The sequence below is a fragment of the Streptomyces prunicolor genome (genome assembly GCF_045162825.1).
GTDB classification, from domain to species: Bacteria; Actinomycetota; Actinomycetes; order Streptomycetales; family Streptomycetaceae; genus Streptomyces; species Streptomyces prunicolor.
On sequence record NZ_CP108676.1, the window covers coordinates 7,404,977 to 7,461,175 of the forward strand.

Sequence of the window (56,199 nt, forward strand, 5' to 3'; positions counted from 1 at the left end):
GTGAATACCTGCTGACGCTCTGCGTGACGGCCGCGGTGACGTATCTGCTGACCGGGCCGGTGCGGAAGTTCGCGATCGTGGCCGGGGCGATGCCGGAGATCCGGGCCCGTGACGTGCACCGGGAACCCACTCCGCGGCTCGGCGGTATCGCCATGTTCTTCGGTCTGTGCGCCGGTCTGCTGGTCGCCGACCACCTGACCAACCTCAGCGAGGTCTTCGAGAACTCGAACGAGCCGCGCGCCCTGCTCTCCGGAGCGGCCCTGATCTGGCTGATCGGGGTCCTGGACGACAAGTTCGAGATCGACGCCCTGATCAAGCTGGGCGGCCAGATGATCGCCGCCGGCGTGATGGTCATGCAGGGTCTGACGATCCTGTGGCTGCCCATCCCGTTCGTCGGCAACGTGGCGCTGACCCAGTGGCAGGGCACCCTGCTCACGGTCGCCCTGGTCGTCATCACCATCAACGCGGTCAACTTCGTGGACGGCCTCGACGGCCTCGCGTCCGGCATGGTGTGCATCGCCGCCGCCGCGTTCTTCCTGTACGCCTACCGGATCTGGTACTCGTACGGCATCGAGGCCGCCGCTCCGGCCACGCTCTTCTCGGCGATCCTGATGGGCATGTGCCTGGGCTTCCTGCCGCACAACATGCACCCCGCGCGGATCTTCATGGGCGACTCCGGCTCGATGCTGATCGGCCTGGTGCTGGCCGCGGGTGCGATCTCCATCACGGGACAGGTCGACCCGGACGCGCTGCAGCTGTTCGTCGGCTCCGAGAAGGCGGCGGTGCACCAGACGGTGCCGGTGTACATCCCGCTGCTGCTGCCGCTGACGATCATCGCGGTGCCGGCCGCCGACCTGGTGCTGGCGATCGTCCGCCGTACCTGGCGCGGACAGTCGCCCTTCGCCGCGGACCGCGGCCATCTGCACCACCGGCTCCTGGAGATCGGCCACTCGCACAGCCGGGCGGTGCTGATCATGTACTTCTGGTCGGCGCTGATCGCGTTCGGGGCGCTGTCCTACTCGGTCAACTCGGCCTCGATGTGGATCGTCCTCGGCATCGTCTTCCTGAGCGCGATCGGGCTCGTACTGCTCCTGCTGCCGCGCTTCACGCCGCGTGCCCCGCGCTGGGCCGAGCACCTGGTGCCGCCGCGATATCGCCGTCGCAGGGCCGGAGTTGACCCTGTCGTGGTGTTGGCGGAGGAAGAGCGTGACCCGCGGCCTCCGGTTGTCACCGGAGTGTCAGGAGTCAACGGGGCGACCGCAGTCGGCCCCCGTTCGCGCCTCCTGGACGGACGTAAAGCCGAGTCCTCGCGCTGACGCCAAGGTAAGAATCTGACTAAAGCGTTGCCATCCCGTGGGCAGACAAAGCCTCCCCATACCAGACAAGTTGGCCGCTATTTTGCACAGACGCGCACTGTCACTCTCATGTGTGACAGCAAGCACACCTTCTAGGTAAAGACCGCATCAAATAGTTTGTGATACGGTTCACGAGAACCCGGGACAGAGCCGAAGGACCCTAGTGCGACGGTCCATTGGCGTGAGGTTCTCTCTCATCCCGGGACTACGCTCGTCCATGACGACACGCCCCCCTTAGCAAGCGGAGTTGCCGCCATGCCGTCCAATGACGCCCGGATTCTCCTTCAAGCCGCTGTGCCCACAGCTGCCGTCGGCGCGATTGCCGCCGTCGTCAGTGGTGTGGTCGCCGGCGGCGAAGGAGCTATTGGGGCAGCCGTTGGGACGCTGATCGTGATCCTCTTCATGGGAATCGGGCTCTACGTTCTGCAGCGCACTGCCAAATCGCTTCCGCACCTGTTCCAGGCGATGGGCCTCATGCTCTTCGCGGCGCAGATTCTTCTGTTGTTCATTTTCCTCGCCGCGTTCAAGCACACCACGCTGTTCAATCCCAAAGCCTTCGCGTTCACCCTGCTCGCCGGAACGATCGTCTGGACCGTCGCGCAGACCCGTGCCCACATGAAGGCCAAAATCCTCTACGTCGAGCCCGAGAAGTCGGGGCATTCGTCGTGAGAGGTAGGGCCGGGATAAGAGCACGTAAGCGACCCTGCTATCGTCCGGTGCCAACTGCGGCATCGCGGGCGCGGGCATCTGAGCTGACGCCTGCTCAATCGCGAGGCTCGATGCCCCACTGCCGCCCCCACATCCGTTACACCAGTCCAGTGCCGAACCGCGGCTGCGCGCCGCGCCGACACAACGAGGTTGCCGTACCTATGCGCCACGCTGAAGGAGCCCGCGGTGAGTGCTGACCCGACGCAGGTGCTCGCCTTCGAGACCGACTGCCACATCTTCGACGGCTGTGGCTTCCCGGCTCCCGGCCTGCACTCGTTCCTGTTCAAGCCCCTTCTGGGGGACGGCGACAGCAACGTGTACTTCAACAAGCCGATGCTGCTGGCGCTGCTCGGCTCGGTCATCGTCGTCGGCTTCTTCTGGGCCGCCTTCCGCAAGCCGAAGGTCGTCCCCGGCAAGCTGCAGATGGTCGCCGAGTCCGGCTACGACTTCATCCGCCGCGGAGTCGTCTACGAGACGATCGGAAAGAAGGAGGGCGAGAAGTACGTACCGCTGGTCGTCTCGCTGTTCTTCTTCATCTGGATGATGAACCTCTGGTCCATCGTCCCGGTCGCCCAGTTCCCGGTGACGTCGATCATCGCGTACCCGATCGTCCTCGCGGCGATCGTGTACATCCTCTGGGTCTCGCTGACGTTCAAGCGGCACGGATTCGTCGGCGCCTTCAAGAACTTCACCGGCTACGACAAGTCGCTCGGCCCGGTTCTCCCGCTGGCCATGACGATCGAGTTCTTCTCGAACCTGCTCGTGAGGCCGTTCACCCACGCCGTGCGACTCTTCGCGAACATGTTCGCGGGCCACACCCTGCTGCTGCTCTTCACGATCGCCAGCTGGTACCTGCTCAACGGCATCGGTATCGCCTACGCGGGTGTCTCGTTCGTCATGGTCATCGTGATGACGGCCTTCGAGCTCTTCATCCAGGCCCTGCAGGCCTACGTCTTCGTGCTGTTGACCTGCACCTTCATCCAGGGCGCGCTCGCCGAGAACCACTGAGCAGCACCCCCTGCAATACCCCTGAGCGTCCGGTGGCCAACCCCCGCCGGTCCGTATAGATAAGGAAGAATCAGCATGGCTGCCACTGAGACCCTCGCTGCCGTCTCCGGTTCGCTCGGCTCCATCGGCTACGGCCTCGCCGCCATCGGTCCCGGCGTCGGCGTCGGCATCATCTTCGGTAACGGCACCCAGGCGCTTGCCCGTCAGCCCGAAGCTGCCGGCCTGATCCGCGCCAACCAGATCCTCGGCTTCGCCTTCTGTGAGGCGCTCGCCCTCATCGGTCTGGTCATGCCGTTCGTCTACGGCCAGTGATCTGCCGTTCATCGACAGCCCACTAGACGAAAGGCACTGACATGAGCCAGATGCTCATTCTGGCGGCCGAGGCGAAGGAAAACCCCCTCGTCCCGCCGATCCCTGAGCTTGTCATCGGCCTGATCGCCTTCGTCATCGTCTTCGGCTTCCTCGCCAAGAAGCTCCTCCCGAACATCAACAAGGTTCTGGACGAGCGGCGCGAGGCCATCGAGGGCGGTATCGAGAAGGCCGAGGCCGCCCAGACCGAGGCACAGAGCGTGCTCGAGCAGTACAAGGCTCAGCTCGCCGAGGCCCGGCACGAGGCCGCGCGGCTGCGCCAGGAGGCGCAGGAGCAGGGCGCCACGCTCATCGCCGAGATGCGCGCGGAAGGCCAGCGGCAGCGCGAGGAGATCGTCGCCGCCGGTCACACGCAGATCGACGCCGACCGCAAGGCCGCTTCGCAGGCGCTGCGCCAGGACGTGGGCAAGCTCGCCACCGACCTGGCCGGCAAGCTCGTCGGCGAGTCCCTCGAGGACCACGCCCGGCAGAGCCGCGTGATCGACCGTTTCCTCGATGAACTCGAGGAGAAGGCCGAGGCCGCACGATGAACGGAGCGAGCCGCGAGGCCCTGGCAGCCGCACGTGAGCGTCTCGACGCGCTGACGGACTCCACGTCCGTGAACGCGGCGCAGCTCGCCGACGAGCTGGCCGCCGTCACCGCGCTGCTCGGCCGTGAGGTGTCGTTGCGTCGGGTCCTCACCGACCCGGCGCAGGACGGCGAGGCCAAGGCCCAGCTTGCCGAGCGTCTGCTCGGCGCCCAGGTCGGCGGCCCCGCCCTCGACCTGCTGTCCGGCATGGTGCGCTCCCGCTGGTCGCAGTCCCGCGACCTGGTGGACGCGCTGGAGGAACTGGCGGCCACCGCCGACCTCACCGCCGCCCAGCAGTCGGGCGAGCTCGACGACGTCGAGGACGAGCTGTTCCGGTTCGGCCGGATCGTCTCCTCGAACACCGGACTGCGCGCCGCGCTGACCGACCGCGCCGCCGGCACCGCGGCCAAGAGCGAGCTGCTCGGCAGCCTGCTCGGCGGCCGTGCCAAGCCGGCCACCGAGCGACTGGTGACCCGCCTGGTGACCGCGCCCCGGGGACGTAGCCTGGAAGCGGGACTCGAGTCCCTCTCCAAGCTCGCCGCCGAGCGCCGCAGCCGCCTGGTCGCGGTCGTCACCACGGCGGTCCCGCTGAGCGACCCGCAGAAGCAGCGCCTGGGCGCCGCCCTCGCGAAGCTCTACGGCCGCAACATGCACCTGAACATCGACGTGGACCCCGAGGTCCTCGGCGGTATCCGGGTGCAGGTCGGCGACGAGGTCATCAACGGCTCCATCGCGGACCGCCTCGATGACGCCGCTCGCCGCATGGCGAGCTAGCAGCACCCATACAAAGACGTAGTAAGGCGGCCCGAGTTGGGCCGTGCAGAGGATTCACCTCGTCACGGGGGGAGTCCCCCCATCCCCCCAAGTGAAACTTCGGGCCCAACAAGGAGAGCAGGGAACCCAGATGGCGGAGCTCACGATCCGGCCGGAGGAGATCCGGGACGCGCTGGAGAACTTCGTCCAGTCGTACAAGCCGGACGCGGCCTCGCGCGAGGAGGTCGGTACGGTCACCCTTGCCGGCGACGGCATCGCGAAGGTCGAGGGCCTGCCCTCGGCCATGGCCAACGAACTGCTGAAGTTCGAGGACGGCACCCTCGGTCTTGCGCTCAACCTCGAAGAGCGCGAGATCGGTACCGTCATCCTCGGCGAGTTCAGCGGTGTCGAGGAGGGCCAGCCGGTCACCCGCACCGGAGAGGTCCTGTCCGTCGCCGTCGGCGAGGGCTACCTCGGCCGTGTCGTCGACCCGCTCGGCAACCCGATCGACGGCCTCGGCGAGATCGAGACCACCGGCCGCCGCGCCCTGGAGCTGCAGGCTCCGGGCGTCATGGTCCGCAAGTCGGTGCACGAGCCGATGGAGACCGGCTACAAGGCCGTCGACGCGATGACCCCGATCGGCCGTGGCCAGCGTCAGCTGATCATCGGCGACCGCCAGACGGGCAAGACCGCCCTGGCCGTCGACACGATCATCAACCAGCGCGACAACTGGCGCTCGGGCGACGTGAACAAGCAGGTTCGCTGCATCTACGTCGCCATCGGTCAGAAGGGCTCCACCATCGCCTCCGTGCGTGGTGCGCTCGAAGAGGCCGGCGCGCTGGAGTACACGACCATCGTCGCCGCCCCGGCGTCCGACCCGGCCGGCTTCAAGTACCTTGCGCCGTACACCGGTTCGGCCATCGGCCAGCACTGGATGTACGACGGCAAGCACGTCCTCATCATCTTCGACGACCTCTCCAAGCAGGCCGACGCCTACCGCGCCGTGTCCCTGCTGCTGCGCCGTCCGCCGGGCCGCGAGGCCTACCCGGGCGACGTCTTCTACCTGCACTCCCGTCTGCTGGAGCGCTGCGCGAAGCTCTCCGACGAGATGGGCAAGGGCTCGATGACCGGTCTGCCGATCGTCGAGACCAAGGCCAACGACGTCTCGGCGTTCATCCCGACCAACGTCATCTCCATCACCGACGGCCAGTGCTTCCTGGAGTCGGACCTCTTCAACGCCGGTCAGCGCCCCGCGCTGAACGTCGGTATCTCCGTCTCCCGAGTCGGTGGTTCCGCGCAGCACAAGGCGATGAAGCAGGTCTCCGGCCGACTGCGCCTCGACCTCGCCCAGTACCGCGAGCTGGAGGCGTTCGCCGCCTTCGGTTCCGACCTGGACGCCGCGTCGAAGGCCCAGCTGGAGCGCGGTCAGCGTCTGGTCGAGCTGCTCAAGCAGCCGCAGTACCAGCCGATGGCCACCGCCGACCAGGTCGTCTCCGTGTGGGCCGCGACCACCGGCAAGATGGACGACGTACCGGTCGCCGACATCCGCCGCTTCGAGACGGAGCTGTTGGAGTACCTGCACCGCAAGGAGCAGGGCCTCATGACCTCCATCAAGGAGGGCGGCAAGATGTCGGACGACACCCTCACCGCCGCCGCCGACGCCATCGCCGAGTTCAAGAAGCAGTTCGAGACCTCGGACGGCAAGCTCCTCGGCGAGGACGCCCCGGCCGCGGCCAAGTGACGTAGGAAGGGACCTGACTCATGGGAGCCCAGCTCCGGGTCTACAAGCGTCGCATCCGATCCGTCACCGCGACCAAGAAGATCACCAAGGCGATGGAGATGATCGCCGCCTCGCGCGTCGTCAAGGCGCACCGCAAGGTGCAGGCCTCGACGCCGTACGCGAAGGAACTGACGCGTGCGGTCACGGCGGTCGGTACGGGTTCCAACACCCGGCACCCGCTGACCACCGAGGCGGAGACGCCGACCCGTTCCGCGGTACTGCTCCTCACGAGCGACCGCGGTCTGGCCGGCGCCTTCAACTCCAACGCCATCAAGGCCGCGGAGCAGCTGACCGCACGTCTTGAGGCCGAGGGCAAGGAGGTCGACACGTACATCGTCGGCCGCCGCGGTGTCGCCCACTACAACTTCCGTGAGCGCAAGATCGCGGAGCAGTGGACCGGCTTCACCGACCAGCCCGAGTACGCGGACGCGAAGAAGGTCGCGGGTCCGCTGATCGAGGCCATCGAGCTGGACACGGCGGAGGGCGGCGTGGACGAACTCCACATCGTCTACACCGAGTTCGTCTCGATGATGACGCAGACGCCGATCGACAGCCGGCTGCTGCCCCTCAGCCTCGAAGAGGTCGCGGAGGACGTGCCCTCGGGCGAGATCCTTCCGCTGTACGACTTCGAGCCGTCGGCGGAGGACGTCCTGGACGCCCTGCTGCCGCGGTACGTCGAGAGCCGTATCTACAACGCGCTGCTCCAGTCGGCTGCCTCCAAGCACGCCGCCACCCGCCGCGCGATGAAGTCGGCGACCGACAACGCGGGAGACCTGATCACCACGCTCTCCCGTCTTGCCAACGCGGCCCGCCAGGCCGAAATCACCCAGGAAATCAGCGAGATCGTCGGTGGCTCCGCAGCCCTGGCCGACGCGACCGCGGGGAGTGACAAGTAATGACGACGACAGTTGAGACGGCCGTTGCCACGGGCCGCGTCGCCCGGGTCATCGGCCCGGTCGTCGACGTGGAGTTCCCCGTCGACGCGATGCCGGAGATCTACAACGCTCTGCACGTCGAGGTGGCCGACCCGGCCCTGGACGGTGCGAAGAAGACGCTGACCCTGGAGGTCGCCCAGCACCTGGGTGACGGCCTGGTCCGCACGATCTCGATGCAGCCCACCGACGGTCTGGTCCGCCAGGCCGCCGTCACCGACACGGGCACGGGCATCACCGTCCCGGTCGGTGACTTCACCAAGGGCAAGGTGTTCAACACCCTCGGTGAGGTGCTGAACAGCGACGAGAAGTACACGGGCGAGCGCTGGTCCATCCACCGCAAGGCCCCGCGCTTCGACGAGCTCGAGTCGAAGACCGAGATGTTCGAGACCGGCGTCAAGGTCATCGACCTGCTGACCCCGTACGTCAAGGGCGGCAAGATCGGCCTGTTCGGCGGTGCCGGCGTCGGCAAGACGGTGCTCATCCAGGAGATGATCTACCGCGTCGCCAACAACCACGACGGTGTCTCCGTGTTCGCCGGTGTCGGCGAGCGCACCCGTGAGGGCAACGACCTCATCGAGGAGATGGCCGACTCGGGCGTCATCGACAAGACGGCGCTCGTCTTCGGCCAGATGGACGAGCCCCCGGGCACCCGTCTGCGCGTGGCCCTGGCCGGTCTGACCATGGCGGAGTACTTCCGCGATGTGCAGAACCAGGACGTGCTGTTCTTCATCGACAACATCTTCCGCTTCACGCAGGCCGGTTCCGAGGTCTCGACCCTGCTCGGCCGGATGCCCTCCGCGGTGGGCTACCAGCCGAACCTGGCCGACGAGATGGGTCTCCTCCAGGAGCGCATCACCTCGACCCGCGGTCACTCGATCACCTCGATGCAGGCGATCTACGTCCCCGCGGACGACCTGACCGACCCGGCCCCGGCCACCACGTTCGCCCACCTCGACGCGACGACGGTTCTCTCCCGTCCGATCTCCGAGAAGGGCATCTACCCGGCCGTGGACCCGCTGGACTCCACGTCCCGCATCCTCGACCCGCGGTACATCGCGGCGGAGCACTACAACACCGCGATGCGCGTCAAGACGGTCCTGCAGAAGTACAAGGACCTTCAGGACATCATCGCGATCCTCGGTATCGACGAGCTGGGCGAGGAGGACAAGCTCACCGTCCACCGTGCCCGTCGCGTGGAGCGCTTCCTGTCCCAGAACACCCACGTCGCCAAGCAGTTCACCGGCGTCGACGGGTCGGACGTCCCGCTGGACGAGTCGATCGTGGCCTTCAACTCGATCATCGACGGCGAGTACGACCACTTCCCGGAGCAGGCGTTCTTCCTCTGCGGTGGTATCGAGGACCTGAAGGCGAACGCGAAGGAGCTGGGCGTCTCCTGACCCCGTGCTTCACCTGAGGGGGTGGGGCGTGTCCCACCCCCTCTTTCATGCCTACTAGAATTGAACCCACACCCGGCACGACCGCCGGGTGGTGACCCGAGGAGCCCACCTTGGCTGCTGAGCTGCATGTCGAGCTCGTCGCCGCGGACCGCCAGGTCTGGTCCGGCGAGGCCACCCTGGTCGTCGCGCGCACCACGTCCGGCGACATCGGCGTCATGCCCGGTCACCAGCCGCTGCTCGGTGTGCTGGAGTCGGGCCCGGTGACCATCCGCACGAGCGACGGCGGGACGGTCGTCGCCGCGGTGCACGGCGGTTTCATCTCGTTCGCGGACAACAAGCTGTCGCTGCTCGCCGAGATCGCCGAGCTGTCGGACGAGATCGACGTCCAGCGCGTGGAGCGCGAGCTGGAGCAGGCGAAGGCGGCGGGCGACGAGTCCGCCGAGCGCCGCGCGGACGTCCGACTGCGTGCGGTGGAGACGCGCTGAACCCAGGTTTGACGCGATGACGTGACTCAGCCGCGGCTGGGACCGGAGGAATCCGGCCCCAGCCGCGGCTGAGGCGAATGTGGGTGTTTTTTCCGTTCCGTTACCTGTTTTACCTAGGAGACGAGGAGGTCGGTGTCGATGGTCCTCGCTCTGACTGCGTGCGGAATTGTGGTGGCCCTGGTGGTGCTGGGCCTGTTCGTCTTCGGCCTCCGCCGCAGACTCATCCAGCGCTCCGGTGGCACCTTCGACTGTTCCCTGCGCTGGGACGTCCCGGAGAAACCCGACACCAACGGCAAGGGCTGGAGCTACGGCGTCGCCCGCTACAACGGCGACCGCATCGAGTGGTACCGCGTCTTCTCCTACGCCTACCGCCCGCGCCGCACGCTGGAACGCTCCGCGATCGAGGTCGCCGGCCGCCGCCTCCCCGAGGGCGAGGAGGAGCTGGCTCTGCTCTCCGACGCGATCATCCTGACCTGTCTGCACCGGGGCACGCGCCTCGAACTGGCCATGAGCGAGGACGCGTTGACGGGTTTCCTGGCCTGGCTGGAGGCGGCTCCGCCCGGGCAGAGGGTCAACGTGGCATGACCGGACACACCGGGTTGGGCACGTCGGCCTGACTGACGACGACCGTGTGGGGCGCGGAGCCGAGGGTCACGGTGACGTCGACCGGGCAGGCGGCCATGACAGCGGCGGCGACCGCTGTGGCGAGGGCACTGGCCGGCGCGGCCCAGGCGTGGACGGACTTCTTGGTGGTGCGGGACGTGGACCTGCGCGTCATGGTTTCCCCCGTGGTGCGGTGTTCCGCTTCCTGTCGTAGGACCAAGATGCCCCAGGTCAAGAGCTCCTTAGCGGCGCCGATCGGCCTCCGCTCCGGGCCGAAGGACCCCCTGAGGTGCACGCCGGGGGCGCACGTCACCAAACAACGCGCCGCGGACAGACCCGTGAGGTCCGCCCGCGGCGGTGTGGTGCTGAGCCGTGTGGGGATCAGCTCAGCCCGCTGTTGATGGCGCTCACCAGCTCACCGTTGCTGGTGTCGCCGCTGAAGTCCCAGAAGAACGCGCCGCCCAGACCCTGGGTCTTGGCCCAGCTCATCTTTCCGGCGATCGTGCTCGGGGTGTCGTAGGACCACCAGTTGGTGCCGCAGTGGGCGTACGCCGTGCCCGCGATGGTGCCGGTGGCGGGGCAGGACGTCTTGAGGACCTTGTAGTCCTCGATGCCCTGTTCGTAGGTGCCGGGCGCCGGGCCGGTGGCCGTGCCGCCCGGGGCGTCCTGGGTGACGCCGGTCCAGCCTCTGCCGTAGAAGCCGATGCCGATGAGCAGCTTGTTCGCGGGGACGCCCTTCGACTTGAACTTGGCGATCGCGTCGGCCGTGGTGAAGCCCGGGGTCGGGATGCCGCTGTAGGTGGTGAGCGGGGAGTGCGGGGCGGTGGGGCCGGTGGCGTTGAAGGCGCCGAAGAAGTCGTACGTCATCACGTTGTACCAGTCGACGTACTGGGCCGCGCCCGCGTAGTCGGCGGCGTCGATCTTGCCGCCGGAGGTGCCGTCCGCCGTGGTGGCGGCGGTGACCAGGTTGTTGGAGCCGAACTTGGCGCGCAGGGCCTGCATCAGGTTCTTGTACGCCGCCGCGCCGCTGGTGTCACAGGACAGACCGCAGGCGTTCGGGTACTCCCAGTCGATGTCGATGCCGTCGAACACATCGGCCCAGCGCGGGTCCTCGACCAGGCTGTAGCAGGAGTTGGCGAACGCGGTCGGGTTGGCCGCGGCCTGGGCGAAGCCGCCGGACCAGGTCCAGCCGCCGAAGGACCAGAGGATCTTGATGTTCGGGTACTTGGCCTTCAGCTCGCGCAGCTGGTTGAAGTTGCCGGCGATCGGCTGGTCCCAGGTGTCGGCGACGCCGCTGACCGACTGGTCCGCGGTGAACGTCTTCTGGTAGTCGGCGTAGGCGTCACCGATCGCGCACTGCCCGTTGGTCACGTTGCCGAAGGCGTAGTTGATGTGCGTGATCTTCGCGGCGGAGCCGGACGTCACCAGGTTCTTGACCTGGTAGTTGCGCTGGTACGTGCCCCACTCGGTGAGGTACCCGAGCCTGACCGCGTTGCCGGTGGTCGGGGGAGTGGTCGTACCGCCCGTGGTGTGCACGGCGACCGAGCCACTGACCGGGCCGGTCTGGTCCGCGGTGTCGCGGGCCTGCACGGTGTACGAGTAGTCGGTGCCGGCGGTGAGGCCGGTGCCGGTGTACGAGGTCGTCGTCACCGTGGCGACCTTCGTGCCGTCGCGCAGGACGTCGTAGTTCTTGACGCCCTTGTCGTCGGTGGCCGCGCTCCAGGAGAGGTTCACCGAGGTGTTGGTGATCGCGGAGGCGGTGGGGGTGCCGGGCGCGGAGGGGGCCGCGTCACCGGGGACGGTGGTGCCGCCGTCACAACTGCCGCCGTTCAGCAGACAGTTGGAGGGCGAGCCGCTGCCGGCGCCGTTGAAGCCGAAGGAGACGGAGGCGCCCGCGGCGATGCTGCCGTTGTAGGACTTGTTCTTCGCGGTCCAGTGGTTGCCGGAGTTGGTGACGTCCGCGTCCCAGGCCGAGGTGACGGAGGTGCCGGAGGGGAAGTCCCACTCGACCGTCCATGAACTGATCGCGCTGGTACCGGTGTTCTTGACGGTCCACTGGCCGCCGAAGCCGGTACCCCAGTCGCTGGACTTGGTGAAGGTGGCGGTGGCGGTCGACGCGGCCTCGGCGGGGGCGGCCAGACCGACGAGAGCGGCGAGCGGAAGCAGCAGGGTGGTGAACCCGGCAACTGCTCGTTGTCTGAAGCGCATTGAGCGCCTCCTCGGGGTGTCGGGGGGTATCTCGAGGATGGTGGGGCGCGACTGAGCCTTCGCACCCACAGTGCCGCGAGAATAGAAAGGTCTGGACCACGGGTCAATAGGTCTGGACCACTTTGGTAGAGGTGTGCTAAACCCCAACTCACGCACCGGCAAAGCCGTTTGAAACCGCCGCCGCCCCCGCCGGGACATCTACCGCCCTCTCCGACAGCCGGTCAGCGCTCCCCGCCGGGCACCCAAAGGACGTCCCCCGTCTCCTTGTTGGCCGTGCGGGCCAGGATGAACAGGAGGTCGGAGAGGCGGTTGAGGTAGGTCGCCGTCAGAGGGTTCATCACGTCGCCGTACGTCTCCAGGGCCGTCCATGTCGACCGCTCCGCCCGCCGTACGACCGTGCACGCCTGGTGGAGCAGGGCCGCGCCCGGGGTGCCGCCCGGGAGGATGAAGGAGCGGAGTTTCTCCAGCTGCTCGTTGAAGTGGTCGCAGTCCGACTCCAGCTTGTCGATGTAGAACTGTTCGACCCTCAGGGGCGGGAACTCGGGGTTCTCCACCACCGGCGTGCACAGGTCCGCGCCCACGTCGAAGAGGTCGTTCTGGACGCGGGTGAGGACCTTGACGAGGTCCTCGGGGAGGGCGCCGAGGGCGATCGCCGTGCCGATGGCCGCGTTCGCCTCGTTGGCGTCGGCGTACGCCGAGATGCGGACGTCGGTCTTGGCGACCCGGCTCATGTCGCCGAGGGCGGTGGTGCCCTGGTCGCCGGTCCTGGTGTAGATGCGCGTCAGATTGACCATGTGGCCAGCGTAGTCAGGGCCGGCCGGTGCTCAACTAGGCCGTACGGGGGGTCGAATGACCCGCCCCGGTGTGATGTCCGTCAGATGAGACGTGACGCGCGTTACTTACCGGTCACACAGCGCCGCACCTTCGCTAGTGTCCGCCGAGAGGCATACGGATACACGCTGTAAGCGTTTCAAAGGGGAGTCGCACAGTGGCACGGAAGCTTGCCGTCATCGGCGCCGGACTCATGGGTTCCGGTATCGCCCAGGTCTCCGCGCAGGCGGGCTGGGACGTCGTCCTGCGCGATGTCACCGACGAAGCCCTCAAGCGTGGCACCGACGGCATCAAGGCCTCGTACGACAAGTTCGTGAGCAAGGGCAAGCTGGAGGCGCACGACGCCGACGCGGCCCTTGGGCGGATCACCGCGACCACCGATCTCGACGCCGTCGCCGACGCGGACATCGTCGTCGAAGCCGTCTTCGAGAAGCTGGAAGTCAAGCACGAGATCTTCCGCGCGCTGGACAAGATCGCGCGCGAGGACGCCGTTCTCGCCTCCAACACCTCCGCCATCCCGATCACGAAGATCGCGGCCGTGACGGAGCGTCCGGAGCGCGTCGTGGGAACGCACTTCTTCTCGCCCGTCCCGATGATGGGGCTGTGCGAGCTGGTGCGCGGTTACAAGACGAGCGACGAAACCCTCGCCACCGCAAGGGAGTTCGCCGAATCCGTCGGCAAGACCTGCATCGTCGTCAACCGTGACGTGGCCGGCTTCGTGACGACCCGTCTCATCTCGGCGCTCGTCGTCGAGGCGGCGAAGCTGTACGAGTCGGGCGTCGCCACCGCCGAGGACATCGACCTCGCCTGCAAGCTGGGCTTCGGTCACGCGATGGGCCCGCTGGCCACCGCGGACCTCACCGGCGTCGACATCCTGCTGCACGCGACCAGCAACATCTACACCGAGTCACAGGACGAGAAGTTCGCCCCGCCGGAGCTGATGCGCCGAATGGTGGACGCCGGTGACATCGGACGCAAGAGCGGGCAGGGCTTCTACAAGCACTGAAACCGCACACGCCCCTGCCCCATCACACGCAGGGGTGAATTCGGTATCGGTTCGCTCACAGACGGCAACTTCCCGGCACTTCACGCAGTCAGAGGTTGCGTCACCGACTTCGCCGACTTCACAGACAACACCGAGTACGCCACCGCACTCACGGGGAGCGCATATGTACATCAGGGGCGACCACGTCGAGCTGGTCGTCGGGGGCCGCCTCGACGTCCGCAGCGCGGCGGACGCCCGTACGGTCCTGCACTCGGCCGTCGACGACGGAGTCGGCGATCTGGTGCTGGACCTGTCCGAGCTCGACTCCTGGGACGCCACCGGCCTCGGCGTGATCATGGGAGCCCACCGACGGGCCGGCCGCTGCGGACGCCGCCTGGTGCTGCGCCGCGTACCGCCGCAGATGCAGCGCCTGCTCGTGGCCACCCGGCTGCACCGCATCCTCGCCATCGAGGGCGGGATCGGGGTCGAGTCCCTTCCCAGGGTGTGATCCCAAAGTGTGTCACTTTCGCCGAAAGTGACACACTTTTCGGAAGAGGCCCGGTCGGGCGCCCGCCCCACACCTACCGCGCACAATCCTCATGAGACTGTGACGTCTCGCACCGCGCGGTACCCCGGCCTGTCGTAGATACTGTGCGAAGGTTTAGGGTTCGGTCGCCCGCTGCCTCACCACCCTTCGAGCGGGCCCGGACCAGAAGCGACAGCGCGGTGTGCACAAGGCCGGGAGGGGCCTGGGTCCTGTCGACCCGCACACGACGCTTTTGGGGGGCTTGGACCTATGGACCCGATCGACCGGGGACCCGAGGAGTACGGCCATGACGGCGACGACATGTCGTCGCGTCAGCGCCCGCCCCGGGAACCCCTCACACCCGACTTCGGCCAGCACACACCCGCGATGGCCCGCACCGTGCAGCTGGTCACCGGCGACTTCCTGCTCACCGTCAATCCCGTCGACGGCAGCGAGATCGAGGTCTGCCCGCCAGGACAGCGGCCCGTCCGGCCCGCGAAGCTCGGCGCCGCCGAGCGCGCCGAGGCGGCCCGCGCCGCCGGACCACCGGCCCCGCCCGGCCTGAACCGCCCCGAACTGCCGCTCCTGGAACGCCAGGAGGAGCGCGAGCGCCTCGTACGGCTGCTCGCCCGCGGCCGTTCCGTACGCCTCACCGGCCCCTCGGGCTCCGGCCGCACCAGCCTGCTCGACCTGGTCGCCGAGGACTGCCTGGACCTCGCCCCCGACGGCGTGATCCGCCTCAACGGCTTCCACCGCACCGCCGGCGACCTCCTCCACGACCTCTTCCACGCCGTCTACGACGCACCCCTGCACCGGCCCGCCCGCGAGGAACTCCTCGCCCTGACACGGGAGATCGGTGCGGTCGTCGTCCTCGACGACATCGAGTTCGGTGCCGCCGCGCTCGACGAACTGCTCGACGCGACGCCCGAGTGCGCCTTCCTGATCGCCGCGACCCCGGAGGTCCCGGCACCGTCCGCGGACTCCGCCATCGAGGAGGTCTTCCTCGGCGGCCTCGGGCGGCCCGGCGCCGTGGAGGTCCTGGAGCGCGCGGTCGGCCGTGTCCTCACCGAGGAGGAGGCGAACTGGGCGGGTGACCTCTACTTCGAGTCCGAGGGCCTGCCCCTGCGCTTCGTCCAGGCCGGTGCCCTGCTCCGCCAGCGCGACGAACTGCGCGTCGGCACCAGCGCCGTCGAGGAGTTCGGCGTCTTCCAGGACGCGCCCCCGGTCGACGCGCCCTTCGACGCCCCGCCCCTCGACCCCGACCAGGGCGACGACGTACCCCTGCCGTCCCTCGGCGAGGCCGCCGCGCCCGCGCCGTTGCTCGCCTCCCGGCTCAGCACCTCGGCGCGGGCCACCCTGCGCTTCGCCGTCGCGCTCGGCGGCGAGGTGCCGCACCAGGCGCATCTGCCCGCGCTCGTCGGCGACACCCACGCGGACGCCGCCCTCGGCGAACTCGCGGGCTGTGGGCTGGTCTCCCCGGTCGGCTCCCGCTACCGGCTCGCCGCCGGCGTCCAGACCCAGCTGGAGGCCGCCGGATACGGCGACGAGGTCGAGTCCGGCGCCCTGATCGCCGCCCTGCACTACTCCTGGTGGGCCGGGCACCCCTCGGTCACGCCCGAGCGCGTGTGCGCCGAGGCGGACGCCCTGCTCGCCGCGCTAGTCGCCCTGTTGCCGGCGACGACACCGCCCGGTGACGGCGAGGAGAGCACCACCGTCCACCTGGCCCGCACGGCGGCCCCCGCGTTCGCCGCCGGACTGCACTGGAGCGCCTGGGAGCACGCCCTGCGCGCCGGCGCCGAGGCCGCCCAGCTCGCCGACGACGTGAGTGAACAGGCCTATTTCCAGCACGAGTTGGGTGTCCTCGCGCTGTGCGAGGGCGACCTCGACCGGGCCCGTGCCGAGCTGGAGTCCTCCATCGGCCTGCGCGGTGCCGCCGCCGACAAGCGCGGTGCCGTCGCCGGACGCCGTGCCCTCGCCCTGGTCGCCGACCGCTCCGGCATCGCGCTCGCCCTCGGCTCCACAGCGGGCGAGGAGGTGCCCGACGCGCGCTACGAGGAGTCGGCCTCGCCGCCCGGCGGCATACCGGCGCCCTTCCCGCCGCTCCAGCCGTCCGGCGAGACGTACACCCTCGTCTCCCACCAGTCCTCGACCCCGAAGGCCCACAACAAGGCCCGGGGCGGTCTGCGCGGCTACGCTCGGCGCAACCTCGTCGCGGCCGGCGCGGGCGTCCTGCTCGCCGCCGTCCTCGGCACGGTCGTCACCCTCGGCGCCACGTCCAACAACAACGCCGACAACCCGTCCGACAAGGTCGGCGTCAACCCGTCCGCCAGCCAGGGCACCGGCGACGACAGCCTCGGCGCCGACAAGGCGAAGAAGGGCGACAACAGCGACACGGGCACGGCGACCAGCAGCCCGACCGATCCGGGCCCGGACGGCACTTACGGCACGTCGGACGACCCGACACCGACGGACGGCAGCGGGACGCCTTCGGACAACCCGAGCGGGACGAGCGGGTCGGGGAACGGGTCACACTCTCCGTCGCCGACCAAGTCCCCGACGAGCAAGCCGACTTCGTCGAGCCCGACGCCCACGAGGTCGACGTCCCCGAGCACTTCGACGTCGCCGTCGCAGAGTGAGTCCCCGACGCCGACCGACTCGCCCACGCCGTCGATCACCCCGTCCACCGACACCTCGGCGAGCGGCGCAACCTCAAGTGCCCCTGTCGACACGACCAGTTCGGCCGCGCCCGAGAGCGCCGGCGCGGACACGTCGAGTAGTGCGGGCACCGTGATCTGACCCTCCGTACGACAGGAAAGGGCCGGCTCCGATGATCGGAACCGGCCCTTTTCGTATCGGTCAGAACAGGCGCAGCTTGTCGTCCTCGATGCCGCGCAGGGCGTTGTAGTCCAGGACCGTGCAGCCGATGCCGCGGTCGGTGGCGAGGACGCGGGCCTGGGGCTTGATCTCCTGGGCGGCGAAGATGCCGCGGACCGGGGCGAGATGGGGGTCGCGGTTCAACAACTCCAGGTAGCGGGTGAGTTGCTCCACGCCGTCGATCTCGCCGCGCCGCTTGATCTCGATCGCGACGGTCTGGCCCTCGGCGTCCCGGCACAGGATGTCGACCGGGCCGATGGCCGTCATGTACTCACGGCGGATCAGCGTGTAGCCCTCGCCGAGGGTGTCGATGCGGTCGGCGAGCAGCTCCTGGAGGTGCGCTTCCACGCCGTCCTTGATCAGGCCGGGGTCCACGCCGAGTTCGTGCGAGGAGTCGTGGAGGATCTCCTCCATCGTGATGATGAGCTTCTCGCCCGCCTTGTTGATGACGGTCCAGACACCTTCGTCGTCCCCGGAACCCTCCTTCAGCGTGCAGGGCGGAGACATCCAGTTGAGGGGCTTGTAGGCCCGGTCGTCCGCGTGGATCGAGACGCTGCCGTCCGCCTTCACCAGGATCAGACGGGGGGCGGAGGGGAGGTGGGCGGTGAGCCGGCCCGCGTAGTCCACGGAACACCGGGCAATGACGAGACGCATGGTGGGCAACGCTACTCGACGGGCGTGGGTCGACGCGATTCGCCCTGGAAGACCCGTGACGCCCCTTGTTCATTCATGGCCGATTGTGGGCCTATTGAGAGTTCCCTATGTACGCATTCTCCTGGTGCCGCCCCCCTCCGTTGCCTACCGTATAAACGGGAGGTCGCGAGACATGTACGCAGCGTGTTCGTCATCGCGGACTCCCTTATCTGTCCGGCAACCCCCACGAGTTGGGGGTGCGAGAGGAGAACCCATGTCGCTCGACGTCTCACCGGCCCTACTCGAAAAGGCCGAGCGAGGCGAGGTCGACGAAGCTGAATTCGTCGACTGCGTCCGGACCTCCCTGCCTTACGCATGGGAGATGATCAGCTCCCTGGTGGCTCAGCTGAAGGTCGACGGCGGTGCGTTCGCCGACAACCAGACGCCGCCGCCGGACGAGCAGGCACGCGGTCAGTTGCTGCGTGCGCTCGCGAGTGACGCGATACGCGGCGCGCTGCAGCGGCACTTCGGTGTACGCCTGGCCTTCCAGAACTGCCACCGGGTGGCAGTGTTCCCGCTGGACGGCTCGGTGAACGAGACGCTGGCCCGCTTCACCTCCGTGCGCAGCCAACTGCTCAACCAGTCCCCGGAGTTCAGGGACTGCTGACGCGGCTACGGCGCACTTGCTTGCCGCTCCGTACGCGGGAGGTGCACTGTACGGGGCGGCAAGCTCCCCGCGGATCGCTCGGTACGGATCGTTCAGCACGGATCGCTCAGCCGAGGTGGGGGAGCACCTCGGCACCGAGCCGCCGTACGTTCTCCTCGGTCGCCGCGAGGTCCCCGGACCCCTCGACGAGCAGCGCGAAGCGGGAGATGCCGGTCCGCTCGGAGGTCGCCGCGAGCCGGTCGACGCACAGCCGCGGGGTGCCCACCGGGTGCAGTCCGCAAAGGAGTTCGGTGTACGCGAGCGGGTCGCGCATCCGGCGCTCGCGGTCGTCCACCGTCACATGGGCGTCCAGCCCCTGCTTCAACCAGCCCGGCATCGCCTTCACCAGGGCCTCCACCGCGTCCGCCCGCCGGTCGGCGATCTGGCAGACGCCGGCCGACACATGGGCCGCGCCGTGGATCTCCTCCGCCGATCGACCGGCCGCCCGCGCCAACTGCCGCCACAGGGCGACCATTTCCGCCTTCTCCTCGTCCCCGACGTGCATACCGAGCAGCATCGGCAGGCCCCGCTCGGCCGCCAGCCGCACGCTCGCGGGGGAGGTGCAGGCGACGACGACCTCGGGGCCCGGCGCGTCCGACAGCGCCTCCGACGGCCTTGGTACGACCGGGACTTCACGGAACGCGAAGCGGTCCCCGGTGCCCGCGACCGACGGCTCGCGCAGCCAGTTCATCAACAGATCGAGTGATTCCGGGAACCCCTGTTCGTACGCCGCGAGGCCCGAGCCGAACACCTCCAGGTCGACCCACGGCCCGCCGCGTCCCACGCCCAGCGAGAAGCGCCCGCCGCTCGTCACATGCAGCAGCGCGGCCTGTTCGCCCAGGGCGACCGGGTGGACGGTGGACAGCACGCTGACCGCGGTGCCGACGCGGATGCGCTGGGTGCGGCCCAGCAGTAACGCGGCCAGGGTGACCGCGGACGGGCAGGTGCCGTAGGGCACGAAGTGGTGCTCGGCCAGCCAGACCGTGTCCAGACCGGCTTCCTCCGCGACCTCCACCGAGCGGACCGCGCGGTGCAGTGCCTCCCCCTGGCCCTGCCCCGGGAACTGGGCGGCCAACACAAAACTTCCGACGCGCATGGTTCTTCCTGCTTCCTTGGCTCCGACACGGAGCTCCCCCACCGGGCATAACCGTCCGACACGTGCCGAAGACACGGCCTGGCGAAGAGATTTGCGGATTGTCTGCAGAATGCGCGGTCCCGAGGGGGACTTGTGTGGGTTGATGCCCTTCGCGTACCCCTGTCCGCGCCACGTAGGCTGGACACAGCCCTTGCCTCCTGTATAGCCCCGTGAGGTGTTCTGTGTCCCCGCGTCGCAACCGACCCAAGGAGTCCGGTTCCCCCGGCCAGAGTGCCGACGACGAGCGCTCGGGCCGCTACGGCGGCTGGCAGTCCACGGAGCACTGGCAGGGCGAGGAGTGGAGCGTGCGCCATGTCGCCGGGGCGAGCGCGCAGGGCAAGACGTACCGCTGCCCCGGCTGCGACCAGCAGATCCCCTCCGGCGTACCGCACGTCGTGGCCTGGCCGGAGCACGCGGGCGTGGACGACCGCCGCCACTGGCACAAGGCCTGCTGGAACGCGAAGGACCGCCGCACCACACGGGTGCAGCGGTCCAGGAACGCGCCGAAGTTCTAGGCGAACCTGCTAAAAAGTGGTGCGGCTCACACGTCCCGCTGCTCCAGCAGCGCGACCGCGCCCGCGAACGCCACGGCCGTCACGCCCACGATGATCCACAGCGGGTCCCAGCCCGAAGGTCCGCTCTCCGTCAGGGAGTTGGAGTAGAAGACGCTCAGCTGGTTCGGGATCGAGTACTCGAACAGCTTCTGGCGTACGTCCTCCAGCGACTGCGAGAACATGAACAGCGCGATGACCAGCGGGGCGAGCACCGCGCCGATCATCACGGTGATCGCGCCCGCCGAGTGCCGGATGATCGAGCCGACGATCAGCGAGAGCAGCCCGAGCAGCGCGATGTAGAGCGAGACGCCGACCGTCCCCTTGAGCCACTCGCCGGCGGACGGGTCCTTCGCGCCGTTGTTCTCCAGCAGCGAGGCGTCCACGAAGGCGATGAACCCCGCGGCCACCAGCGTCACCACGAAGGCGACCCCGAAGAACACGATCGACTTCGCCGCGAGGACCCGGCCCCGGCTGGGGCACGCGGTCATCGTCGTGCGGATCATGCCCGTGCCGTACTCCGAGGCCGTGGTCAGCACGCCGAGCGTGATGATGCACATGGAGCCGAGCAGCAGCCCGAAGAAGCCGAGGGAGAGCGGGTTCTCGCCGTTCATCTCGGACGAGGAGTTGCTGACCACGACGGCGGCGAGCAGCCCGATGCCGACGACGAGCACCACGAACACACCGAGCGTCCAGATCGTCGAACGCACCGACTTGATCTTCGTCCACTCCGAGGCGAGCGCATGCCCGAGATGCGTGCGCACCACCGGGATCGGCGAGGTGTACCCGCCGTACGAAGGACCGGGCGCCGCCTGCCAGTTGGGCGCGGCTGCCTGCGGCATCGGGGGCTGAGGCGTACTCATCGGGCGTCCTCGGGCTTGGTCAGGTCGGCGGCGGGTGCGGGGGAGGAGGCGGCGGCGGGCTGCGCGGGCGCGGGAGCCGGGGCGGCATCGGGTGCCGGAACCGCGGGCGCATCCTGAGCCGGGCCCTGAGGCGCCTGTGACGGCGCCTGGGGAGCCATGGGCGCCGGGGGCCCGTACGGGCCCGGCAGCGCCGCACCGGGCGCCGCAGGGGCGCCGTACGGGTTCGGGGCGCCGTAAGGATTCGTCGGGGGCTGGCCCATCCCGAACGGCTGGCCGCCCTGCTGCGGCGACGGCGGCGCGTACCAGCCCGGCTGGCCCTGGCCCGGTACCGGCATGGGCGGCTGTACGCCCGGCGGCGGTTGCTGCATCAGGCCGGCCTTCTGGTCGATCGTCGAGCGGTAGTCGACGGCCCCCTGCGTCATCCGCATGTACGCCTCCTCCAGCGAGGCCTGATGCGGGGACAGCTCCCACAGCCGTACGTCCGTGTCGTGCGCGATGTCGCTGATGCGCGGCAGCGGCAGTCCCGTGACGCGCAGCCCGCCGTCCTGCTCGGGCAGCACGTGGCCGCCCGCCTCGGTCAGCGCGGAGGTCAGCTTCTCGCGGAGCTGGGGCTCGGTGTCCGGGGTGCGCACGCGCGCGAAATCGGCGGAGTTCGCCGAGATGAAGTCCCGCACGCTCATGTCGGAGAGCAGCTGCCCGCGCCCGATCACGATGAGGTGGTCGGCGGTCAGCGCCATCTCGCTCATCAGGTGCGAGGAGACGAAGACCGTACGGCCCTCCGCCGCAAGCGCCTTCATCAGGTTCCGCACCCAGAGGATGCCCTCGGGGTCGAGCCCGTTGACCGGCTCGTCGAAGAGCAGCACCTGGGGGTCGCCGAGGAGCGCGGCGGCGATGCCGAGCCGCTGGCCCATGCCGAGGGAGAAGCCCTTGGAGCGCTTTCTCGCCACGTCCTGGAGGCCCACCACCCCGAGCACCTCGTCCACGCGCCGGGCCGGGATGCCCGAGAGCTGGGCCAGGCTGAGCAGATGGCTGCGGGCGCTGCGGCCACCGTGCACGGCCTTGGCGTCGAGCAGGGCACCGACCTGTCTGGGTGCGTTCGGCAGCTTGCGGTAGGGGAAGCCGCCGATCGTCACCTGTCCTGACGTTGGGTTGTCCAGGCCGAGGATCATGCGCATCGTCGTCGACTTGCCCGAGCCGTTGGGCCCGAGGAAACCGGTGACGGCGCCGGGCCGCACCTGGAAGGAAAGGTTGTACACGGCGGTTTTGTCGCCGTACCGCTTGGTCAGGCCGACAGCCTCGATCATGCTCCGCACCCATCGAAAGGATCAGGACAGCAGGGCGCACGCCCCCGTAAGGGTTAGGAGGATATAGGGGCGCCGACGGTTCCGCCCAAGGGAAAGTAAAGCTATGGCCTCCGCTACGCGTCCCGGCGCTTCCGCTACGCGTCCCGGCCCTTCGGCTACGCGTCCCGGCGCTTCAACAGGACGTACGCACCGGCCAGCGCCGCCACCACCCACAGCGCCATGATCCCGAGCCCGCCCCAGGGCCCGTACGGCGCGGAGTCGTCGACCGGCGTGACCACCTGCATGATCTTGCTGCCGGCCTGGTCGGGCAGGTACTGGCCGATCTTCTTCGTCGCGGAGACGTTGCCGAGGATGTTGGAGATCAGGAAGAAGAACGGCATCAGGATGCCCAGCGACAGCATCGGCGAGCGCAGCATCGAGGCGACGCCCATGGAGAACAGCGCGATCAGGGTCATGTAGAGCCCACCGCCGATCACCGCGCGCAGCACGCCCGGGTCACCGATCTCCGCCCTGTGCGAGCCGAGCATCGCCTGCCCGAGGAAGAACGTGAGGAAGCTGGTCACGAGGCCGACGACGAGACAGAGCCCGGTGGCCACCGCGATCTTGCTGAACAGGAAGGTGCCGCGCTGCGGTACGGCCGCGAGCGAGGTGCGGATCATGCCGGTGCTGTACTCGTTCGCCACGACGAGCACCCCGAACACGATCATCGCGAGCTGCCCGAGACTCATCCCGGCGAAGCTGATGAACGTCGGGTCGAAGGACAGCTTGTCCTTGGCGCTCATGTCGTCGAACTGGCTCTTCGACAGCGCCGAGATCAGCATGCCGAGCCCGATCGTCACCACCACGGCCAGCGAGAGCGTCCACACCGTCGACGCCACGGAACGGATCTTGGTCCACTCCGAGCGGATGACCTGGGTCGCCGCCATGTCAGCCCTTCTTCCAGCCGTCGCCCCAGCCCTGCTGCTGTTCGGCAGGCGCCACGGGGAGGGGTGCGTCGGAATGCGCGTGGTACTCCACCGACTCCGCGGTCAACTGCATGAACGCCTCCTCCAGGGAGGCCTGTTGGGGACTCAGCTCGTGCAGCACCAGCTGATGCGACGCGGCCAGCTCACCGATCTGCTCGGACTTGCCTCCGTCGACTTCGAGCACCCCGCTGCCGGATTCGACCACCGTGATCCCGGCCTGGTGCAGCACATCGAGCAGCCGCTCGCGCTGCGGGGTGCGGATCCGGACGTAGGAGCGCGAGTTCTGCTGGATGAAGTCGGCCATGGAGGTGTCCGCGAGGAGCCGGCCCTGGCCGATGACGACGAGGTGGTCGGCGGTCAGCGCCATCTCGCTCATCAGGTGCGAGGAGACGAAGACCGTACGGCCTTGCGCGGCAAGGGACTTCATCAGGTTGCGGATCCAGTGGATGCCCTCGGGGTCGAGCCCGTTGACCGGCTCGTCGAACATCAGGATCTCCGGATCACCGAGCAGCGCGCCCGCGATACCGAGCCGCTGGCCCATGCCCAGCGAGAACCCCTTGGCCTTCTTCTTCGCCACGGCGGTGAGCCCGACGGTGTCCAGCACCTCGTGGACGCGGGCCTTCGAGATGCCGTTGCTCTGCGCGAGACACAGCAGGTGGTTGAAGGCGCTGCGCCCGCCGTGCATGGCCTTGGCGTCGAGGAGGGCGCCGATGTACTTCAGCGGGTCCTTGAGCTGGTCGTAGTGCTGGCCGTCGATGCGGATGTCACCGGCGGTCGGCCGGTCGAGCCCGAGCATCATGCGCATGGTCGTCGACTTGCCGGCGCCGTTCGGGCCGAGGAAGCCCGTGACGATGCCGGGTCTGACGGCGAAGGTGAGGTTATTGACCGCCACCTTGTCGCCGTACCGCTTGGTCAGCCCCGAGAGCTCGATCATGCGGCCACGCTAAGACGGCCGTTCGGCGGATGCCACCCGAACGGGCAAACAGAGTCCGACGAGGCAGGCAACAACGGTGAACGCCGTCGCCCAGGCGAACGCGTGCGGGAAGGCCGAGGCGCCGTGCCCGTGCGCCAGGACCGTCGCCAGTACGGCGGTGCCGACGCTGCCGCCGACCTGCTGCACGATCCGCACGGTGGTGCTCGCGTGCGGGATACGGGCGCGGTCGAGCCCCTGATACGCGCCCACCATGACCGCCATGTTGGCCGCGCTCACCCCGAGGCCGCGCACGACCAGCGCGACGAGGAGCAGGGCCGCACTGGGATGCGGGAGCAGGAAGGGGAGGGTGCCCAGCGCGCACAGCAGCATCCCCGCCACGCTGACCGGGCGCGGCCCGAGCCGGTCGGTCAGGGGTCCGGTGACCCGGGCCAGCAGGCTGCCCAGTCCCTGCGGCGCCAGCAGCAGCCCGGCCGCGATCACGCCCTCGCCGCGCGCCTGTTGGTAGTAGAGGGGGAGCAGGAACATCCCGCCGAACAGGGCGAGCCCGTTCAGGAACGTCAGGATCGAGGAGACGGCGAAGGCACGGTCCTGGAACAGGCGCAGATCGACGAGGGGTTCGCGGGCGCGCAGCGCGTGGCGGGCGAACAGGGCGATCAGTACGGTGCCCACGGGGATCGCCGTCGCGCGGGCGGCGCCGGTCTCGGAGAGGCCGTAGACGAGGGTGGCGAGGCCGGGGGAGAGGAGCAGGAGGCCGGTCAGGTCCAGGTGGTGGCCGGGGCGGGCGGTGTCCTTCGGGACGCCGCGCCAGGCCAGGGCGAGGGCCAGGAGGCAGACGGGCAGGTTGACGTAGAAGATCCAGCGCCAGCTGAGGTGGCCGACGATCAGGCCGCCGAGGACCGGGCCGAGGATCGGTACGACCATGGTGGGCAGGGTGATCGCGGCCATCAGGCGGCCGAGGGAGCGACCGCCGGCCGCGCGCATGACCAGGGTCTGGAGGACGGGCAGCAGGAGTCCGCCGCCGATGCCCTGGACGACCCGGAAGGCGATCAGCGAGCCGATGTTCCAGGCGAGTCCGCAGAGCAGTGATCCGGCGAGGAAGAGGGTCAGTGCGCCTAGCCAGACGTTCCGGGAGTCGAAGCGTTCGACGGCCCAGCCGGAGACCGGGACGACCGTGGCGAGGGCCAGGAGATACGCGGTGCTGACCCATTGCAGGCTCGTTGTCGAGGCGCCCAGGTCGTGGCCCAGGGTGTGCAGGGCGATGGAGACGATCGTGCTGTCGAGGAGCGGGGCGAGGGCGCCCAGGACGAGGATGCCGGCGAGTTTGCGGACGGCGGGGTCGAGGCGCTCGGAGGAGTGGACGGTGGTGTCGGGCATGGTGGTCCCCCTTAGAGACGTGGCGTCTCTTATTGCGCCCACGATAGGCTGGACCCGATAAGAGACGCAAGGTCTCCTGAGAGTTCCTAAGAGTTCCTAAGAGTTCCTGAGGTTTCCTGAGTGGAAGGTGCCGGTGATGACCGGAGAGCAGACGCGGCGGCGCGGTGCCGCGCTGGAGGCCGACATCCTGGACGCCGTGTGGGAGGAGCTGGCCGACGTCGGCTACGCCCGGCTCACCATGGAGGGTGTCGCGGCCCGCGCCCGCACCGGCAAGCAGGTCCTCTACCGGCGCTGGCCCAACCGCGCCGAACTCGTCAAGGCCGCCCTGCCGCACCGCACCGGCTTCATCGTCGACCAGGTGCCGGACACCGGGGAGTTGCGCGAGGACCTGCTCGCCCTGCTGCGGCTGATGGCCGAGCGGCAGCGGGAGATCGGCCCGGACGTCATCCGGGGCCTGCTCGCGGAGGTGACCGACCTGGACCCGAAGGTGTTCGGGATCATGCACGACATCCTGCTGACGCTGCTTCAGCGTGCCGTGAAGCGGGGCGAGATCCCCACCGCCGACCTTCCCCGACGGGCCGTCACCGTCCCCGCGGACCTGCTGCGTTACGAGATGGTGCTCTCCCGCGACCCGGTCGCCGACGCCACCCTCGTCGGGATCGTCGACGACGTGTACCTGCCCCTGCTGGCCGGACGCGGCTGAGACACCGCCGGGACACGGCTGAGGCCCGCACCCCCGAAGGGAATGCGGGCCTCAGCTTTACGACAGGTGCTTACCGGGACTGCTGAGCCGGAACTCCACGAGAGATCGGCTCGTCCTCGACCGGCGAGCTCGCGGCGGCCACCGCGGCACCGGTGAGCGTGGCGAGCATCTCGCGCACGTTCGTCAGCTGGGCGTTGATGCTGTCGCGACGGTTCGTCAGGGCGGCCAGCTCGCGCTCGGATTCCGAACGGATGCGGTCGGCCTTGGCGTTGGCGTCGGCCACGATGTCCTCGGCCTGGCGCTGAGCCGTCTCCACCGTCTGACGGGCGCGACGCTCCGCGTCCGTACGCAGCTTCTCGGCCTCAAGGCGGAGCTGCTCCGCGCGGTGCTCGATCTCCGCGAGGCGCTTCTCGGCCTTCTGCTGACGCGACGCCAGGTCGCGCTCGGACTGCTCGCGCCGCTTGGCGAGGTTCGTCTCGAAGTCGGCGGCGGCCTGCGCGGCCTTGGCGCGGGTCTCCTCGAAGAGGGCGTCGGCCTCCTCGCGCTTCTGCTGCGCGTCCTTCTGGGCCTCGCCACGCAGCTGGGCGGAGTCGCTCTTGGCCTTCTCGACGATCCGGACGCCCTCGTCCTCGGCCTTGGACTTGCGCTCCGCAGCGAACGATTCTGCGTCGTTGCGGACCTGCTGAGCGGCGGACTCCGCGAGTTCGCGGTGCTGCTCCGCCGCGCGCCGGGCCTCCTCGCGCAGGTCCTTGGCCTCTTCCTCGGCGAGGCGGAGGATCTTCTCGACCCGCGCGCCGAGCCCGGCGTACGACGGCTCCGCGTCGCTTACCTGGGCCGCGGCGTTCTGCGTTTCGAGGTGGAGCTCCTCGATGCGCTTTTCGAGAGCAGTGATACGGGCCAGAGCGCTGTCACGGTCGGAGACGAGCTTCGAGATGCGTTCGTCCACCTGAGCGCGGTCGTACCCACGCCGCACAAGCTCGAAGCCGTAGGGGGAAGTGTCGCTCATGGGGTTCCTGTCGAATGAGACCGGTGAGGTGATAGGGGGAATCCTAGGGGCCGAAGCGGTGTGTCATCGAGCGGATACGTGTTTGATCTGGAGAATGACACCTCTTTTGAGTGGCTAACCGTCCGACCGCTTGCCAAAGACCGGGTCAAAGGCCCCAGAACACCCTTAACCTCACAGGGTCTTCTTAACCTTCAACAGACTTGCCACTCGAACGAGTTGCGCCCGCCGTGGCTCCCGCCTTGACCCCGCCGTCCTTGGCCGCTGTCGGGGCCTCGAAAGACTCCAACGCTTCCAGGACGTCCTGGACACGGGAGATTTCGGCGTTGATGTCCTCGCGGCGGCGGACCAGGACCTCCAGGTCGCGCTTGCCCTCCTCGACCGTGCGGCGGGCCTCGCGGATCGCCTCCGCCTTCAGGTCCTCGGCCTCGCGGATGAGCGTGGACTTCTTCTGCTCGGCCTCCTTGAGGAGACCCTCGGCCTTCTTCACGGCGGCGATACGGACCTTGCCCGCCTCGGAGTTGGCCTCCGAGACCAGCTCCTTGGCCTTCATCTGGGCCTTGCCGAGCTGCTCCTCGGCCGCCTTGATGAGCGCGTCGCAGCGGTCGCCGGCCGACTTCATCGTCTCGGCGGACTCACGGCGGGCCCGCTCGTGCAGGTTCTCGATCTCGGTCGTGATGCGGTCGCGCAGCTCTTCGGACCGCTCCCTTATGGCGGTGGCGTCCCGGCGCGCGCCGACCAGCAGCTCGTCCGCGTCCGTACGGGCCTGCTCCACGCGGGAGTTGCCCTCGACCGTGGCCTCGGACACCAGCCGGTCGGCCTCGTGGCGGGCCGCGCCGACCATCGAGTCGGCCTGCGCCTCGGCGTCCGCCGTCGTCTTCTGCGCCTGCTGCTGGGCCTCGCTGAGCAGCTTGTCGGCCTCGGCCGCGGTCTCCGTGATGAGGGTGTCGACCTGCTCGGCCGCCTCGGAGCGCCGTTTGTTGGCTTCCTTGCGGGCCTCGTCCAGCGTCCGCTCGGACTCCTCGCGCGCCGCCGAGGTGACCCGCTCGGCCTCCGCCTCCGCGTCCGCCTTGAGACGGTTGGACTCGTTGCGGATCCGCTCGGCCTGCTGCTGCGCGGAACCCACCGTGTCGGCGGCCTCGGCACGCAGCCGCTCCGCGTCCCCGGTCGCGTCCGAGACGAGCTTCCCCGCCTTGGCCACGGCCTCCGAACGCACCCGCTCGGCTTCGTTGATGGTCTCCGTCTGGAGCCGCTCCGCCTCCGCCGTCACCTCGGTGATGAGGGTGTCGGCCTGCGTCGCCGCGTCCGAACGGATCCGGTTGGCGTCCTCGCGGGCGTCCGCACGGGCCCGCGCCGCGTCCTGGTCGGCCTGCGCGATCGTGTCCGAGGCCTGGGTGCGCACCTGCTGGGCGTGCTCGGCGGCCTCCGACCGCAGCCGCTCGGACTCCGCGATGGCGTCCGAAACGGTGTGCTCCGCAAGGGCCTTGGCGGCGTCCGTCTCCTCGGCCGCCCGGCGCCGGAGACGATTGGCGTCCTCGGTGGCCCGCTCCCGCTCGCTGTACGCGTCGGCGCGGACCCGGTCCGCCTCCTCCTGCGCCTCACGCCGGGTACGGTCCGCCACGTGCTCGGCGGCCGACCTGATCCCGGCGATCTCCTCCTGCGCCTGCTCGTGCAGCCCGGCGACGGACTCCCGTACCTGCTGGGCGTGTTGCTCGGCGCCCGACACCATCTCGTTGGCGCGCCGGTCGGCCTCCTCGACCAGCCGCAGCGCCTCGGACTGTGCCTCCTCGACGCGGTTGCGCGCCGAGGCCAGCAGCTCCTCGCTCTGCTCGCGGGCCCGCTCGCGCTCCTGCCCGGCCTCCTCACGGGCCGACCCGAGCAGCTCCTCGGCCTCACGACGACGCCGTACGGCCTCCTCCTGGGCGGCGGCCAGTGTCTCCGACGCCTCCGTGGCCAGCCGCTCGGCGGCGGCCTGGGCCTCCGCGCGGACGCGGTCGGCGGTGTCCTGCGCCTCGGTCTTGAGCCGCTCGGCCTCGGCCGACGCCTCGGACCGCAGGCGTACGGCGATGGCCTCGCCCTCGGCGCGGGAGGCGGACGCGTCGCCCGCGGCCTCGTTGCGCAGCCGGTCGGCCTCCGCCTCGGCCTGCGCCTGGAGGGAGCGGATGCGGTCGGCGGCCTCGGCGCGCAGCCGCTCCGACTCGTCGGCGGCCTCGCGGCGGATCCGCTCGGCCTCCTCACGGGCGTCGGTGAGCGCCTGCTCGGCAGCGGCGAGCCGCTCCTCGGTCTCCGTGTGCAGCCGCGTCAGACCCTCGGCGGCCTCCTCGCGGCGTGCCTCTATGGCCCGCTCGGTCTCGTCGCGCAGATCGCGCGCCGCCTGTTCGGCATCCGCCTTGATGCCCTCTGACTGCTCGATGACCTCGGAGCGGTGCCGCTCGGCCTCCTTGCGGGTGCGGTCGAGGGTCTCCTCGGCCTGCCGGCGCAGGGTGGTGGCGCGCTCGATGGCCTCGGTGCGGACCTTCTCGCTGTCCGTGGTGGCGGTCTGGCGCAGCTCGTCGGCGTCCGCGCGGGCCTTGGACAGCAGCTCCTCGGCGGTCTTGGCCGCCTCCTCAATCTGCTGGACGGCCTCGCGGCGGGCCTCGGCGCGGATGCGCTCGCCCTCGCCGACCGCGTCGGCGCGCAGCTGCTCGGCCTCGCCGCGCAGCCGGCGGGCCTCCTCCTGCAGCTCGACCGTCTTGGCGCGGTACTCCTTGGTGTCGTCCTTCGCCGTGCCCTTGAGTTGTTCGGCGATGTCGTGCGCCTGGGCGCGCAGCCGGTCGGCCTCGGCCTCCGCCTCGGAGCGGATCCGCTCGGCCTCCTCGGTGGCGGCCTTCGTGGTGTTCTTGGCGTCCTCGGACGCCTTGTCGAGCACGTCCTCGGCGGTACGGGCGGCCTTGGCGAGCTGGGAGGCGGTCTCCTCGGCGGTGAGGCTGCGCGCGTTCTCCTCGGCCTCCGCGACGATCTTGTCGGCCTTGGCCTGGGCGTCGGCGACGACCTGATCGGCGTCCGCCTTGGTGGTCTCGGCCTCTTTGGTGGCCTCGGTGACCAGCCGGGCGACCTGCTCCTTCGCGGTCCGGGTGCGCTGCTCGTTGGCGGACTCGGCGCTGGAGAGGGCCTTGGCGGCGGCCTCCTTGGCCTCGGAGAGGACCTTCTCCGCCTCCAGGCGCGCCTCACGCAGCGAGGTCTCGGCCTCGGCCATGCGGGTCTCGGCGGCCCGGCTCAGTTCGGTGGCCTGACGGCGGGCGGAATCCGACTCGTTGACCGTGGAGCTGCGCAGCTGCTCGGCGTGGTCGGTGGCCTCCTGGGCCTGCGAGGAAGCCGCGTTCAGCAGCCGCTCGGCGTCCGTGCGGGCGCGGCGCAGGAGTTGCTCGGCCTCCGCGCGGGCCGCCTCGGCGTCCATCTCCAGCCGCTGCCGGGCCTCGGTGGCGACCCGCTCGGCCTCGGCACGGGCGGCGGCCAGCGCCTGCTCGGCCTCGGCGCGGGACTCCTCGACGAGACGGCGGGCCTGGGACTCGGAACGGGCGCGCAGCTGCTCCGCCCACGCCACGTTCTCGTTGACGTGCGACTCGACGGTCTGCCGGCGCTCGCCCAGCTCCTGGTCGAGCTGCTGGCGCCGGGTCACCGCCTCCTGGTGCAGCTCCGCCTGGAGCCGGGCCGCGTTCTCCGCGTGCTCCTGGAGGATGCGCTGGGTCTGCGCGCGGGCCTGGCTCAGCTCCCGCTCGGCGTCCTGCCGCAACTGGTCGGCCTGGACCTGGGCATTACGGAGCATCTGCTCGGCCTGATAGCCGATGTCACCGCCGTCGTAAGCCGGTCGGGACATGAGGGTGCGGCGCGCCTCGTGCAGCTTGGCGCGCAACACCTCGACCTGGTAGCCGAGGTCCTCGGCATGCTGGATCGCCTTTTCCCGCTCGGTCTTCAGCCGCTCCATCTCGGCCTCGAACCGAGAGAGGTGGTCGACGTCAGCCGCCGGCTCTCGCTCCTGGCGTTCGTAGCCCCGCACTGCGCGGTCCCATCCGTCCCCTGGTCGCGGTTTACTCCAACGAGCGCCGTCCACCCATCGAACGGTGCTCCCGGGGAATGGTGTCAGATCAACGACGGAGCATGGGCTGCTGCCCGACGCTCGCCCCCCGAAACCCGGACCCCGGCATGCCGTTGCCCTGGTTGCGAGCGACGACCGACCCCAACCCTACCGGCCCATATGTACGGGGGTCAGTGCTCAGGTGACTCAACAGGCGCCGAAGTGACCAGTTCTGTCAGTACGCCATGGCAATCCTTTGGGTGCAGGAACGTGATCCGTGACCCCATGGAACCGCTCCGGGGCTCCTCGTACAGAACGCGTACGCCCTTCCCGCGGATGTCCTCGGAGTCCGTATCCACATCCGCCGTACCGAAGGCGATGTGGTGGACCCCCTCCCCGTTCTTCGCCAGCCACTTCCCTACGGCGGAGTCCTCGCGGGTGGGTTCGAGGAGCTGGAGGTAGGAGGCGCCGCCGTCGTCCGTGTTGTTGATCTTCAACATGGCCTCGCGCACGCCCTGCTCCTCGTTGACCTCGGAGTGGAACACCTCGAAGCCGTACGTGGCCCGGTAGAACTCGACGGTCGTGTCGAGGTCGAAGCAGGCGATCCCGATGTGGTCGATTCGCGTCAGCATGTATGTAGTGCAGCGCTAGCGCGATGGTTACGCAACGTGCGCGCGATCACACCGACGGCCCGATGACGGGGTGGTCTACCGCTCAGTACATTTCAAGTAAACCCTCGTTCACTCCTCAGCTGAAACACGCTGGAAGGGGATCGCACCTCATGTCTGGAACGAACAGCACGACCTCGGTGATCGTCTCGGGCGCCCGGACGCCCATGGGACGCCTGCTGGGCTCCCTGAAGTCCTTCTCCGGAGCCGATCTCGGCGGCTTCGCGATCAAGGCCGCCCTCGACCGTGCGGGTATCGGTGGCGACCAGGTGCAGTACGTGATCATGGGCCAGGTGCTCCAGGCCGGGGCAGGGCAGATCCCGGCGCGCCAGGCCGCCGTCAAGGCGGGCATCCCCATGAGCGTCCCCGCGCTCACCATCAACAAGGTCTGCCTCTCGGGCCTCGACGCCATCGCGCTCGCCGACCAGCTCATCCGTGCAGGTGAGTTCGACGTGATCGTCGCGGGCGGCCAGGAGTCCATGACCAACGCCCCCCACCTGCTCCCCAAGTCCCGCGAGGGCTACAAGTACGGCGCGATCGAGATGCTCGACGCGATGGCCTACGACGGCCTGACCGACGCCTTCGAGAACATCGCGATGGGCGAGTCGACGGAGAAGCACAACACGCGGCTGGGTATCGCGAGGCCCGAGCAGGACTCCGTAGCCGCCCTGTCCCACCAGCGGGCCGCCGCCGCCCAGCAGAACGGCGTCTTCGAGGCCGAGATCACCCCGATCGAGATCCCGCAGCGCAAGGGCGAGCCCGTCGTCTTCAGCAAGGACGAGGGCATCCGCGCGGAGACCACGGTCGAGTCGCTCGGCAAGCTGCGCCCGGCGTTCACCAAGGACGGCACGATCACCGCCGGTACCTCCTCGCAGATCTCGGACGGTGCGGCGGCCGTGGTCGTGATGAGCAAGACCAAGGCGCAGGAGCTGGGCCTGGAGTGGATCGCCGAGATCGGCGCCCACGGAAATGTGGCGGGACCCGACAACTCCCTCCAGTCGCAGCCCTCGAACGCGATCCTGCACGCCCTGAAGAAGGAGGGCCTGGAGGTCGAGAGCCTCGACCTGATCGAGATCAACGAGGCCTTCGCCGCCGTGGCGGTCCAGTCAATGAAGGACCTCGGGGTGTCCACGGAAAAGGTGAATGTCAACGGCGGAGCCATCGCCCTGGGCCACCCCATCGGCATGTCCGGCGCCCGCCTGGTCCTGCACCTGGCCCTGGAGCTCAAGCGGCGCGGCGGCGGGGTCGGCGCGGCGGCACTGTGCGGCGGCGGCGGTCAGGGTGACGCGCTGATCGTGCGGGTACCCAAGGCCTGAGCAGCAGTACTTTCTCGCACGTCGGCAAGGGAACGGAGCTGTGATGGAGGACGTCGCCTCGCTGGTGGCCCAGGCCAGGGAAGGCCGGCCGCGGGCCGTGGCCCGGCTGATCTCCCTGGTGGAGGGGGCGTCCCCCCAGCTCAGGGAGGTCATGGCGACACTCGCACCGCTGACCGGCGGGGCCTACGTCGTGGGCCTCACCGGATCGCCGGGCGTGGGCAAGTCGACGTCCACCTCCGCGCTGGTCACGGCGTACCGCAAGCAGGGCAGGCGGGTCGGCGTCCTGGCCGTCGACCCGTCCTCGCCGTTCTCGGGCGGCGCCCTGCTCGGCGACCGGGTCCGCATGTCGGACCACTCCTCCGACCCCGGCGTCTACATCCGCTCGATGGCCACCCGCGGGCACCTGGGCGGCCTCGCCTGGTCGGCCCCGCAGGCGATCCGGGTCCTGGACGCGGCGGGCTGCGACGTGATCCTGGTGGAGACGGTCGGGGTCGGCCAGTCGGAGGTCGAGATCGCGTCTCAAGCGGACACGAGCGTGGTGTTGCTGGCCCCGGGGATGGGCGACGGCATCCAGGCGGCCAAGGCCGGAATCCTGGAGATCGGCGACGTCTACGTCGTCAACAAGGCCGACCGCGACGGCGCCGACGCGACCGCCCGCGAGCTGAACCACATGCTCGGCCTGGGCGAGGCCCGTGGCCCCGGCGACTGGCGCCCCCCGATCGTCAAGACGGTCGCCTCCCGCGCCGAGGGCATCGACGAGGTCGTGGAGGCGCTGGAGAAGCACCGGGCGTGGATGGAGGAGCACGGGGTGCTCGCGGAGCGCCGCGCGGCGCGTGCGGCCCGTGAGGTCGAGACGATCGCGGTTACGGCGTTGCGGGCGCGGATCGGGGATCTGCACGGGGATCGGCGGGTTGGCGTGCTTGCGGAGCGGGTTGTGGCTGGGGAGTTGGATGTGTACCGGGCGGCTGACGAGCTGATCGCGGGGATCACGGAGGGCTGAGCCGTTCTGGAGCGCCGGGGGTGGTGCGGTCGTCGTTTGCGTGCCGGTCCGTCGTGGCTGGTCGCGCCCACGCGGCGGAGCCGCGAATTAATACAGCCCCGCGCCCCTAAGGATGCTGCCGTGACCGGAGACGACGAACGCGGCCGGAGTTCCGTCTGAACTCCGGCCGCCTGTCGATCAGTTGCCCTTACGGACGTCCCCGCTGGCCCCGCAGATGTTCCGCGATCGGCTTCAGGGTCTTGCTGAGCTCGGACAGGCCCTCGGGGGTGGCCAGGTCGATGAAGTGGCGCCGTACCGAGGCGACATGGTGGGGCGCGACCTTCTGCATCGTCTCCAGGCCGTGCTCGGTCAGCACCGCGTACAGGCCCCGGCGGTCCGACTCGCAGTTCTCACGTCGGACCAGGTCCGCGTTCTCCATGCGGGTGATCTGGTGCGAGAGGCGGCTCTTGGACTGGAGGGTGGCAGCCGCGAGGTCGCTCATCCGCAGCCGTCGGTCCTCCGCCTCGGAGAGGTTCACCAGGATCTCGTAGTCGTTCATCGTCAGGCCGAACGGCTGTAGATCCTTCTCGAGTTGGTACGTCAGCAGCCTGTTGACCTCCAGGTGGGTGCGCCAGGCGCACTGCTCCTCTTCGGTCAGCCAGCGCGTGGCCGTCTCGGTCTCCATGAATGAAGTCTACCTAAAATGTTGAAAGGCGAACTAGTGAGGGTGGCGTGACGGCGAGCACATGTTCGACGTCACACTCCGCAGACTACCGCTCACAGCCCGAAGCGACGCTGGAGGTCCCCCAGCTGTCCGGGAAGGCGCGGTGCGCCCGCTTGCTGTGCGGGGCCTGTGGGGGTCCCGCCCCCACTCGGTACCCCCGGCTCGTGCGGCACAACCCCTGTGGCCTGCTCGGCCATCAGTGCCTCGGACGACTGGAGCAGCACCGTGCCCGCCCCGACGAACTCGAACTGGTGCTCCTCGCCGGAGGCCCCGCCGATGCCCGTCATCGCACGTAGACCGCCCATCAGGCCGGTCATGTAGCTGTGGTCGTAGTGATGGCACGGAGAGGGGCAGTCGGCCCAGCCGACGAGAGCCTGCGGGTCCACCCGGATCGGCGGTTCCATGAACACCACCGGGCCGTTCGAGGCGGCCACGAACTTTCCGGTTCCGATGAGTGTCAGGAAGCCGGGAACGATCGACTGCTTGAGAGCGAGAGTTGGCTGAAAAGCGAGCAGGTTGCCGGAGCGAATGGTCAGGTTGCCGTCTTCGAGGTCGTACGAGTTGACGTCGAAGGCCCGGTCGGCGAGCAGCATCTTGCCCGACCCCTCGGCCACGACCCAGTCGCTCGCGTGCAGAGGCGAATGGAAGGACGTACGGACAAGTCGGTCGAGCCGCCCGTGCCCGACGCCGTTGAACTCCATCGAGCCGTAGTAGGCGATCATCTTCCCCTTCTGCAGGAACCACTGGCTCCCCTTGAGCTCCACGCAGAAGGTGTACTTGTTGACGTTGTCGTCGACCGGGAGGGTCATCGGGTCGTGGACCGTGGGGCCGGACCCCGCGTACTGGCTCACAGCTTCTCCTCCGACGCCTGGACGTACACCGCGCCGTTGCCGCTCAGCTCCAGCTGGAACGCCTCGCCGGAGCCCCGGCCCACCATGTCGCGCCAACCGAGCGCCGCGGACAGCTTGTTGCGTACGTCGCCGTGGTGGGCGACGTAGGCCTGCGGGTCGACGTGGACGGGTCTGCCGGGGGTGATCGGCACCTCGAAGACACCGCCGTGGGCCATCACGGCGACCGCGCCCTGCCCCTGGAGGGTGGTCGTGAACAGGCCCTGGCCGGTGACCTGGCCGCGGACCATGCCCATGACGCCGCCCTGCGAGCCCATGAACATCGTGCCCTGCCGGAGGGTGCCCTCGAAGGCGAGGAGGCGGTCGGCCTCCACGTAGAGGGTGTCGCCGGTGAGGTTGATGATCTGGATGTGGTGGCCGCCGTGACCGAACATCACGGTGCCGCTGCCCTCGACGGTCATCAGGGGGGTCGCCTCGTTCGCCACCCGGCGCCCGAGCATCGACATGACGCCGCCCTGGCCGCCCTGGATGTTCGGGGTGAAGGAGACCTCGCCCTTGTAGGCGAGCATCGCGCCGCGCTGACTGAACAGCCGTTGCCCCGGCATGACGGTGGCCTGGATCATCTTCGAGTTGATCTCGGTGAACGCCATGTCACACGTCCCCCGCGATCGTGTTCCGCTCGCTGGGCTGGACGTAGACGAGCCCGTCCCCCTCGAAGCGGATCTGGAAGGCCTCGCCGCCGCCCTCCCCGAAGAGCGTGCGGAAGGTCACACCGGACTGGAAGGACTGCTGGAGGTTCCCCTGGTGCGCGATGTACGCGCCGGGGTCGACGGTCAGCGGATACTGCCGGCTCACCCGCAGCACCACCGCCGGACCGTCCGACATGATCGCCGCCTGGCCGTGGCCCTCGACGGTCGTCGTGAACAGCCCGTTGCCCTGCGAGGCGCCGCGCAGCCCGGTGAAGGTCGTCCCGGTGCGCAGCCCGGCGTCGGTCACGAGCAGATTGCTCGACTCCACGTACAGCTTGTCCCCCTGGAGACTCACGAGGTTGATCTCGGAGGCCCGGTCCGCGAACCAGCACGTCCCCTGCCCCCTCACCTCCATCACCGTCATCTGCTCACCGGTGAGCCGCCGGGTCACCATCCCCCGGATGCCCTCACCACCGCCGGTCATCTTCTTGAAGGCCATCTGCCCGTCGTACGCGACCATCGAGCCGTTCTTCGCCTTCACGGCGTCCCCGGTCATGTCGACGGCGAGCACCTTGCTGCCCTGGAGTCGAAACATCGCCACGGTGCGAAGGTAGCCGGAGGGGGGCGGTCGAGGACAGGGCCCGTGGGTGGAGAACGACCCTGACCTGGCCCCTAAGGGCGGCCTATGGTGTGTCGCGGGGTGCGTTCGCGGTCAGCCGGATGACGGCGGTCCCTGCGCGCAGGTCGACGGTCGACCAGGGCGGGTCCCCGTCCTCCTCGTCGTCCCGCATCACCAGGGCGCTCTGGCGTTCCTTCAGTTCGGTCTGCTTGCCGGGGGACAGGCTCGCGTGGAGCTGCTCGAAGCCGGTTGCGGATATCTGGCCCTGCCGTCCGGCGTTCCGCCAGGGGAGCATTCCGGCGCGGCCCATCTTCAGGAGCAGCTGGTCCAGGAACGCGAGCGCGGTCAGCAGGACCACCAGCCCGGGCAGCGTCATGAAGAAAACGAACTGCACGGGCACTCCCGGGGACTCGGCGACGGACCCCCAGTCTCGGGTCGCTCAGCCGTTTGCCACAATGGGTGAACGTTTGTGCTCGCGTTCACAAACTGTGGACGTCTCCCTCACCGAAGGTGACCCGTGGACATCAAGACCGCCACCGCCCTCCGCCGCCTCCGCCTGGTGTCGGCCCCCGAGGCCGTGTCCTTCCTCCTCCTGCTCGTCTGCTCGGTGCTGAAGCGGACCACGGACTTCAACGCGGTGCCCGTCATGGGCATGGTCCACGGTGTCCTCTTCATCCTGTACGTGCTCTTCTGGGCCGACGCCTGGAACCGCACCAAGTGGGGCGCCAAGACGGCGGCCTTCTACTTCGTCCTCTCCGTGCTGCCCACCGGCGGCTTCTTCGCCGAGCGCAAGCTCAAGCGCGAGGCCGAGAACGCGGTCATCGCCTCCCGCGCCCGCCAGGAAGGGATCGTGAACGCATGATCGTCGCCTTCTCCGTGACGCCGCTCGGTGTCGGCGAGGACGTGGGGGAGTACGTCGCCGACGCCGTCCGCGTGGTCCGCGAGTCCGGCCTGCCCAACCGCACCGACGCGATGTTCACCAGCATCGAGGGCGAGTGGGACGAGGTCATGGACGTCGTCAAGCGTGCGGTAGCCGCCGTGGAAGCACGCGCCCCGCGCGTCTCCGTGGTCCTCAAGGCGGACATCCGCCCCGCCGTGACGGACGGCCTCACGTCCAAGGTGGAGACCGTCGAACGGCATCTGGCGGAGTAGCGGGGCGCGGTCCGGCGGGTGCGGGTCGGGAGAGTCGGGAGAGTCGGGAGAGTCGGGGGAGTCAGGGGGGGCAAGGACGGAGTCAGGGTCTGAGTCCTGGCCTGATCGCTCCCGTCGCCCCGAACTCCCCGGCCACCGCGGCGAATTCGGACCGGCTCAGGATCTTCTCCTCGCGGAAGTGATCCACCCGTAGCCCCGCACCGGCGAGCGACCGGGACAGCCCGTCGCACAGCGTCGACTTGCCGACCCCGGGAGCCGCTTCCCACACCGTCACCAGAACCGTCATCCCCAACTCCCCACCACAGCCCCGCAGCCGGTCACCACACTCGCTCCAGTGCCGCGCTCAACCGGGAGACAGCCCCCAGATCCGGCACCCACCTCAACGAAGCGACGACCTGACCGCTCCCGAACTCCCGTTGCTCCGCGGTCACTTCCGGGTCGATCGCGCACTCGGCCTGTACCCGCACGTAGTTCAGGGCGGTCGCGAAGAGCATCGAGAACGACTGCGGACCCTGTACGACGGCTCGCCCCCCGGCACTCCGATACGCCCGCGCCACCCGCACGCCCGCCTCCACATCCCCCTGGTTTCCGCCCGACCACGCGAACAGGGCGCGGGCCAACTCCCGTTCCGCAGACGCGGATCCGGCGTTGTCCCAGTCCAGGAGGACGGGACCGTCCCGGCCGACCAGGACGTTCTGGGGTTGCAGGTCGAGATGGGACGTCACCAGGTCGCCGGGGTCGGACGGAGTCACCCAGTGCGCCAACTCCCTTGCGGAGCCGGCGATGAACCGGCCCAGTTCGTCCGCCCACGGCATCCCCGCCCGCCCGACCTCCGCGCGCAGCACCGCCCACTCGTCGTCCCCCGGGCACCGCTCGTACCACGCGGACGGCATCACCCTCTCGCCCTCGCCCGCCCTGTGCAGCAGCGCCATGGTCCGCCCGAACCAGTCCAGGACGTCCGGGTCGGACACGTCAGCGGGGGTGCCGTCGATCCAGTCGTACAGCTTGACGTGGGACCCACCCGAAGAGCCGGAACCGGAGTCGCGGTCGAGGTGGGAGACGTACGCCCCCTTCCGATTCGGCATCAGCCGCGGCGACACGATCCCCAGCTTCTCCGCGGCCTCCCGTAACGCGGCCTCCTGGCGGACCTGGTCCTCGTCGCAGCCGAAGAGGAGCTCCTTGACCGCCCATGACGAGCCCGGTTCCGAGGTGTTGCCGGCCAGCTTCCAGATCTGGCCCAGCGCGCCCCGGGTGACGGGCGTCAACGTCCACGGTCCGGCGCCGAGTGCGTAGGTCTCGGCGACGAGGTCGGCGGTGTCGTGCATACGGATGCCTCCGGAACGCTGCTGAGGATCATGACCGGGGCATTCTCCCCGAGCCACCCCCGAACCCCGCTCCACCGCCGGAGGCACCCGTTCCGCCGCCGGGGGCAACTCCCCACCCACCTGGACGCACCCAGTTCGACACGCCCCAATATGTCCACTTGTGTGTGGGTATCGGCCCGGTCGATCTTCGGTTCCACGGTCTCCACTCGGACTCCACGGTTCCGCGCTCCCCGGGCGTCGATCACTCCTCAATCATTGGAGGGCGCTGTGCGGCCGGAGGGCTACGACTACGACACCTACAGCCGACTGGCCGGACCGCTCACCGAGCCGTCCGGTGCGTCGTACCAGGTGCAGTACACCTCGCTCCTCTCGCGCGAGCCCCACCGAATACGCGCTGTCCTCCTGATGAGCCTCGCCCCGGTGCTCACCGCCGCCCTGCTCGTCTATCTCGTCTGGCCCTCCCACTGGGTCGAACGCGAGGGCGGTCAGGAGTGGATGGTCGGGCTCGACGTCACGATGCTGATAGCCATCGGGCTCATCGAGCTGTTCATGGTCGTCAACGTCGCCTCCGTCGCCCACGCCACGCTGGTCGCCCGCGACCCGATCCCCGTCGTCCCCGCCCCCGGCACCCGCGTCGCCTTCCTCACGACGTACGTCCCGGGCAAGGAACCTCTGTCCATGGTCCGCGCGACTCTTGAAGGCGCGGTCAACGTGACCCACACCGGGCCCGTCGACGTATGGCTCCTTGACGAGGGTGACGACGAGCAAGCCAAGGCCCTGTGCGCCGAGTTGGGCGTACGGCACTTCACGCGGCACGGAGTTCCCGAGTGGAACCGCCCCAAGGGTGTCCACAAGGCCCGTACGAAGCACGGGAATTACAACGCCTGGATCGCCATGCACGGCGGCGACTACGAGTTCTTCGCCTCCGTCGACACCGACCACGTGCCGCTCCCCAACTTCCTTGAGCGGATGATGGGTTACTTCCGCGACCCGGACGTCGCCTTCGTCGTGGGACCGCAGGTGTACGGGAACTACCACAACCCCGTGACCAAGGCCGCCGAGTCGCAGCAGTTCCTCTTCCACGCGCTGATCCAGCGCGCCGGCAACCGCTACCGCGCCCCCATGTTCGTCGGCACCAACAACGTCGTACGGATGGCCGCCGTCAAGCAGATCGGCGGGCTGTACGACTCCATCACCGAGGACATGGCCACCGGCTTCGAGCTGCATCGGCACCGCAACCCCTTGACCCGTACGCACTGGCGGTCCGTCTACACGCCCGACGTGCTCGCTGTCGGAGAGGGGCCGGCCTCCTGGACCGACTTCTTCACGCAGCAGATGCGGTGGTCGCGCGGGACGTACGAGACGCTCATCAAGCAGTACTGGAAGGCGCCGTTCACGATGCCTCCGGGGCGGCTGTTCTCGTACACGATGATGCTCGTCTACTACCCGATGACGGCCGTCAACTGGCTTCTGGGCATCATGAGTTGCTTCCTGTTCCTGTGGTTCGGGGCGTCCGGCACGCAGGTCGCGGCCTCTGTGTGGCTGATGCTCTACAGCGATGCGGCGGCCCTTCAGATCGGGCTCTATCTCTGGAACCGGCGGCACAACGTCTCCCCGCACGAGCCGGAGGGGTCCGGTGGTCTCGCGGGCATGGCGATGTCGGCGCTCTCCGCGCCCATCTATCTCAAGTCCTTCGGCGAGGCGCTGATCCGTCGGCCGAGCCGGTTCGTCGTCACGCCCAAGGGTGGCGACGCCAGCCCGGACCGGGTGATGACCTTCCGTATCCATCTCTTCTGGGCGATCCTCCTGGCGACCTCGCTGGCCGCCTCGGTGATCCTCGACCACACCCACGCGGCCATGCGCACCTGGGCGGTCCTCGCGATGGTCATCTCCCTTGCGCCGCTGGGGGTTTGGGTCGGCTCGCTGCTCAAGGAGCGCCGGGAACGCCGGTCGTTGCTCGGCGGTGCGCGCACCCTCGACACCGCCGAGCCCGCGCTCGCCACCACCGGGGCCGGTCCGTCCGTCTCCAGCACCACGACAGGGGGTAACTAGACCATGGCGTACCAGCCGTCCCAGAAAACCAGGAAGACCGTCCTCGGCATCGGCGGCATCGCCGTCCTGGCCGGTCTCAACGCCCCGGCCGCCCTGGACTTCGCCGGCGAGCAGTACCACGAGTACAAGATCACCCGGCCCGGGTACATGGCCAAGTACGGCTCCTGGGACCAGATCGACATCCCGAAGGAGTACCGCACCAACGCCATCCACGCCTCGCTGCTGCACACCGGCAAGGTGCTGATCGTGGCGGGCTCCGGCAATGAGCAGAAGAAGTTCAACGCCGGGTCCTTCGACACCGTGCTGTGGGACCCGAAGGCCAACACCTTCAAGAAGATCCCGACCCCGGTCGACTTCTTCTGCGGCGGACACAGCCAACTCCCCAGCGGCAACCTGCTGGTGGCCGGCGGCACCGCCCGCTACGAACTCCTCGACGGCGAGGTCAAGCGGGCCGGCGGCGGGATGCGCGTCAAGAACGAGAGCCCGAACAAGGCGATGTTCCTGAAGAAGGGCACCGTCTTCCGCTCCCCGGCGGGCGTCGACTACGTCACCAGGTTCGACGTCACCGTCCCCAAGGCCAAGCGCGAGTTCAAGGTGACGTACAACGCCCGTGGTGTGATGCAGCCTTGGCAGACCAAGGTCACCGCGAGCGAGGTCCGCGTCTTCGTCGAGGCCACCGAGGCGGGCCCGATGTCGGTCACCGAGAACCAGGCCCAGTACGACATCGTCGGCCTCAAGGGCAAGGACGCGAACAACACGTACGGCCTCTCCGAGAAGATCACCCTGGAGAAGCAGGACTACCAAGGCATCCGCGCCGCCTACGAGTTCGACCCGAAGGCCGAGCGGTACATCTCCGTCGACCCGATGGAGAAGGCGCGTTGGTACCCGACCCTCGTCGGCCTCGACGACGGCCGCGTCCTCGCCGTCTCCGGCCTCGACGACGTCGGTGTGATCGACCAGGGCGACAACGAGATCTACGACCCGAAGACCAAGAAGTGGACCCCGGGCCCCAAGCGTTACTTCCCCACCTACCCGGCCCTCTTCCTCACCAAGGGCGGCAAGCTCTTCTACCCGGCCTCGAACGCCGGGTACGGACCCGCCAACAAGGGCCGTGAGCCCGGACTCTGGGACCTGAAGACCAACAAGTTCACCAAGGTCGCCGGGCTGCGCGACCCCGAGGAGACCGAGACCTCGTCCTCGCTCCTCCTGCCGCCCGCCCAGGACCAGAAGGTGATGATCCTCGGCGGCGGAGGCGTCGGCGAGTCCAAGAAGTCGACCCCGCGCACCGCCGTCGTCGACCTCAAGCAGGACAGCCCCGTCTTCAAGGACGGCCCCGATCTCCCGCAGGGCACGCGGTACTTGAACAGCGTGATCATGCCGGACGACTCGGTCTTCACCACCAACGGCTCCTCGGACTACCGCGGCCGCAGCGCCAGCAACATCTTCAAGGCGCAGTTCTACGACCCGAAGGGCAACGCCTTCCGCGAGGCCGCCGCCCCGATGGTCGGCCGCAACTACCACTCCGAGGCACTGCTGTTGCCCGACGGCAGGGTCGTCACGTTCGGCTCCGACCCGCTCTTCGACGACCAGGCCAACACCAAGCTCGGCCACTTCGAGCAGCGCATGGAGATCTTCACCCCGCCCGCGCTGCACAAGAACGGCACCAACAGGCCGGTCTTGCAGGACGGTCCGGAGACCCTGGACCGGCACCACCGCGCGACCTTCCGCACCGACCACCCCGACCGCGTCGTCAAGGCCCGCCTGATGCGCCCGAGTTCGGTCACGCACACGACCGACGTCGAGCAGCGCTCCATCGAGCTGGGCCTCGTCAAGGACGGCAAGTCGGTGACCGTGGACGTCCCGAACGACCGGGCACTGGTCCCGCCTGGCTGGTACATGCTCTTCGTGACGGACGCGCAGGGCACGCCGTCGGAGGCCAAGTGGATCCAGGTCCAGTGACCAACCGGGTTGCTACGCCTTGGAGTTGCGCGCCAGCTCCAAGGCGTACTCCGGCCACCACTGTCCCGCGTCCGGACCGCCCTCACAGGTGCCGTCCGAGGCGCCGGGCCGCTTGATCCACAGATAGGCGTCCAGGGACTGCTCGCCGGTGTCGGTGGTCGGCCGGGTGCCCAGACCCCGGCCCGGCGGATTGCACCAGGCGCCGGCCAGCGGCCCGTTGCCGTTGCGGCTGGTGTCGACGACGAAGTGCTTGCCGCCGAGGTTCCGGGACAGCTGGACGCCGTACTTCTTCGTCACCGCGTCCGTCTGGAAGTTCGACACGTTGAGCGAGAACCCGTCGGCCTCCTCGACCCCGGCCCGCTTCAACGGCTCCACGAGCTTCGAAGAGTCCTGGATCCAGGACGGGTTGCCCGCGTCGAGATACACCCTCGTCCCCGACTGCTGCTTCAGCCGGACGACCGCCTCGCTCAGCAACTGCTCCCGCTCGCCCTGGTATTCACCGGGAGTGCACCCGTCCACCATGTGCGCGACGGCGTCGGGCTCCAGCACGACCAGCGCCTTGGAGTCCCCCAACGCGTCGGCGAACTTCCCGATCCACGCCCGGTAGGCATCGGCGTCCCCCGCCCCGCCGGCCGAGTGCTGACCGCAGTCCCGGTGCGGAATGTCGTACGCCACGAAGACCGCCGTACGACCCTCCTGGCGCGCGGCCGCGGTCGCCGCCCTGATCACCGGGCCGGGGTCGATCTCACCGGCCGGCCACAGCGCGGTCGGCTCCTCGGCGATCCGCTTGAGGAGAGTGGCGTCCTGCTTGCGGCCCTCCCGCTCCCACATCTGGATCTGCTCGGCCGCCGGACTCGCCGGGTCGACCCAGAAGGTCATGTCGCCCATCGGCCCCTTGGACCGGGCACCGGCGACGGAGGCCTCGTCGACGTCGGACGCGGACGAACAGCCCACCGCGAGCCCGAGGACCGTGAGCGCCGCGAACGTGCGGATCAGCCGGGACATGCTGCTCCCTTGCGCGAGGGGACATTAAGTGACGATTCGTCAGTATTATGGACGATCTCGCACCGTGCCGAGCCCTGGCGCGCCGGTCAGCCGCCGCCCGAGGCCAGCGCGATCCCCAGCGGTGTCCGTTCGTAGAGCACCTGATGGCCGTAGCGTCGCGCCGTGAGCAGGCCCGCGTCGCGCAGCACCGTCAGATGCGCGGACACCGACGAGGGCGCGAGGCGGAGCCGGTGGGCGAGGGCGGTCGTGGAGGCGGGTTCGTCGAGCGCGGCCAGCACGGTGGCCCGGCCGCGCCCCAGCAGCCGTAGCAGCGCGTCCGGTGTGTGGTCGGCAGGCTCGGTCCACAGGGCGCCGATGCCACGGGCCGGGTAGGCGAGGGTCGGCTGCCAGGGGTCCTCGAAGGTGCTCACCACGTTCGGCCAGATGAAGATGCTCGGCAGCAGCACCAGGCCCTGACCACCGAGCCGGCGCTCGTGCTCGCCGCGGAAGCTCACGGTCAGCGTCCCGGCGTCCCAGCCGCAGTCCTGGCTGATCTCCGGGAGCAGCACGCCGAGCCCGACCTCGGCGAGCCGGCGCGAGTGGAAGGCGATGTCCGCCTCCAGCAGGGCGCGCAGCCGCGGCCAGTCCGGCGCGACCAGGGTGTGCCAGACGGCCTCCATCGCGTCCGCCAACTCCTCGATCATGCGGGCGGGTTCACGCAGCCAGGCCCGGCCCCGTGCGGACTCCAGCGCGCCCGGGGTGTCCGCCAGCGACCGGGCCGTGTCTTCCCGGGCCCGCGCCGGATCGGCCGCGCGGACGGCGGCGATCTCCTGCTCGAAGGTGGCCGAGGGCCCGATCGGCGGCGGACACAACCAGTCGGGAGAGTGCCCGGTCCGGGGCATCAGCAGCCACAGCGGCGCGAGATCGAGACCGGCCGCCGCCGCACCGGTCCGCCGCAGCCAGGGCGCGTGATACCCGTGCCGCTCCGGCCGCTTCAGCGTGCGCACCACCTCCTGCGTCTCCCACAGCGGCGACACCGCGAACCGGCACCTGAGGAAGTCGTCCTCCCCGAAATACAGCCGCGACGGCATGTCCCACCCCCCCCCCAGAAGATCCGGCCCTGAAGAACCTGCGAACTTGCAGAACCTGCGAACTTGCAGAACCTGAGAGCTGAAGATTCGGCTCTGTCCGAAACTCTAGGACGCCGCAGCGCCGCCGAGCACGCTGCTGTCCATGCTCCAAGCCCCTCCCGCGCCGCCCACCGGCTACCGCCGCGTCCTCGCCGTCACCGAGTTCCGCATCGTCTTCGCCGCGCACGCGCTCTCCCTCCTCGGCGTGGTCGTCACCGAGGTCGCCCTCTCCGTCCTCGTCTACGACCTCACCGGCTCGCCCCTGCTGAGCGCGCTCGCGTTCGCGGTGGGCTTCCTGCCGTATCTGATCGGCGGGACGCTGTTCGCCGGGGTCGCCGACCGGTATCCGGCCCGGCGGGTGCTGGTGGTCTGCGACCTGGTGTGCGCGGCCTGCGTCGCGGCGATGGTGACGCCAGGCACCGGCATCGCCGTACTGCTGCTGCTCCGCTGCGCCCTCGCCGTCGTCTCACCCGTGTTCGCGGGCACCCGGATGGCCACGCTCGTCGACATCCTCGGCGACGGCGACCTCTTCGTGCTCGGCCGCTCACTGCTGCGGATCGTGTCGCAGAGCGCGGTGCTCGTCGGGTTCGGACTCGGCGGCCTGCTGCTCACCGTGGTCTCCCCGCGCCACGCCCTGCTGATCACCGTCGGCACCTTCCTCACCTCCGCCGCCCTGCTGCGCCTCGGCACCCGCCGCCGCCCCGCCCGCGGCACCGGCAAGGGCGCCCTGCTCGCCGACTCCCTCAAGGGCGCCCGGCAGGTCCTCGCCGACCGCCGGGTCCGGGCGCTGCTCCTCCTCTTCTGGCTCCCGGCGATGTTCTCCGTCGCCCCGGAGGCGCTCGCCGCTCCCTACGCGGCCGAACTCGGCGCCGGTTCGGCCGGGCTCGGGCTGCTGATGTGCGCCCTGCCCGTCGGCACGATCGCCGGCGAGCTGTACGCGGGCTCCCGGCTGCGCCCCGCCACCCGGACGCGGATCGCGCTCCCGCTGGTCTGCTGCGCCCTGCTGCCCTACCTCGGCTACGCCGGCCGGCCCGGCCTGGCCCTCTCGCTGGTGCTGCTGGTCGTCGCGGGCGCCGGGTCCGCGTACACGCTGGGCCTCGACCAGTGGTTCGTCCGGGACGTGCCCGAGGAACTGCGCGGCCGGGCCATGACCCTGCTCACCGCCGGGCTGATGACCATCCAGGGCGTCGGCATGGCCCTGGCCGGTGTGGCCGCCGAGTTCGCCGGGGTACGCGCGGCGGTCGTGGGCGCCGGGGTGCTCGGCACGGTCTGCTGCGCCCTGCTCGCCGTGGAAGCCCGCAGGACCGATGGGCGAGACGGGGCTGACCACGATGTGACCGGCCGGTAAGGTCTGGTGCCGTGCCGAAGCCGCTCAGTCTCCCTTTCGACCCCATCGCCCGCGCCGACGAACACTGGAAACAGCGTTGGGGAAACGTGCCGTCCATGGCCGCCATCACCTCGATCATGCGGGCACAGCAGATCCTGCTCGCCGAGGTCGACGCGGTCGTCAAGCCGTTCGGTCTGACCTTCGCGCGCTACGAGGCACTGGTGCTGCTCACCTTCTCCAAGGCGGGCGAGCTGCCGATGTCCAAGATCGGCGAGCGGCTCATGGTGCATCCCACGTCGGTCACGAACACCGTCGACCGGCTGGTCCGGTCCGGTCTCGTCGACAAGCGCCCCAACCCCAACGACGGCCGCGGCACCCTCGCCTCCATCACCGACAAGGGCCGCGAGGTCTGCGACGCGGCCACGCGTGACCTGATGGAGATGGACTTCGGGCTGGGGGCCTACGACGCCGAGGAGTGCGGGGAGATCTTCGCGATGCTGCGGCCGCTGAGGGTCGCGGCGGCGGACTTCGACGAGGACTGACCCGGGCCGCCGCCCCGGGGAAAGATCGCCCGGAACGGGTGGTTACGCTCGTCCTCATGAAAAAGAGCGTGTTCACCCGCTACCGCGTTTTGGCGTACACCACGGGTGTGCTGCTGGTCCTGCTCTGCCTGAGCATGATTGCCAAGTACCTCCTGAAGATCGACGGCGCCGGGAGCTTCACCGAGGTCGTCGCCATCGCGCACGGCTGGCTGTACGTCGTGTACCTCCTCTTCGCCTTCGACCTGGGCTCCAAGGCGAAGTGGCCGGTCGGCAAGCAGCTCTGGGTGCTCCTCGCGGGCACGATTCCGACGGCCGCGTTCTTCGTCGAGCGGAAGATCAGCCACGAGCTGGAGGGCCACTTCGCCGAGCCGACTCCGGTCCCCGCGAAGGCGTAGCGACCGGCCCGCACTCGGCCGAGTGCGGGCCCTGGGCCGCCGTCAGGGTTCCTCGACCAGGAACCTGACGTTGTCGACCACGAACTCGCCGTACTGGAGAGCCGATCCGACGGCCTCCAGCCGCGCGTACCGGCCCGGGGACAGCGAGGCGCTCGGCGCTGCGCAGCCCATCGCTCTCAACAGCACCCGGAACGCCAAGTCCGAAGTGCAGCGGCGGGCGCAGTCGACCAGTGCCGCCCGCACCTCGGCCGTCAGGAACCGGGCCGCCTCGATCTCGGCGACGACCGCGTCGAGGCAGGCCGTGCCGTCCTCCGTGTCCGCTCCCGAGAGGGGGCGTACGTAGGCTTCCACGGACAGCCGGGCGTCGCAGAGGCCGACGACCGTTCGCGTCCACTCCGCCCCGCTCCCGAGCCGCGTCTCGAAACTCGGCAGGTACTCCGCCCCGGCGTTCCAGAGCACCTCCAGCGTCTCCGACGGGAGGCTGCCGAGGGTTCGCGCGTCACGGCGCACCGCCAGGGCCACCTCGCCGCTTCCCCCCGCGAGGTGGTTCGCGACGATCTCGGCGGCCGTGTCCCCGTAGTGGGTTCCGTCCTGATGGAAGAACCCCATCACCCACGACACACCGAAGTCGAACTCCGTAAAACGTGGCACCGCGCCCGACCTCCCTTGCCTCTGCTTCGGGTAGCAGGTGTCGGCTGACCACTCCCTTGTGGGTGTGGCGATCAGTGACCGTAGGAGATTTTCGTGAAGGCGGCGACCGCTTTTGAGCGAGTGGTTGTGACGGCCGAGCCGGCGATCCTCGACATTTACTAGGACGTCCTAGTAAATTCGAGAGCATGGACGCTGACGCCATCGCAGAGGGCCGCCGACGCTGGCAGGCCCGGTTCGACGCCGCACGTACGCGTGAGGCCGACTTCACCACGCTCTCGGGGGATGCCGTAGAGCCGGTGTACGGGCCTCGCCCCGGGGACACGTACGACGGCTTCGAGCGGATCGGGTGGCCGGGGGAATACCCCTACACGCGCGGGCTGTACGCGACGGGCTACCGCGGGCGGACGTGGACCATCCGGCAGTTCGCCGGGTTCGGGAACGCCGAGCAGACCAACGAGCGGTACAAGAAGATCCTGGCCAACGGCGGCGGGGGGCTGTCGGTGGCCTTCGACATGCCGACCCTCATGGGCCGCGACTCCGACGACCCGCGCTCGCTCGGCGAGGTCGGGCACTGCGGGGTAGCCATCGACTCGGCCGCCGACATGGAGGTCCTCTTCAAGGGCATCCCGTTGGGTGACGTCACGACGTCGATGACGATCAGCGGGCCGGCCGTCCCCGTGTTCTGCATGTACCTGGTGGCGGCCGAGCGGCAGGGCGTGGACCCCGTCGTCCTCAACGGCACGCTCCAGACGGACATCTTCAAGGAGTACATCGCCCAGAAGGAGTGGCTCTTCCAGCCCGAGCCGCACCTGCGCCTCATCGGCGACCTCATGGAGTACTGCGCGACCGGCATCCCCGCCTACAAGCCGCTGTCCGTCTCCGGCTACCACATCCGCGAGGCCGGCTCCACGGCCGCGCAGGAGTTGGCGTACACCCTCGCCGACGGCTTCGGGTACGTCGAACTCGGCCTGTCCCGCGGCCTGGACGTGGACGTCTTCGCGCCCGGCCTGTCCTTCTTCTTCGACGCGCACGTCGACTTCTTCGAGGAGATCGCCAAGTTCCGCGCGGCGCGCAGGATTTGGGCCCGCTGGCTGCGGGACGTCTACGGCGCGCAGTCCGAGAAGGCCCAGTGGCTGCGCTTCCACACCCAGACCGCCGGCGTCTCGCTGACCGCGCAGCAGCCGTACAACAACGTGGTGCGTACGGCGGTTGAGGCCCTCGCCGCTGTCCTCGGCGGGACCAACTCGCTGCACACCAACGCCCTGGACGAGACCCTCGCGCTGCCCAGCGAGCAGGCCGCGGAGATCGCGCTGCGCACCCAGCAGGTGCTGATGGAGGAGACCGGGGTCGCCAACGTGGCGGATCCGCTGGGTGGTTCGTGGTACGTCGAGCAGCTCACCGACCGGATCGAGGCGGACGCCGAGAAGATCTTCGAGCAGATCAGGGAGCGGGGGTTGCGGGCCCACCCGGACGGTCAGCACCCGATCGGGCCGATCACCTCCGGCATCCTGCGCGGCATCGAGGACGGCTGGTTCACCGGCGAGATCGCCGAGGCCGCGTTCCAGTACCAGCGGTCCGTGGAGAAGGGCGACAAGCGGGTCGTGGGCGTCAATGTGCACCACGGGTCCGTCACCGGTGACCTGGAGATCCTGCGGGTCAGCCACGAGGTGGAGCGGGAGCAGGTACGGGAGTTGGGGGCGCGCAAGGGCGCCCGGGACGAGGCGGCCGTAGCGGCGGCCCTGGGCGCGATGCTCGCGGCGGCGCGGGACGGGTCGAACATGATCGGCCCGATGCTGGACGCGGCGCGGGCGGAGGCGACGCTGGGGGAGATCTGCGGGGTGCTGCGGGACGAGTGGGGGGTGTACACGGAGCCCGCCGGCTTCTAGGTCGTGTCCGCGAAGGCCCGTCGTCCGCCCGAAGGGCGGGCCCTGCGGCGTCTGGCGCGTGCTCTGGGGGTTTCCGGCCGGAGGTTGGGAGGGGCCGGGCGTAAGCCCTCGCGCTGGACGTACTTGGGCTTTCGCGCGGTGCGGCGAGTAGGGCACCTCCCACGCCCTTAAGGCAGTGGGGGAGCGTGCCGGGCGTCGAGGGGCGGGCTGGACTTCGCGAACGCGGCCTGAAGCGGCGGAGCCTGAGCGGTGCTGAGCGACGTCAGGCCGAGCAGCAGGACCTGGGTGAAGCTGTGGACCCACTCCTCGTCGGCCGGTTCCGCGCTGACCAGGGTGCGGTGCACCACCGCGCCCGCCACCACGTCGAAGATGAGGTCGGCCGTGCGGGCGGCTTCCTCGGGATCGGTCTCCGGGGGGAGTTCGCCGCGAGCCTGGGCCCGGGCCCTCCCCTCCACGACCAGGCATTTCTGGCGGTCGACGATCGACTCGCGGATGCGTTCGCGCAGGGCGTCGTCGTGGATGGACTCGGCGACCACCGCCATCAGCCCGCTCTTGGCCTCGGGGCGGGCGAGGATCGCCGCGAACTGGAGGACGACGCCTTCGATGTCGGCGGCCAGTGTGCCGCGGTCGGGGAGGTGGAGTTCGTCGAAGAGCTCCGCGACGGCGTCGACGACCAGTTCGTTCTTGCCGGCCCAGCGGCGGTAGAGGGTCGTTTTTGCAACCCCCGCGCGCGTGGCGACGTCTCCCAACGTGAGCTTGGACCAGCCGAGTTCGACCAGGGCCTCCCGGGTGGCCGCGAGGATCGCGGTGTCCGCGGTGGCGCTGCGCGGGCGTCCGGCGGCGCGTGGGACGGGAGTGCTGCTCTGCATCCCCCGACCATAACCGGCGGTTCCTGTGGTGCAGTGAGGGAGATCACTGGGTACCTGTATCCGGGAGAGAGCCTGTGCTATTACGCTACGGGTCGTAGCGAAACCACGGGCGCGGGGTGGGGACCCGGCGCCGAACAGCTCGCAACTGGCTTGCAACAGACCGGCTTTCTCAACGGCTTTCACAACGCTTTTCATTCACACGCGCGGACGGGGGAGGATAGACGCATGCAGCCACGGAACATGTCCATGAGCGGAGTCGTCGACCTCGCCGCGGTGAAGGCGGCCCAGGAGGCCAAGGTCAAGGCGGAGCAGGCGCGCGCCGAGACCGCCAGGCAGGGCGGCGGCGGGGCCGTCTCGCCGGCCGATCTGGTGATCGACGTAGATGAGGCGGGGTTCGAGAGCGAGGTCCTGCAGCGGTCCACCGAGGTCCCGGTCGTCATCGACTTCTGGGCCGAGTGGTGCGAGCCGTGCAAGCAGCTGAGCCCGCTCCTGGAGCGGCTCGCGCTTGATTACAACGGACGCTTCGTCCTTGCCAAGATCGACGTCGACGCCAATCAGATGCTGATGCAGCAGTTCGGGGTGCAGGGCATCCCGGCCGTCTTCGCGGTGGTCGCGGGGCAGGCGCTGCCGCTCTTCCAGGGGGCCGCTCCCGAGTCGCAGATCCGGGAGACCCTGGACCAGTTGATCCAGGTCGCCGAGCAGCGCTTCGGTCTCACCGGGTTGGACGTCGACCCCGACGCCGCGCCGGGCGACCGTCCCGAGGCCGTGGCCGAGATGCCGGCGGGACCCTACGACGCGCTGCTCGAAGCCGCCGTGCAGGCCCTGGACGCGGGGGACTTCGGCGGGGCCGTGCAGGCCTACAAGAACGTGCTGAGCGACGACCCGGCCAACACCGAGGCCAAACTGGGGCTCGCCCAGGCCGAGTTGCTGCAGCGGGTGTCGACGCTCGACCCGCAGCAGGTGCGTACCGAGGCGGCCGAGAAGCCGGGTGACGTGCCCGCGCAGATCGCCGCCGCCGACCTGGATCTGGTGGGCGGTCACGTCGAGGACGCGTTCAGCCGGCTCATCGACACCGTGCGGCGCACGGTGGGTGACGACCGGGATGCCGTACGGCTGCGGCTGTTGGAGCTCTTCGAGGTCGTCGGGGCCGATGACCCCAGGGTGACGGCGGCCCGGCGGGCACTGGCGCGGGCGCTGTTCTGAGCGGGGCGCGGGGCCCGTTCTGACCAGTCGGTAAACCTCGTGACCTGTGTTGCCGGAGTGAAAGATTTGCCGACGGAGTGTCACTGCGGCCGCGCTTTACCAAAACTTGGTAATCGCGGCCGCTGTTACTTGGAGTAAGTCGAGGGCGTTGATCTGTCGGATTCCGCCCGGGTGTCAACTGATTTGTCCTGGCCCACGATGACACCCAGCGTCGTCGGCCGATACCGGCGGGTCGTTGTTCGGTTATCCGGCCGTTACTACCCAGTAACGAAGCCCCTTGTGCAGGCGGCGAGAATGCACCACGATCGGCCACGCTCGGTCCATCGCCGTACCCCGACAGCCGGTCGGGCCGACGGATTTTTCTGGGTCCCCACCGAGTAGAGCCGGAAACAATGGAGTCGGCTCTTGGGCAGGGGGGTCTTCGCCGCACGGCGGAGCCTGTCCAGCAAGGTTGTGCGTGATGTGCGTCAGGCGCGACCAGTGGTTGTCGCTCGGGGGTGATCGCCGGTGATCGGTGCGCGGTTCGCGCCTCCGAGGACGGGCGCTCCCCTTCCCGAGGACGTAGCACTTCTCCCATCCCTGCCCGGCTGAGCCGCCAACTGGGGGCAGTCAGGGCCAGGAGATGTACGTCCGAGAAGGAGGAAATATGGAGTCCCAGGTGCGTGGCGGGACGAGATGGAAGCGCTTCGCTGTGGTCATGGTGCCCAGCGTCGCCGCTACGGCGTGTATAGGTGTCGCCCTCGCGCAGGGTGCTCTCGCCGCGTCATTCAGCGTTTCGGGTCAGTCGTTCAAGGTGACGGCGGACTCGCTCGAGGGCAAGGGCTTCGCCCAGTACGGCGCGCTCGACTCGGGCTACACCATGACCGGCGGGAGCGCGCTGCACCCGGTCGCGGTCTCGTCGTTCAAGACCGCCAAGATCACCAACATGTGCCAGTCGGTGGTCACCCCGAACATCCCGGTGCTCGGGTCCGTCAGCCTCGTGCTGCGGGCAGGCGGCAGCGGTACGCCGGTCGAGGCCGACAACCTGTACATCGACGTCGAGGACCTCAGCGCCGACGCTGTGTTCCACAACATCGACATCGGTGTGGCCGCCGGAGACACGGGCCCGACGAAGGACGGCGGCCAGGGTCCGGGCATGAAGGGCGGCAAGGAGGCGGCGAACCCGTACGGGTTCGCGCAGCAGGCCGAGTCGGTCGAGCTGACCAAGGTGAAGCAGACGGCGTGGGCCACCACTGCCGGAACCTTCAAGCTCAGCGGACTGAAGATGTCGGTCTCGGCCGGCACCCACGAGTGCTACTAGGCACTTGACGGCGGGCGGGGGAGCCGGTGGCGCCCCCGCCCGTCCACCTTCCACCAGCGCCTTCACACAAGGTGCGACTCTCCACCACAGCAACGCCGTACCAGGGAGCTGTTTTCCATGAGCGCCGAGACTCCTGCCGCACCCGGCCAGTTCGCCCGCCGGAGGCTGCAGTTTCGTGCCTGGCGTGGCACGAGGCCGTTCTGGGCCGGTCTGTTCGTCATGCTCGGCGGACTCCCGATCGCCTACTTCCCGTACGCACATCTCCAGGTGGGGCATCTGACCCTGGCGATGGCGACCACCGCGGGCGCCGGGTCCCTGATCATCGGCGTGCTGCTCGTGGTCCTGGGCTTCAGCCTCTGGTTCCAGAAGCACGTGCGCACCTTCGCCGGTGTCGCGTCGATCCTGCTGGCGCTGGTGTCCATCCCCGTGTCCAACCTCGGCGGCTTCCTGATCGGCTTCCTCCTCGCCATTGTCGGCGGGGCGCTGGCCGTGTCGTGGGCGCCGGGTGTGCCGCCGGAGCCGCAGTCGCTGCAGGACGTCGCACAGGGAGAGGGCGGCGACCCCGCCGAGGCCGCCACACCGTACGAGGCGGCCCCGCACGACTCCGCGTCGTACTACGCCAAGCCTCAGGAGCCCGCGCCGTACGAGTCCGCCGACGGTACGGGTGAGCCGAACGATCTGTCAGGAACGAGCCCGGTGAGCAACGGGGCGAACGGGAGGCACAGTGCCGGCTGACGAGGTGACCCACGGGACTGATGTGGACGAGTCCCGTGTGAGAACCGGGCCGCGGCATGCGGCACCCAAGAAGCCGCTGTTCACCAGGCTCCACATGCCCGCCGGCAAGGCGATAGCCACGGTGGCGATGCCGACCGCCGTGATCATGGGGTTCGGATTCACGTCCTCGCTCGCTCTCGCCGACAACGGCGCGACGGCCTCGCCGTCGGCCAAGAGCCTGACGGCCGACGAGTACAAGGACTGTGTCGCCGCCATCGCCGGGTCGACGGCGAGCCCCTCGGCCACGCCGTCCACGTCCGCGAGCGAGTCCGCCGACTCCTCCAAGGACGAGGCGACGCCCTCGGCTACGGCCACCGGCGACGCCGACTCGGGCAAGACCGCTTCGGGTTCGTCGGATTCAGGTTCCGACGACGAAGACACGGCCACGCCCACGCCGTCCGCCTCGGCGAGCAAGACGACGGATTCGAGCGGTTCGTCGAGCAGCACCGCGACCGCGACGCCCTCCGCGTCCGAGAGCAGTGGCAGCCTGCTGGACACCATCGGCGACGCCATCACCGGGATCCTCACCGGCGGTTCGTCGGACTCCGACTCGACGGCGAGCGCCACCCCGACGCCGACCGCGTCCGCCTCGGCGAGCGCCACGAAGGACTCGTCCACCGACGACTCCTCCAGCGGGTCCGACACCGTCAAGGACACGGTCAAGAAGGTCACCGACACGGTCGACGACACCGTGAAGGACACGACCGACACCGCGACCAAGGCGGCCGAGGACGCGGCCACCGCGACCGCTTCGGCCACGGCCACCCCGAGCCCGTCCGCGAGCGAGAGCGCCGACACCTCGGACTGCCCGGTCGCCACGGACGACACCAGCGGCGTCGACAACAAGGTGCTGCTGCCGGACGACCCCTGGTACCTGAACGCCAGCTCGCTGCTGCTCAAGGGTGCCGACTACCAAGGCGTCGTCGAGGTGAAGACCGCCAGCGGCAAGGTCAAGAAGGTCCTGAAGTACGTCATCTCCGGCGGGACCGACATCGGCGACCTGCACCAGACGGTGAACGACAAGCAGTCCGGCAAGACGTACCACGTGCAGGCGGCCTCGGGCTCGACGTCCACCATCCGCGACGGCGACACGGTGATGTACACGGAGTCCATCTCGGGCAACCTGTTCGGGCTGATCCCGATCACGTTCGACCCGGACAACCCGCCGCCGCTGAACATCCCGCTGATCTACTTCAC

Annotated in this window: 55 protein-coding genes (2 of these 55 only partly in view); 31 read left to right on the forward strand and 24 right to left on the reverse strand. The window is 69.3% G+C overall.

Going from position 1 to position 56,199, the window contains the following annotated elements:
* The 11 genes from OG588_RS34220 to OG588_RS34270 form a co-directional block, all read left to right on the forward strand.
* On the forward strand, positions 1–1,316 hold the 3' portion of the coding sequence (locus OG588_RS34220) for an MraY family glycosyltransferase (RefSeq protein WP_398852522.1). The gene continues 4 nt to the left of window position 1, outside the view; only the last 1,316 of its 1,320 coding nucleotides appear in the window; its start codon lies beyond the left edge, outside the window; its stop codon occupies positions 1,314–1,316.
* Positions 1,317–1,610: 294 nt separating this feature from the next.
* Complete coding sequence (locus tag OG588_RS34225) at positions 1,611–2,024, forward strand: hypothetical protein (protein ID WP_393034860.1); 414 nt, start codon at positions 1,611–1,613, stop codon at positions 2,022–2,024.
* Positions 2,025–2,249: 225 nt separating this feature from the next.
* Entirely contained in the window at positions 2,250–3,071 is an 822-nt protein-coding gene (atpB, locus tag OG588_RS34230; RefSeq protein WP_405950613.1) for a F0F1 ATP synthase subunit A, read from the forward strand.
* A gap of 75 nt (positions 3,072–3,146) precedes the next feature.
* The gene (locus tag OG588_RS34235; RefSeq protein WP_033285402.1) at positions 3,147–3,383 is read left to right on the forward strand and encodes an ATP synthase subunit C; all 237 of its coding nucleotides are present in this window, start codon (positions 3,147–3,149) and stop codon (positions 3,381–3,383) included.
* 41 nt (positions 3,384–3,424) lie between these two features.
* On the forward strand, positions 3,425–3,970 hold the full coding sequence (locus OG588_RS34240; protein WP_033285403.1) for a F0F1 ATP synthase subunit B: 546 nt from the start codon (positions 3,425–3,427) through the stop codon (positions 3,968–3,970).
* Positions 3,967–4,782, forward strand: coding sequence for a F0F1 ATP synthase subunit delta (locus tag OG588_RS34245; RefSeq protein ID WP_405950614.1), 816 nt, complete (start codon positions 3,967–3,969; stop codon positions 4,780–4,782). Before OG588_RS34240 ends, OG588_RS34245 begins: the two co-directional genes overlap by 4 nt.
* A 130-nt stretch (positions 4,783–4,912) precedes the next feature.
* The gene (atpA, locus tag OG588_RS34250) at positions 4,913–6,502 is read left to right on the forward strand and encodes a F0F1 ATP synthase subunit alpha (RefSeq protein WP_266862340.1); all 1,590 of its coding nucleotides are present in this window, start codon (positions 4,913–4,915) and stop codon (positions 6,500–6,502) included.
* A 20-nt stretch (positions 6,503–6,522) separates the two neighbouring features.
* Complete coding sequence (locus OG588_RS34255; RefSeq protein WP_327401278.1) at positions 6,523–7,437, forward strand: F0F1 ATP synthase subunit gamma; 915 nt, start codon at positions 6,523–6,525, stop codon at positions 7,435–7,437.
* Positions 7,437–8,873 (forward strand): F0F1 ATP synthase subunit beta, encoded by a 1,437-nt coding sequence (gene atpD / locus OG588_RS34260; protein WP_019060726.1) that lies wholly within the window; start codon positions 7,437–7,439, stop codon positions 8,871–8,873. The genes OG588_RS34255 and atpD overlap by 1 nt, the downstream gene beginning before the upstream one ends.
* 110 nt (positions 8,874–8,983) lie before the next feature.
* On the forward strand, positions 8,984–9,358 hold the full coding sequence (locus tag OG588_RS34265; RefSeq protein ID WP_019060727.1) for a F0F1 ATP synthase subunit epsilon: 375 nt from the start codon (positions 8,984–8,986) through the stop codon (positions 9,356–9,358).
* Between the two features lie 138 nt (positions 9,359–9,496).
* Complete coding sequence (locus OG588_RS34270) at positions 9,497–9,943, forward strand: DUF2550 domain-containing protein (RefSeq protein WP_026150981.1); 447 nt, start codon at positions 9,497–9,499, stop codon at positions 9,941–9,943.
* Here OG588_RS34270 and OG588_RS34275 read toward each other — a convergent pair.
* The 3 genes from OG588_RS34275 to OG588_RS34285 form a co-directional block, all read right to left on the reverse strand.
* Positions 9,930–10,136, reverse strand: a complete 207-nt coding sequence (locus OG588_RS34275; RefSeq protein WP_405950615.1) for a hypothetical protein — start codon at positions 10,134–10,136, stop codon at positions 9,930–9,932. The two genes, OG588_RS34270 and OG588_RS34275, sit on opposite strands and share 14 nt — an antisense overlap.
* 206 nt (positions 10,137–10,342) lie before the next feature.
* Complete coding sequence (locus tag OG588_RS34280; RefSeq protein WP_405950616.1) at positions 10,343–12,169, reverse strand: glycosyl hydrolase family 18 protein; 1,827 nt, start codon at positions 12,167–12,169, stop codon at positions 10,343–10,345.
* A 221-nt stretch (positions 12,170–12,390) separates the two neighbouring features.
* On the reverse strand, positions 12,391–12,963 hold the full coding sequence (locus OG588_RS34285; RefSeq protein ID WP_405950617.1) for a cob(I)yrinic acid a,c-diamide adenosyltransferase: 573 nt from the start codon (positions 12,961–12,963) through the stop codon (positions 12,391–12,393).
* Between the two features lie 194 nt (positions 12,964–13,157).
* On the opposite strand from OG588_RS34285, the gene OG588_RS34290 reads away from it, so the two are divergent.
* The 3 genes from OG588_RS34290 (at position 13,158) to OG588_RS34300 (ending at position 17,307) form a co-directional block, all read left to right on the forward strand.
* Complete coding sequence (locus OG588_RS34290; protein WP_328679009.1) at positions 13,158–14,006, forward strand: 3-hydroxyacyl-CoA dehydrogenase family protein; 849 nt, start codon at positions 13,158–13,160, stop codon at positions 14,004–14,006.
* 163 nt (positions 14,007–14,169) lie between these two features.
* A complete protein-coding gene (locus OG588_RS34295) occupies positions 14,170–14,493 on the forward strand; it encodes an STAS domain-containing protein (RefSeq protein ID WP_019060737.1) in 324 nt (107 codons plus the stop codon).
* Between the two features lie 288 nt (positions 14,494–14,781).
* Entirely contained in the window at positions 14,782–17,307 is a 2,526-nt protein-coding gene (locus tag OG588_RS34300; RefSeq protein ID WP_405950618.1) for an ATP-binding protein, read from the forward strand.
* A gap of 60 nt (positions 17,308–17,367) precedes the next feature.
* Here OG588_RS34300 and nucS read toward each other — a convergent pair whose 3' ends face one another.
* Positions 17,368–18,039 carry an endonuclease NucS gene (nucS, locus tag OG588_RS34305; protein WP_363097072.1) on the reverse strand — a complete coding sequence of 224 codons (672 nt, stop codon included), beginning with the start codon at positions 18,037–18,039 and terminating at the stop codon, positions 17,368–17,370.
* Positions 18,040–18,292: 253 nt separating this feature from the next.
* On the opposite strand from nucS, the gene OG588_RS34310 reads away from it, so the two are divergent.
* Complete coding sequence (locus OG588_RS34310) at positions 18,293–18,685, forward strand: SCO5389 family protein (RefSeq protein WP_366098226.1); 393 nt, start codon at positions 18,293–18,295, stop codon at positions 18,683–18,685.
* 106 nt (positions 18,686–18,791) lie between these two features.
* Here the strand turns inward: OG588_RS34310 and OG588_RS34315 are convergent, their stop codons facing one another.
* Positions 18,792–19,820 carry an LLM class flavin-dependent oxidoreductase gene (locus OG588_RS34315; protein WP_317776163.1) on the reverse strand — a complete coding sequence of 343 codons (1,029 nt, stop codon included), beginning with the start codon at positions 19,818–19,820 and terminating at the stop codon, positions 18,792–18,794.
* A gap of 221 nt (positions 19,821–20,041) precedes the next feature.
* Here OG588_RS34315 and OG588_RS34320 point away from each other — a divergent pair, with 221 nt between their 5' ends.
* Positions 20,042–20,374 carry a hypothetical protein gene (locus OG588_RS34320; RefSeq protein WP_019060742.1) on the forward strand — a complete coding sequence of 111 codons (333 nt, stop codon included), beginning with the start codon at positions 20,042–20,044 and terminating at the stop codon, positions 20,372–20,374.
* A gap of 26 nt (positions 20,375–20,400) precedes the next feature.
* Here the strand turns inward: OG588_RS34320 and OG588_RS34325 are convergent, their stop codons facing one another.
* From OG588_RS34325 to OG588_RS34345, 5 genes are all read right to left on the reverse strand, one after another.
* Positions 20,401–21,273: an ABC transporter permease gene (locus OG588_RS34325; RefSeq protein ID WP_405950619.1), complete on the reverse strand. Its 873-nt coding sequence runs from the start codon at positions 21,271–21,273 to the stop codon at positions 20,401–20,403.
* Entirely contained in the window at positions 21,270–22,577 is a 1,308-nt protein-coding gene (locus tag OG588_RS34330; protein WP_405950620.1) for an ABC transporter ATP-binding protein, read from the reverse strand. Before OG588_RS34330 ends, OG588_RS34325 begins: the two co-directional genes overlap by 4 nt.
* A gap of 155 nt (positions 22,578–22,732) precedes the next feature.
* Positions 22,733–23,503 (reverse strand): ABC transporter permease, encoded by a 771-nt coding sequence (locus tag OG588_RS34335; protein WP_405950621.1) that lies wholly within the window; start codon positions 23,501–23,503, stop codon positions 22,733–22,735.
* A gap of 1 nt (position 23,504) precedes the next feature.
* On the reverse strand, positions 23,505–24,476 hold the full coding sequence (locus OG588_RS34340) for an ABC transporter ATP-binding protein (protein WP_405950622.1): 972 nt from the start codon (positions 24,474–24,476) through the stop codon (positions 23,505–23,507).
* A gap of 9 nt (positions 24,477–24,485) precedes the next feature.
* A complete protein-coding gene (locus tag OG588_RS34345) occupies positions 24,486–25,850 on the reverse strand; it encodes an MDR family MFS transporter (RefSeq protein ID WP_405950623.1) in 1,365 nt (454 codons plus the stop codon).
* Positions 25,851–25,986: 136 nt separating this feature from the next.
* Between OG588_RS34345 and OG588_RS34350 the strand changes: the two genes are divergently transcribed.
* Positions 25,987–26,553, forward strand: coding sequence for a TetR/AcrR family transcriptional regulator (locus OG588_RS34350; RefSeq protein WP_405950624.1), 567 nt, complete (start codon positions 25,987–25,989; stop codon positions 26,551–26,553).
* A gap of 70 nt (positions 26,554–26,623) precedes the next feature.
* Here OG588_RS34350 and OG588_RS34355 read toward each other — a convergent pair whose 3' ends face one another.
* The 3 genes from OG588_RS34355 to mce form a co-directional block, all read right to left on the reverse strand.
* Positions 26,624–27,559, reverse strand: coding sequence for a cellulose-binding protein (locus tag OG588_RS34355; RefSeq protein WP_033285426.1), 936 nt, complete (start codon positions 27,557–27,559; stop codon positions 26,624–26,626).
* Positions 27,560–27,743: 184 nt separating this feature from the next.
* A complete protein-coding gene (gene scy / locus OG588_RS34360) occupies positions 27,744–31,592 on the reverse strand; it encodes a polarized growth protein Scy (RefSeq protein ID WP_405950625.1) in 3,849 nt (1,282 codons plus the stop codon).
* Positions 31,593–31,801: 209 nt separating this feature from the next.
* Positions 31,802–32,242 carry a methylmalonyl-CoA epimerase gene (gene mce / locus OG588_RS34365; protein WP_405950626.1) on the reverse strand — a complete coding sequence of 147 codons (441 nt, stop codon included), beginning with the start codon at positions 32,240–32,242 and terminating at the stop codon, positions 31,802–31,804.
* A 149-nt stretch (positions 32,243–32,391) separates the two neighbouring features.
* Here mce and OG588_RS34370 point away from each other — a divergent pair, with 149 nt between their 5' ends.
* Positions 32,392–33,594, forward strand: coding sequence for an acetyl-CoA C-acetyltransferase (locus tag OG588_RS34370; RefSeq protein WP_405950627.1), 1,203 nt, complete (start codon positions 32,392–32,394; stop codon positions 33,592–33,594).
* Between the two features lie 43 nt (positions 33,595–33,637).
* Positions 33,638–34,594 carry a methylmalonyl Co-A mutase-associated GTPase MeaB gene (meaB, locus tag OG588_RS34375; protein ID WP_405950628.1) on the forward strand — a complete coding sequence of 319 codons (957 nt, stop codon included), beginning with the start codon at positions 33,638–33,640 and terminating at the stop codon, positions 34,592–34,594.
* A gap of 187 nt (positions 34,595–34,781) precedes the next feature.
* On the opposite strand, the gene OG588_RS34380 is transcribed toward meaB, so the two are convergent.
* The 5 genes from OG588_RS34380 to OG588_RS34400 form a co-directional block, all read right to left on the reverse strand.
* The gene (locus OG588_RS34380; protein ID WP_405950629.1) at positions 34,782–35,258 is read right to left on the reverse strand and encodes a MarR family winged helix-turn-helix transcriptional regulator; all 477 of its coding nucleotides are present in this window, start codon (positions 35,256–35,258) and stop codon (positions 34,782–34,784) included.
* A gap of 92 nt (positions 35,259–35,350) precedes the next feature.
* Positions 35,351–36,148, reverse strand: coding sequence for an AIM24 family protein (locus OG588_RS34385; RefSeq protein ID WP_405950630.1), 798 nt, complete (start codon positions 36,146–36,148; stop codon positions 35,351–35,353).
* Complete coding sequence (locus OG588_RS34390) at positions 36,145–36,795, reverse strand: AIM24 family protein (RefSeq protein ID WP_366098215.1); 651 nt, start codon at positions 36,793–36,795, stop codon at positions 36,145–36,147. The genes OG588_RS34385 and OG588_RS34390 overlap by 4 nt, the downstream gene beginning before the upstream one ends.
* 1 nt (position 36,796) lies before the next feature.
* Positions 36,797–37,429, reverse strand: coding sequence for an AIM24 family protein (locus tag OG588_RS34395; protein WP_019060758.1), 633 nt, complete (start codon positions 37,427–37,429; stop codon positions 36,797–36,799).
* A gap of 88 nt (positions 37,430–37,517) precedes the next feature.
* Entirely contained in the window at positions 37,518–37,847 is a 330-nt protein-coding gene (locus OG588_RS34400) for a DUF6191 domain-containing protein (RefSeq protein WP_405950631.1), read from the reverse strand.
* A gap of 123 nt (positions 37,848–37,970) precedes the next feature.
* On the opposite strand from OG588_RS34400, the gene OG588_RS34405 reads away from it, so the two are divergent.
* On the forward strand, positions 37,971–38,315 hold the full coding sequence (locus tag OG588_RS34405) for a DUF3817 domain-containing protein (protein WP_318018868.1): 345 nt from the start codon (positions 37,971–37,973) through the stop codon (positions 38,313–38,315).
* Positions 38,312–38,605, forward strand: a complete 294-nt coding sequence (locus tag OG588_RS34410; RefSeq protein WP_405950632.1) for an MTH1187 family thiamine-binding protein — start codon at positions 38,312–38,314, stop codon at positions 38,603–38,605. Before OG588_RS34405 ends, OG588_RS34410 begins: the two co-directional genes overlap by 4 nt.
* Positions 38,606–38,687: 82 nt before the next feature.
* Here the strand turns inward: OG588_RS34410 and OG588_RS34415 are convergent, their stop codons facing one another.
* Positions 38,688–38,891, reverse strand: a complete 204-nt coding sequence (locus OG588_RS34415; protein WP_405950633.1) for a hypothetical protein — start codon at positions 38,889–38,891, stop codon at positions 38,688–38,690.
* Between the two features lie 31 nt (positions 38,892–38,922).
* Positions 38,923–39,930 (reverse strand): phosphotransferase enzyme family protein, encoded by a 1,008-nt coding sequence (locus tag OG588_RS34420; RefSeq protein WP_405950634.1) that lies wholly within the window; start codon positions 39,928–39,930, stop codon positions 38,923–38,925.
* Between the two features lie 267 nt (positions 39,931–40,197).
* Here OG588_RS34420 and OG588_RS34425 point away from each other — a divergent pair, with 267 nt between their 5' ends.
* Both OG588_RS34425 and OG588_RS34430 read left to right on the forward strand, forming a co-directional pair.
* Positions 40,198–41,982, forward strand: a complete 1,785-nt coding sequence (locus tag OG588_RS34425) for a glycosyltransferase family 2 protein (RefSeq protein ID WP_405950635.1) — start codon at positions 40,198–40,200, stop codon at positions 41,980–41,982.
* A 3-nt stretch (positions 41,983–41,985) separates the two neighbouring features.
* Complete coding sequence (locus OG588_RS34430) at positions 41,986–43,941, forward strand: galactose oxidase-like domain-containing protein (RefSeq protein WP_405950636.1); 1,956 nt, start codon at positions 41,986–41,988, stop codon at positions 43,939–43,941.
* A gap of 12 nt (positions 43,942–43,953) precedes the next feature.
* Here the strand turns inward: OG588_RS34430 and OG588_RS34435 are convergent, their stop codons facing one another.
* Together OG588_RS34435 and OG588_RS34440 are read right to left on the reverse strand one after the other, a co-directional pair.
* On the reverse strand, positions 43,954–44,946 hold the full coding sequence (locus OG588_RS34435; RefSeq protein WP_405950637.1) for a glycoside hydrolase family 6 protein: 993 nt from the start codon (positions 44,944–44,946) through the stop codon (positions 43,954–43,956).
* A gap of 86 nt (positions 44,947–45,032) precedes the next feature.
* Positions 45,033–46,016 (reverse strand): DUF5937 family protein, encoded by a 984-nt coding sequence (locus OG588_RS34440; RefSeq protein WP_405950638.1) that lies wholly within the window; start codon positions 46,014–46,016, stop codon positions 45,033–45,035.
* A gap of 142 nt (positions 46,017–46,158) precedes the next feature.
* Here OG588_RS34440 and OG588_RS34445 point away from each other — a divergent pair, with 142 nt between their 5' ends.
* Genes OG588_RS34445 through OG588_RS34455 form a run of 3 tightly spaced genes read left to right on the forward strand, consistent with a single transcriptional unit; the run spans position 46,159 to position 48,319 of the window.
* Positions 46,159–47,403, forward strand: coding sequence for an MFS transporter (locus tag OG588_RS34445; RefSeq protein WP_405950639.1), 1,245 nt, complete (start codon positions 46,159–46,161; stop codon positions 47,401–47,403).
* A gap of 11 nt (positions 47,404–47,414) precedes the next feature.
* Entirely contained in the window at positions 47,415–47,924 is a 510-nt protein-coding gene (locus tag OG588_RS34450) for a MarR family winged helix-turn-helix transcriptional regulator (RefSeq protein ID WP_405950640.1), read from the forward strand.
* Between the two features lie 56 nt (positions 47,925–47,980).
* Positions 47,981–48,319 (forward strand): DUF3817 domain-containing protein, encoded by a 339-nt coding sequence (locus OG588_RS34455; protein WP_405950641.1) that lies wholly within the window; start codon positions 47,981–47,983, stop codon positions 48,317–48,319.
* Positions 48,320–48,361: 42 nt separating this feature from the next.
* On the opposite strand, the gene OG588_RS34460 is transcribed toward OG588_RS34455, so the two are convergent.
* Complete coding sequence (locus OG588_RS34460) at positions 48,362–48,970, reverse strand: hypothetical protein (protein ID WP_405950642.1); 609 nt, start codon at positions 48,968–48,970, stop codon at positions 48,362–48,364.
* 185 nt (positions 48,971–49,155) lie between these two features.
* Between OG588_RS34460 and OG588_RS34465 the strand changes: the two genes are divergently transcribed.
* Positions 49,156–50,856 carry a methylmalonyl-CoA mutase gene (locus OG588_RS34465; protein ID WP_405950643.1) on the forward strand — a complete coding sequence of 567 codons (1,701 nt, stop codon included), beginning with the start codon at positions 49,156–49,158 and terminating at the stop codon, positions 50,854–50,856.
* Between the two features lie 167 nt (positions 50,857–51,023).
* Here OG588_RS34465 and OG588_RS34470 read toward each other — a convergent pair whose 3' ends face one another.
* Positions 51,024–51,725, reverse strand: coding sequence for a TetR/AcrR family transcriptional regulator (locus OG588_RS34470; protein ID WP_405950644.1), 702 nt, complete (start codon positions 51,723–51,725; stop codon positions 51,024–51,026).
* Between the two features lie 225 nt (positions 51,726–51,950).
* Here OG588_RS34470 and OG588_RS34475 point away from each other — a divergent pair, with 225 nt between their 5' ends.
* From OG588_RS34475 to OG588_RS34490, 4 genes are all read left to right on the forward strand, one after another.
* A complete protein-coding gene (locus tag OG588_RS34475) occupies positions 51,951–52,928 on the forward strand; it encodes a tetratricopeptide repeat protein (protein WP_019060774.1) in 978 nt (325 codons plus the stop codon).
* 646 nt (positions 52,929–53,574) lie between these two features.
* Complete coding sequence (locus OG588_RS34480; RefSeq protein WP_405950645.1) at positions 53,575–54,228, forward strand: DUF6230 family protein; 654 nt, start codon at positions 53,575–53,577, stop codon at positions 54,226–54,228.
* Positions 54,229–54,345: 117 nt separating this feature from the next.
* Positions 54,346–54,963, forward strand: a complete 618-nt coding sequence (locus OG588_RS34485) for a DUF6114 domain-containing protein (RefSeq protein WP_366098198.1) — start codon at positions 54,346–54,348, stop codon at positions 54,961–54,963.
* Positions 54,953–56,199: the 5' portion of a hypothetical protein gene (locus tag OG588_RS34490; protein WP_405950646.1), read on the forward strand. The gene runs 76 nt beyond the window's last position; the window shows 1,247 of its 1,323 coding nt (coding positions 1–1,247); its start codon is at positions 54,953–54,955; its stop codon lies beyond the right edge, outside the window. The genes OG588_RS34485 and OG588_RS34490 overlap by 11 nt, the downstream gene beginning before the upstream one ends.

Coding starts and splice junctions, on each gene's coding strand:
- mce (WP_405950626.1), bottom strand. CDS start 32,242: ATGCTGACGCGAATCGACCACATCGGGATCGCCTGCTTCGACCTCGAC.
- OG588_RS34350 (WP_405950624.1), top strand. CDS start 25,987: ATGACCGGAGAGCAGACGCGGCGGCGCGGTGCCGCGCTGGAGGCCGAC.
- OG588_RS34465 (WP_405950643.1), top strand. CDS start 49,156: ATGGACGCTGACGCCATCGCAGAGGGCCGCCGACGCTGGCAGGCCCGG.
- OG588_RS34380 (WP_405950629.1), bottom strand. CDS start 35,258: ATGGAGACCGAGACGGCCACGCGCTGGCTGACCGAAGAGGAGCAGTGC.
- OG588_RS34440 (WP_405950638.1), bottom strand. CDS start 46,016: ATGCCGTCGCGGCTGTATTTCGGGGAGGACGACTTCCTCAGGTGCCGG.
- OG588_RS34435 (WP_405950637.1), bottom strand. CDS start 44,946: ATGTCCCGGCTGATCCGCACGTTCGCGGCGCTCACGGTCCTCGGGCTC.
- OG588_RS34235 (WP_033285402.1), top strand. CDS start 3,147: ATGGCTGCCACTGAGACCCTCGCTGCCGTCTCCGGTTCGCTCGGCTCC.
- atpD (WP_019060726.1), top strand. CDS start 7,437: ATGACGACGACAGTTGAGACGGCCGTTGCCACGGGCCGCGTCGCCCGG.
- OG588_RS34485 (WP_366098198.1), top strand. CDS start 54,346: ATGAGCGCCGAGACTCCTGCCGCACCCGGCCAGTTCGCCCGCCGGAGG.
- OG588_RS34310 (WP_366098226.1), top strand. CDS start 18,293: ATGTCGCTCGACGTCTCACCGGCCCTACTCGAAAAGGCCGAGCGAGGC.
- OG588_RS34455 (WP_405950641.1), top strand. CDS start 47,981: ATGAAAAAGAGCGTGTTCACCCGCTACCGCGTTTTGGCGTACACCACG.
- OG588_RS34330 (WP_405950620.1), bottom strand. CDS start 22,577: ATGATCGAGGCTGTCGGCCTGACCAAGCGGTACGGCGACAAAACCGCC.
- OG588_RS34415 (WP_405950633.1), bottom strand. CDS start 38,891: ATGACGGTTCTGGTGACGGTGTGGGAAGCGGCTCCCGGGGTCGGCAAG.
- OG588_RS34410 (WP_405950632.1), top strand. CDS start 38,312: ATGATCGTCGCCTTCTCCGTGACGCCGCTCGGTGTCGGCGAGGACGTG.
- OG588_RS34475 (WP_019060774.1), top strand. CDS start 51,951: ATGCAGCCACGGAACATGTCCATGAGCGGAGTCGTCGACCTCGCCGCG.
- OG588_RS34315 (WP_317776163.1), bottom strand. CDS start 19,820: ATGCGCGTCGGAAGTTTTGTGTTGGCCGCCCAGTTCCCGGGGCAGGGC.
- OG588_RS34255 (WP_327401278.1), top strand. CDS start 6,523: ATGGGAGCCCAGCTCCGGGTCTACAAGCGTCGCATCCGATCCGTCACC.
- OG588_RS34480 (WP_405950645.1), top strand. CDS start 53,575: ATGGAGTCCCAGGTGCGTGGCGGGACGAGATGGAAGCGCTTCGCTGTG.
- OG588_RS34295 (WP_019060737.1), top strand. CDS start 14,170: ATGTACATCAGGGGCGACCACGTCGAGCTGGTCGTCGGGGGCCGCCTC.
- OG588_RS34325 (WP_405950619.1), bottom strand. CDS start 21,273: ATGAGTACGCCTCAGCCCCCGATGCCGCAGGCAGCCGCGCCCAACTGG.
- OG588_RS34240 (WP_033285403.1), top strand. CDS start 3,425: ATGAGCCAGATGCTCATTCTGGCGGCCGAGGCGAAGGAAAACCCCCTC.
- OG588_RS34300 (WP_405950618.1), top strand. CDS start 14,782: ATGGACCCGATCGACCGGGGACCCGAGGAGTACGGCCATGACGGCGAC.
- OG588_RS34245 (WP_405950614.1), top strand. CDS start 3,967: ATGAACGGAGCGAGCCGCGAGGCCCTGGCAGCCGCACGTGAGCGTCTC.
- OG588_RS34370 (WP_405950627.1), top strand. CDS start 32,392: ATGTCTGGAACGAACAGCACGACCTCGGTGATCGTCTCGGGCGCCCGG.
- OG588_RS34225 (WP_393034860.1), top strand. CDS start 1,611: ATGCCGTCCAATGACGCCCGGATTCTCCTTCAAGCCGCTGTGCCCACA.
- OG588_RS34445 (WP_405950639.1), top strand. CDS start 46,159: ATGCTCCAAGCCCCTCCCGCGCCGCCCACCGGCTACCGCCGCGTCCTC.
- atpA (WP_266862340.1), top strand. CDS start 4,913: ATGGCGGAGCTCACGATCCGGCCGGAGGAGATCCGGGACGCGCTGGAG.
- OG588_RS34390 (WP_366098215.1), bottom strand. CDS start 36,795: ATGGCGTTCACCGAGATCAACTCGAAGATGATCCAGGCCACCGTCATG.
- OG588_RS34355 (WP_033285426.1), bottom strand. CDS start 27,559: ATGAGCGACACTTCCCCCTACGGCTTCGAGCTTGTGCGGCGTGGGTAC.
- OG588_RS34335 (WP_405950621.1), bottom strand. CDS start 23,503: ATGGCGGCGACCCAGGTCATCCGCTCGGAGTGGACCAAGATCCGTTCC.
- OG588_RS34470 (WP_405950644.1), bottom strand. CDS start 51,725: ATGCAGAGCAGCACTCCCGTCCCACGCGCCGCCGGACGCCCGCGCAGC.
- OG588_RS34275 (WP_405950615.1), bottom strand. CDS start 10,136: ATGACGCGCAGGTCCACGTCCCGCACCACCAAGAAGTCCGTCCACGCC.
- OG588_RS34430 (WP_405950636.1), top strand. CDS start 41,986: ATGGCGTACCAGCCGTCCCAGAAAACCAGGAAGACCGTCCTCGGCATC.
- OG588_RS34395 (WP_019060758.1), bottom strand. CDS start 37,429: ATGTTTCGACTCCAGGGCAGCAAGGTGCTCGCCGTCGACATGACCGGG.
- OG588_RS34420 (WP_405950634.1), bottom strand. CDS start 39,930: ATGCACGACACCGCCGACCTCGTCGCCGAGACCTACGCACTCGGCGCC.
- OG588_RS34280 (WP_405950616.1), bottom strand. CDS start 12,169: ATGCGCTTCAGACAACGAGCAGTTGCCGGGTTCACCACCCTGCTGCTT.
- meaB (WP_405950628.1), top strand. CDS start 33,638: ATGGAGGACGTCGCCTCGCTGGTGGCCCAGGCCAGGGAAGGCCGGCCG.
- OG588_RS34345 (WP_405950623.1), bottom strand. CDS start 25,850: ATGCCCGACACCACCGTCCACTCCTCCGAGCGCCTCGACCCCGCCGTC.
- OG588_RS34285 (WP_405950617.1), bottom strand. CDS start 12,963: ATGGTCAATCTGACGCGCATCTACACCAGGACCGGCGACCAGGGCACC.
- OG588_RS34270 (WP_026150981.1), top strand. CDS start 9,497: ATGGTCCTCGCTCTGACTGCGTGCGGAATTGTGGTGGCCCTGGTGGTG.
- nucS (WP_363097072.1), bottom strand. CDS start 18,039: ATGCGTCTCGTCATTGCCCGGTGTTCCGTGGACTACGCGGGCCGGCTC.
- OG588_RS34340 (WP_405950622.1), bottom strand. CDS start 24,476: ATGATCGAGCTCTCGGGGCTGACCAAGCGGTACGGCGACAAGGTGGCG.